The sequence below is a fragment of the Gimesia sp. genome (assembly GCF_048262075.1).
Classification (GTDB): domain Bacteria; phylum Planctomycetota; class Planctomycetia; order Planctomycetales; family Planctomycetaceae; genus Gimesia.
The window spans coordinates 173,015-230,685 of the sequence record NZ_JBLXFK010000002.1 but is presented as its reverse complement, the minus strand read 5'-3'; the positions used below and the strand labels follow the sequence as shown (position 1 = coordinate 230,685).

Annotated in this window: 48 protein-coding genes (1 of these 48 cut by a window edge); 22 read left to right on the top strand and 26 right to left on the bottom strand. The window is 49.7% G+C overall.

The features are described 5' to 3' along the window. Nucleotides 1-42: 42 nt before the first annotated feature. Complete coding sequence (locus ACN0YH_RS04610) at nucleotides 43-1,593, top strand: AAA family ATPase (RefSeq protein ID WP_417378385.1); 1,551 nt, start codon at nucleotides 43-45, stop codon at nucleotides 1,591-1,593. Between the two features lie 17 nt (nucleotides 1,594-1,610). On the opposite strand, the gene ACN0YH_RS04605 is transcribed toward ACN0YH_RS04610, so the two are convergent. The 7 genes from ACN0YH_RS04605 to ACN0YH_RS04575 form a co-directional block, all read right to left on the bottom strand. Continuing rightward, a complete protein-coding gene (locus ACN0YH_RS04605; protein ID WP_417378384.1) occupies nucleotides 1,611-1,976 on the bottom strand; it encodes an STAS/SEC14 domain-containing protein in 366 nt (121 codons plus the stop codon). A 208-nt stretch (nucleotides 1,977-2,184) separates the two neighbouring features. Beyond that, the gene (locus ACN0YH_RS04600) at nucleotides 2,185-2,889 is read right to left on the bottom strand and encodes an ABC transporter ATP-binding protein (protein ID WP_417378383.1); all 705 of its coding nucleotides are present in this window, start codon (nucleotides 2,887-2,889) and stop codon (nucleotides 2,185-2,187) included. Then, on the bottom strand, nucleotides 2,889-3,812 hold the full coding sequence (locus ACN0YH_RS04595) for a 1-phosphofructokinase family hexose kinase (RefSeq protein ID WP_417378382.1): 924 nt from the start codon (nucleotides 3,810-3,812) through the stop codon (nucleotides 2,889-2,891). The genes ACN0YH_RS04600 and ACN0YH_RS04595 overlap by 1 nt, the downstream gene beginning before the upstream one ends. A 50-nt stretch (nucleotides 3,813-3,862) precedes the next feature. Then, nucleotides 3,863-5,155, bottom strand: a complete 1,293-nt coding sequence (locus ACN0YH_RS04590; protein WP_417378381.1) for a GDSL-type esterase/lipase family protein — start codon at nucleotides 5,153-5,155, stop codon at nucleotides 3,863-3,865. A 105-nt stretch (nucleotides 5,156-5,260) separates the two neighbouring features. Then, nucleotides 5,261-6,430, bottom strand: a complete 1,170-nt coding sequence (locus ACN0YH_RS04585; protein ID WP_417378380.1) for an iron-containing alcohol dehydrogenase — start codon at nucleotides 6,428-6,430, stop codon at nucleotides 5,261-5,263. Nucleotides 6,431-6,500: 70 nt separating this feature from the next. Continuing rightward, nucleotides 6,501-7,085 (bottom strand): glutathione peroxidase, encoded by a 585-nt coding sequence (locus ACN0YH_RS04580; protein ID WP_417378379.1) that lies wholly within the window; start codon nucleotides 7,083-7,085, stop codon nucleotides 6,501-6,503. Nucleotides 7,086-7,317: 232 nt separating this feature from the next. Next, nucleotides 7,318-7,773 (bottom strand): hypothetical protein, encoded by a 456-nt coding sequence (locus ACN0YH_RS04575; protein WP_417378378.1) that lies wholly within the window; start codon nucleotides 7,771-7,773, stop codon nucleotides 7,318-7,320. Between the two features lie 415 nt (nucleotides 7,774-8,188). Between ACN0YH_RS04575 and ACN0YH_RS04570 the strand changes: the two genes are divergently transcribed. Together ACN0YH_RS04570 and ACN0YH_RS04565 are read left to right on the top strand one after the other, a co-directional pair. Then, entirely contained in the window at nucleotides 8,189-8,533 is a 345-nt protein-coding gene (locus ACN0YH_RS04570) for an FHA domain-containing protein (RefSeq protein ID WP_417378377.1), read from the top strand. 151 nt (nucleotides 8,534-8,684) lie between these two features. Continuing rightward, nucleotides 8,685-9,191, top strand: a complete 507-nt coding sequence (locus ACN0YH_RS04565; protein ID WP_417378376.1) for an NUDIX hydrolase — start codon at nucleotides 8,685-8,687, stop codon at nucleotides 9,189-9,191. Between the two features lie 20 nt (nucleotides 9,192-9,211). Here ACN0YH_RS04565 and ACN0YH_RS04560 read toward each other — a convergent pair whose 3' ends face one another. Continuing rightward, on the bottom strand, nucleotides 9,212-10,645 hold the full coding sequence (locus ACN0YH_RS04560; protein ID WP_417378375.1) for a hypothetical protein: 1,434 nt from the start codon (nucleotides 10,643-10,645) through the stop codon (nucleotides 9,212-9,214). After that, the gene (locus tag ACN0YH_RS04555) at nucleotides 10,642-11,523 is read right to left on the bottom strand and encodes a hypothetical protein (protein WP_417378374.1); all 882 of its coding nucleotides are present in this window, start codon (nucleotides 11,521-11,523) and stop codon (nucleotides 10,642-10,644) included. Before ACN0YH_RS04555 ends, ACN0YH_RS04560 begins: the two co-directional genes overlap by 4 nt. Nucleotides 11,524-11,822: 299 nt before the next feature. Here ACN0YH_RS04555 and ACN0YH_RS04550 point away from each other — a divergent pair, with 299 nt between their 5' ends. The 5 genes from ACN0YH_RS04550 (at nucleotide 11,823) to ACN0YH_RS04530 (ending at nucleotide 21,387) form a co-directional block, all read left to right on the top strand. After that, a complete protein-coding gene (locus ACN0YH_RS04550; RefSeq protein WP_417378373.1) occupies nucleotides 11,823-13,691 on the top strand; it encodes an ArnT family glycosyltransferase in 1,869 nt (622 codons plus the stop codon). A gap of 184 nt (nucleotides 13,692-13,875) precedes the next feature. Beyond that, nucleotides 13,876-17,028 (top strand): DUF1553 domain-containing protein, encoded by a 3,153-nt coding sequence (locus ACN0YH_RS04545; protein ID WP_417378372.1) that lies wholly within the window; start codon nucleotides 13,876-13,878, stop codon nucleotides 17,026-17,028. Between the two features lie 3 nt (nucleotides 17,029-17,031). After that, nucleotides 17,032-18,468, top strand: coding sequence for a DUF1501 domain-containing protein (locus tag ACN0YH_RS04540; RefSeq protein WP_417378371.1), 1,437 nt, complete (start codon nucleotides 17,032-17,034; stop codon nucleotides 18,466-18,468). A gap of 364 nt (nucleotides 18,469-18,832) precedes the next feature. Continuing rightward, the gene (locus ACN0YH_RS04535; RefSeq protein WP_417378370.1) at nucleotides 18,833-20,755 is read left to right on the top strand and encodes an ArnT family glycosyltransferase; all 1,923 of its coding nucleotides are present in this window, start codon (nucleotides 18,833-18,835) and stop codon (nucleotides 20,753-20,755) included. A gap of 257 nt (nucleotides 20,756-21,012) precedes the next feature. Next, nucleotides 21,013-21,387, top strand: coding sequence for a hypothetical protein (locus ACN0YH_RS04530; protein WP_417378369.1), 375 nt, complete (start codon nucleotides 21,013-21,015; stop codon nucleotides 21,385-21,387). Between the two features lie 173 nt (nucleotides 21,388-21,560). On the opposite strand, the gene ACN0YH_RS04525 is transcribed toward ACN0YH_RS04530, so the two are convergent. Beyond that, nucleotides 21,561-21,710: a hypothetical protein gene (locus ACN0YH_RS04525; protein ID WP_417378368.1), complete on the bottom strand. Its 150-nt coding sequence runs from the start codon at nucleotides 21,708-21,710 to the stop codon at nucleotides 21,561-21,563. A 72-nt stretch (nucleotides 21,711-21,782) separates the two neighbouring features. Between ACN0YH_RS04525 and ACN0YH_RS04520 the strand changes: the two genes are divergently transcribed. Then, nucleotides 21,783-22,106 carry a gamma-butyrobetaine hydroxylase-like domain-containing protein gene (locus tag ACN0YH_RS04520; protein WP_417378367.1) on the top strand — a complete coding sequence of 108 codons (324 nt, stop codon included), beginning with the start codon at nucleotides 21,783-21,785 and terminating at the stop codon, nucleotides 22,104-22,106. Nucleotides 22,107-22,117: 11 nt separating this feature from the next. On the opposite strand, the gene ACN0YH_RS04515 is transcribed toward ACN0YH_RS04520, so the two are convergent. Next, entirely contained in the window at nucleotides 22,118-23,497 is a 1,380-nt protein-coding gene (locus ACN0YH_RS04515; protein WP_417378366.1) for an ankyrin repeat domain-containing protein, read from the bottom strand. A gap of 840 nt (nucleotides 23,498-24,337) precedes the next feature. Here ACN0YH_RS04515 and ACN0YH_RS04510 point away from each other — a divergent pair. Continuing rightward, on the top strand, nucleotides 24,338-24,697 hold the full coding sequence (locus ACN0YH_RS04510; protein ID WP_417378365.1) for a hypothetical protein: 360 nt from the start codon (nucleotides 24,338-24,340) through the stop codon (nucleotides 24,695-24,697). Nucleotides 24,698-24,740: 43 nt separating this feature from the next. Here ACN0YH_RS04510 and ACN0YH_RS04505 read toward each other — a convergent pair whose 3' ends face one another. From ACN0YH_RS04505 to ACN0YH_RS04495, 3 genes are all read right to left on the bottom strand, one after another. Next, entirely contained in the window at nucleotides 24,741-25,322 is a 582-nt protein-coding gene (locus ACN0YH_RS04505; RefSeq protein WP_417378364.1) for a hypothetical protein, read from the bottom strand. 246 nt (nucleotides 25,323-25,568) lie between these two features. Then, the gene (locus tag ACN0YH_RS04500; protein ID WP_417378363.1) at nucleotides 25,569-26,459 is read right to left on the bottom strand and encodes an SMP-30/gluconolactonase/LRE family protein; all 891 of its coding nucleotides are present in this window, start codon (nucleotides 26,457-26,459) and stop codon (nucleotides 25,569-25,571) included. Nucleotides 26,460-26,506: 47 nt separating this feature from the next. Beyond that, nucleotides 26,507-27,094, bottom strand: a complete 588-nt coding sequence (locus ACN0YH_RS04495; protein WP_417378362.1) for a peroxiredoxin family protein — start codon at nucleotides 27,092-27,094, stop codon at nucleotides 26,507-26,509. A 427-nt stretch (nucleotides 27,095-27,521) separates the two neighbouring features. Here ACN0YH_RS04495 and ACN0YH_RS04490 point away from each other — a divergent pair, with 427 nt between their 5' ends. Together ACN0YH_RS04490 and ACN0YH_RS04485 are read left to right on the top strand one after the other, a co-directional pair. Further along, nucleotides 27,522-28,355 (top strand): hypothetical protein, encoded by an 834-nt coding sequence (locus tag ACN0YH_RS04490; RefSeq protein ID WP_417378361.1) that lies wholly within the window; start codon nucleotides 27,522-27,524, stop codon nucleotides 28,353-28,355. A gap of 202 nt (nucleotides 28,356-28,557) precedes the next feature. After that, a complete protein-coding gene (locus tag ACN0YH_RS04485; protein WP_417378360.1) occupies nucleotides 28,558-29,310 on the top strand; it encodes a hypothetical protein in 753 nt (250 codons plus the stop codon). Nucleotides 29,311-29,775: 465 nt separating this feature from the next. Here ACN0YH_RS04485 and ACN0YH_RS04480 read toward each other — a convergent pair whose 3' ends face one another. The 4 genes from ACN0YH_RS04480 to ACN0YH_RS04465 all read right to left on the bottom strand — a co-directional run bounded on the left by ACN0YH_RS04480 (nucleotide 29,776) and on the right by ACN0YH_RS04465 (nucleotide 36,291). Beyond that, nucleotides 29,776-30,459, bottom strand: a complete 684-nt coding sequence (locus ACN0YH_RS04480; protein ID WP_417378359.1) for a hypothetical protein — start codon at nucleotides 30,457-30,459, stop codon at nucleotides 29,776-29,778. Beyond that, a complete protein-coding gene (locus ACN0YH_RS04475) occupies nucleotides 30,456-33,698 on the bottom strand; it encodes an HsdM family class I SAM-dependent methyltransferase (protein WP_417378358.1) in 3,243 nt (1,080 codons plus the stop codon). Before ACN0YH_RS04475 ends, ACN0YH_RS04480 begins: the two co-directional genes overlap by 4 nt. A gap of 123 nt (nucleotides 33,699-33,821) precedes the next feature. Beyond that, nucleotides 33,822-35,054, bottom strand: coding sequence for a M16 family metallopeptidase (locus tag ACN0YH_RS04470; protein WP_417378357.1), 1,233 nt, complete (start codon nucleotides 35,052-35,054; stop codon nucleotides 33,822-33,824). Then, on the bottom strand, nucleotides 35,041-36,291 hold the full coding sequence (locus ACN0YH_RS04465; RefSeq protein WP_417378356.1) for a M16 family metallopeptidase: 1,251 nt from the start codon (nucleotides 36,289-36,291) through the stop codon (nucleotides 35,041-35,043). Before ACN0YH_RS04465 ends, ACN0YH_RS04470 begins: the two co-directional genes overlap by 14 nt. Before the next feature lie 364 nt (nucleotides 36,292-36,655). Between ACN0YH_RS04465 and ACN0YH_RS04460 the strand changes: the two genes are divergently transcribed. After that, the gene (locus ACN0YH_RS04460; RefSeq protein WP_417378355.1) at nucleotides 36,656-38,062 is read left to right on the top strand and encodes a mandelate racemase/muconate lactonizing enzyme family protein; all 1,407 of its coding nucleotides are present in this window, start codon (nucleotides 36,656-36,658) and stop codon (nucleotides 38,060-38,062) included. A 53-nt stretch (nucleotides 38,063-38,115) separates the two neighbouring features. Here the strand turns inward: ACN0YH_RS04460 and ACN0YH_RS04455 are convergent, their stop codons facing one another. Then, nucleotides 38,116-38,658: a GNAT family N-acetyltransferase gene (locus ACN0YH_RS04455; RefSeq protein WP_417378354.1), complete on the bottom strand. Its 543-nt coding sequence runs from the start codon at nucleotides 38,656-38,658 to the stop codon at nucleotides 38,116-38,118. A gap of 497 nt (nucleotides 38,659-39,155) precedes the next feature. Between ACN0YH_RS04455 and ACN0YH_RS04450 the strand changes: the two genes are divergently transcribed. Together ACN0YH_RS04450 and ACN0YH_RS04445 are read left to right on the top strand one after the other, a co-directional pair. Then, on the top strand, nucleotides 39,156-40,232 hold the full coding sequence (locus ACN0YH_RS04450) for a hypothetical protein (RefSeq protein WP_417378926.1): 1,077 nt from the start codon (nucleotides 39,156-39,158) through the stop codon (nucleotides 40,230-40,232). 141 nt (nucleotides 40,233-40,373) lie between these two features. Further along, nucleotides 40,374-41,810 (top strand): aldehyde dehydrogenase family protein, encoded by a 1,437-nt coding sequence (locus ACN0YH_RS04445; protein ID WP_417378353.1) that lies wholly within the window; start codon nucleotides 40,374-40,376, stop codon nucleotides 41,808-41,810. Nucleotides 41,811-41,837: 27 nt separating this feature from the next. Here ACN0YH_RS04445 and ACN0YH_RS04440 read toward each other — a convergent pair whose 3' ends face one another. The 3 genes from ACN0YH_RS04440 to ACN0YH_RS04430 form a co-directional block, all read right to left on the bottom strand. After that, a complete protein-coding gene (locus ACN0YH_RS04440) occupies nucleotides 41,838-42,899 on the bottom strand; it encodes a YheT family hydrolase (RefSeq protein ID WP_417378352.1) in 1,062 nt (353 codons plus the stop codon). 34 nt (nucleotides 42,900-42,933) lie between these two features. Further along, on the bottom strand, nucleotides 42,934-43,662 hold the full coding sequence (locus tag ACN0YH_RS04435; protein WP_417378351.1) for an SDR family oxidoreductase: 729 nt from the start codon (nucleotides 43,660-43,662) through the stop codon (nucleotides 42,934-42,936). A 131-nt stretch (nucleotides 43,663-43,793) separates the two neighbouring features. Continuing rightward, the gene (locus tag ACN0YH_RS04430; protein ID WP_417378350.1) at nucleotides 43,794-44,237 is read right to left on the bottom strand and encodes a DUF2784 domain-containing protein; all 444 of its coding nucleotides are present in this window, start codon (nucleotides 44,235-44,237) and stop codon (nucleotides 43,794-43,796) included. 316 nt (nucleotides 44,238-44,553) lie between these two features. Here ACN0YH_RS04430 and ACN0YH_RS04425 point away from each other — a divergent pair, with 316 nt between their 5' ends. From ACN0YH_RS04425 to ACN0YH_RS04415, 3 genes are all read left to right on the top strand, one after another. Further along, nucleotides 44,554-45,558, top strand: a complete 1,005-nt coding sequence (locus tag ACN0YH_RS04425; protein WP_417378349.1) for an ATP-binding protein — start codon at nucleotides 44,554-44,556, stop codon at nucleotides 45,556-45,558. Beyond that, the gene (locus ACN0YH_RS04420) at nucleotides 45,555-46,289 is read left to right on the top strand and encodes a response regulator transcription factor (protein ID WP_417378348.1); all 735 of its coding nucleotides are present in this window, start codon (nucleotides 45,555-45,557) and stop codon (nucleotides 46,287-46,289) included. Before ACN0YH_RS04425 ends, ACN0YH_RS04420 begins: the two co-directional genes overlap by 4 nt. A gap of 224 nt (nucleotides 46,290-46,513) precedes the next feature. Beyond that, on the top strand, nucleotides 46,514-47,521 hold the full coding sequence (locus tag ACN0YH_RS04415; RefSeq protein WP_417378347.1) for an acyl-CoA desaturase: 1,008 nt from the start codon (nucleotides 46,514-46,516) through the stop codon (nucleotides 47,519-47,521). Between the two features lie 467 nt (nucleotides 47,522-47,988). Here ACN0YH_RS04415 and ACN0YH_RS04410 read toward each other — a convergent pair whose 3' ends face one another. Further along, on the bottom strand, nucleotides 47,989-49,314 hold the full coding sequence (locus tag ACN0YH_RS04410) for an amidase (RefSeq protein ID WP_417378346.1): 1,326 nt from the start codon (nucleotides 49,312-49,314) through the stop codon (nucleotides 47,989-47,991). Between the two features lie 513 nt (nucleotides 49,315-49,827). Here ACN0YH_RS04410 and dnaX point away from each other — a divergent pair. The 4 genes from dnaX to rpoN all read left to right on the top strand — a co-directional run bounded on the left by dnaX (nucleotide 49,828) and on the right by rpoN (nucleotide 54,239). Continuing rightward, complete coding sequence (dnaX, locus tag ACN0YH_RS04405; protein ID WP_417378345.1) at nucleotides 49,828-51,621, top strand: DNA polymerase III subunit gamma/tau; 1,794 nt, start codon at nucleotides 49,828-49,830, stop codon at nucleotides 51,619-51,621. Nucleotides 51,622-51,623: 2 nt separating this feature from the next. Next, a complete protein-coding gene (locus tag ACN0YH_RS04400; RefSeq protein ID WP_417378344.1) occupies nucleotides 51,624-51,977 on the top strand; it encodes a YbaB/EbfC family nucleoid-associated protein in 354 nt (117 codons plus the stop codon). Nucleotides 51,978-52,057: 80 nt separating this feature from the next. Continuing rightward, nucleotides 52,058-52,684 (top strand): recombination mediator RecR, encoded by a 627-nt coding sequence (recR, locus tag ACN0YH_RS04395; RefSeq protein WP_417378343.1) that lies wholly within the window; start codon nucleotides 52,058-52,060, stop codon nucleotides 52,682-52,684. 64 nt (nucleotides 52,685-52,748) lie between these two features. Next, nucleotides 52,749-54,239, top strand: coding sequence for an RNA polymerase factor sigma-54 (gene rpoN, locus ACN0YH_RS04390; protein ID WP_417378342.1), 1,491 nt, complete (start codon nucleotides 52,749-52,751; stop codon nucleotides 54,237-54,239). A 20-nt stretch (nucleotides 54,240-54,259) separates the two neighbouring features. On the opposite strand, the gene ACN0YH_RS04385 is transcribed toward rpoN, so the two are convergent. The 3 genes from ACN0YH_RS04385 to ACN0YH_RS04375 all read right to left on the bottom strand — a co-directional run. Next, a complete protein-coding gene (locus tag ACN0YH_RS04385; RefSeq protein ID WP_417378341.1) occupies nucleotides 54,260-55,183 on the bottom strand; it encodes a thiamine-phosphate kinase in 924 nt (307 codons plus the stop codon). Between the two features lie 223 nt (nucleotides 55,184-55,406). Further along, on the bottom strand, nucleotides 55,407-56,666 hold the full coding sequence (locus ACN0YH_RS04380; protein WP_417378340.1) for a trypsin-like peptidase domain-containing protein: 1,260 nt from the start codon (nucleotides 56,664-56,666) through the stop codon (nucleotides 55,407-55,409). A gap of 486 nt (nucleotides 56,667-57,152) precedes the next feature. After that, nucleotides 57,153-57,671, bottom strand: the 3' portion of a protein-coding gene (locus ACN0YH_RS04375) for a tetratricopeptide repeat protein (RefSeq protein ID WP_417378339.1). Its footprint extends 576 nt past the window's final position; 519 of the gene's 1,095 nt are visible here — the last part of the coding sequence; its start codon lies beyond the right edge, outside the window; its stop codon occupies nucleotides 57,153-57,155.

The window sequence follows — 57,671 nt, the reverse complement described above, 5'->3', positions numbered from 1 at the left end:
GGATATCGTAGTTGAGTCAGTGTGTTATCGGAGAGAAGCAGGATGTTGATCGAGGCACTTCAGAATAAATCGTTATATAAGCACCCCGTGGAATCGTTCCGGGTACTGGAAACCCATATTTCCTGGGTGCTGCTGACTGGTCCTTATGCATATAAACTGAAAAAACCGGTTAACCTGGGCTTTGTTGATTTCTCGACATTGGAACTGCGTGAAAAATACTGTTACGAAGAACTTCGGCTAAATCGAAGGCTGGCACCTGAACTCTACCTTGAAGTGATCCCGGTGACTGGTTCAGAAGAGATGCCTGAACTCAATGGGAATGGAGAGGTTATCGATTTCGCAGTTCAGATGGTGCAGTTTCCACAAGACTGCCTGTTGAGTGATGCAATCAGGAAGCATGAATTAACGGCGGAGCATATCAATCAACTGGCGGAAGAGGTTGCTGAATTCCATGCCAATGTAGCCATTGCCGGTGCTGACCTGGAGTGGGGGGCGCCTGAAAAAGTGCTCGCACCGGTAGAAGAAAATTTTCGGCATGTGAATGAGTTGTTTACTTCAGATGACTCGGTACAGGAACTGCTCGATTTGATTCGTATTGAAAATGAACGCTGTTTTCAGGAATCTTATACTCTGTTCAAGCAGCGTAAGTCGCAGGGGTATATCCGGGAGTGTCACGGCGATATGCATCTGGGAAATATGATTCTGAGTGAACGGGGAGTGACCCTCTTTGACTGCCTGGAATTCAATGCGGGATTACGCTGGATAGATGTGATGAGCGAAGTCGCCTTTGTCGTAATGGATCTGGAAGACCGGGGCAGAGCCGATTTTGCCATGCAGTTTCTGAACCGTTATCTGGAGCTGACGGGAGATTATGAAGGCATGCCACTCTTAAGGTTTTATCTTTCATATCGAGCAATGGTCCGTGCGAAAGTTGCCGCGATCAGATTGAGCCAGCCACGAATCTCAGACTCGGTCGCTGCGGAAGTACGCGAAGAATTCCAGTCATATCTGAAACTTGCCAAAAACTATGTCTTGAAAACAGAGCCCAAACTGCTGTTGACACATGGAGTTTCAGGCAGTGGTAAGTCGTATGGCAGCGAACTCCTGCTGGCTGGAATGTCTGCGATTCGAATTCGTTCTGATGTCGAACGCAAACGTTTGCAAAACGAACGACAGATTCCGGATTCAGACCTGTACTCTGAAGAGACAACCCGGCTTGTTTATGAACGGTTGTGCTGTTTAACGGAGATCATTCTGTCAGCAGGCTGGACCGTTATTGTTGATGCCACAACGCTCAAAGCCTGGCAGCGTGCTTTGTTTCGCGACCTGTCAGAAAAACTGCAAATACCGTTTCAGCTGGTGGTCTTTTCAGCAAGTCGAGAAAAGTTGGAATCCCGAATCAGGCAGCGGGAGCGGAATGGAAATGATCCGTCTGATGCTACAATAGAAGTGCTTCAACTGCAATTGGACGAATTAGATCCATTGGGTGAGGATGAGCTTAAACAGTCAGTCGCCATTCCCGAAGATCAGGAATGGACGACTGGCTTTCTGGGTCAACGACTGCAAGATGCAGCCGATAGTTCATCGCCGTGAGTTGATTTTGAGTGACTTCAGGCAGATTCTGCGATCCACGTTTTTGCTGCATCCAGATCGGTGATATTGAAATATTTGATTTTTGCCTTTGTGAATGGTTTACAGAACGTGGCCATTCCTTCTTCCCATTTACTGTCGCCCACAATTGCCAGACGTGCGATATCTTTGAAATGTTTGATATCAAACTTTGTATCTTCCCAGAGCGCGCCCATCGTCCAGCCATGGAAGTCTTGCAGAACAACCAGCATATGTAATGCACCATGCTGTTGAATTAATGTTTCAATGCTGGGGGTGAAATTGTGATAATCTTCTTTAACCAGTTTTCCAGACAGTTGTAATTCCACGTAGTTTTGATCGGCGTGGTGTAAAATTTCAATTGGCATCGATTGTCTCCTTATTCATTGTGAGAGATTCTCTAACAGGAATCATTCCGTTTTGCTTCAATCCCAGAGCTCACAGATCCAACTCAATCTGAGTGAACTGTGTGTGTCTATTATAAGCCGGTCAGAATATGAACATAATTGATTAGAGGTTCGTTTCCAGACAGTTTCACAAATTTTCAGCAGATCTTCATCCAGAATCTAAGCGATATCACTCTTCTGGATTGACATTCTTCGAGACCTGGCCTGCAGGAAATAGCATGACTTTATCAGCCAGTCTCTGAGCCTGACTGCGATCATGGGTGATCCAGACAAATGCCGGAGATTCTTCTGAAGATTCGAGCCACTGTAGAATGATCGATTCGAACTGCTGCGTGGTTTCTGGATCCAGACCAGAAGTCGGTTCATCCAGCAGCAAAACCTGGGGAGACAGAATCAGGGCACGTAGTAATGCAACGATTTGTCCTTCTCCACCAGATAGAGAGGTCGACTTTTTTTTGAGAAAGGATTCAGGTCTGCCAAATGATTCCAGAAAGCTCCGAATGTAGTCCGGATTATGGTCTTTGTGCTGATTGACCTGGAACTGAAAGGCGAATTTCAGATTCGATTCCACCGTACCTTCGATTAAAACCGGTCGTTGCTGAAGATAGACAACCCGGCTGCGATATTCCGGGAGTTGTTTATCTCTTACCGGCTCATCATGAAACAGGATACTGCCTTCCTGGATCTCATCCAGCATCGCCAGTGACCGCAGAAAAACAGACTTTCCCGATCCCGTCGGGCCTGAGATGGCAATCTGGTCGCCTGGGTAAACACTCAGTGACAGTTTTCGAATCAACCATTGACCGTCTGAAGTCTGCCGTCCGATCTGACGTGCTTCCAGCAGGCATTGAACAGAAGATGGTGTGTCTGTCATCAGACAAGCTGCTCCATTTCGATCTGATCGAAAAATGCCTGTACGTTGGTTTTAGACAATCGGGCGGGTAATAGTTTGGTCAGATTATCGGCTGCCGCTGCCATACCCCAGCGAATAGCGTCAGGCACGTTGCGACCATCGTGAATTCCACAGGCAATGCCTGCTGCCAGACTGTCTCCGCAGCCGATGGGATTTACAGCTTCTGCTGCCGCCGGAGTGAAGCGATAGACCTGTTCTTGGGATGTCGCCCATAAAGCATCTTTTCCCTGTGAGATGACCACCCAGGTTGCCCCTCTCTGATTGATTTCCTGCATCCCTTTGATCATCTGATCGGTGTTGGAAAGAGAGCGGGCCAGTGTCTGCTCCAGTTCTTCCAGGTTAGGTTTCACCAGAAAGGGATTTTGAGTTAATGCGGCTTCCAGCTCTGGTCCCCGTGCATCAAGTATCACGGGGCACTCTGTATCTGCCAGCAGGTCATGGTACAGAGTTGCAGGGGCACCTGCAGGCAGAGATCCCGTCAATATCGCCACTTTGGCTGAAGAGATCTGCTTGCGGTATTCATCCGCGAAGGCAGACACTTCTGCTGCTGAAACAGTGGTTGCGTTTTCCACCAGTTCGGTCGTCTGCCCCGTTGATCGATCCAGCACAGTCGTACAAATTCGTGTCGGGTTCTGTTGATCCAGAATACGACAGGGAACCTGAAGCTGCATCAGGTCCGTCTCGATCAAACTCCTGGTATATCCTCCCGCTGAAAATATCGTTTCGCAGGGAATGCCCAGATGACGGATCGCGATCCCCACATTGATCACTTTGCCGGAGGCGGACCAGTGAGCCGACTGACAACGATTGACCTCGCCGATCTCAAGGGAATCCACTTCCAGAATCTGCTGCCAGGCCGGACTCAAGCCGGCTGCGATGATCATGACCAATTTCTTTCTACAGTGATAAAGTACAAACGAGCTAAATCGAACAGTCAGGGAACCAGTTCGCCCCGCAGCATGATTTTACCAACCCGGATTCTGGTGCCTTGATACTTGGCGGTCTTCAATTCCTCTTCAGGATTTTTGAGACGAAATGCAACCGGGCTGCGATCAGGTTGCGCGGCATCAATTTCGACTGTCACGGTATGGATCTGTTGTGGATCCAGGCCCGCTGCCAGATTCAATGTGGCGATACGATGGTAGGTACAGTAACTGTCAAAACGGGGAGTGAGTTTCGCATGCGGTTTGCCATCTACGGTGATCTGGACCTGTCCGCCATCTGGCCCCAGTAAATCATACAGGGCCGCCTGGGAACCACGAAAGCGAAACGTAAGTTTGCTACCGGGGTCATCTGCTTCCCAGATTTGTCCCATCCGTCCCCCAAATCGTTTTTGCAGTACATTTTCTGCAGGCAGTACCTTCCAGTTTCCGCTGAGCATGGATGACTCCAGGGGAATCATTTTGGCGTCTGACCAGTGCCCTGTTACGAAAGGCTGTTTGAGTTTCGAGCTGTGATCGACAGGCTGGGCCGTGGTTTCCATCTGTCTGATTGCATCGGCGATTACTTCCGTGTAGATGTCATGCCCCGCATCAAGAGGGTGCACACCATCCCTGGAAAACAAAACGATACCTTCCGCAACCGGGGTCTCGGATATAAATTTGAGTTTGCCCTGCTGTTCGAGCTTTGCAATTTTTAATGCGACATTGATGGAGGGAATTCCATAATAGTCAGCCAGTAACTCCATGGCAGAAGCGGCACGTGGGTTATCTCCATTGCGCAGCTCCTTTTCATAATTCACTCGAAATGTATAAACAAAACAGATATCCGTCTGCGGATTGGATTTCCAGATCTGCCGGACGATACCATCCATTGAGTCCCAGATCGCCTCAGGCTGGCGTCCACCATCGTTGACAGCGAATTCAATGAACACCAGGTCCGGATGATGTTGCAGAACATCATGGGCCAGTCGAAAAGCACCCAGGTCGCTTCCGGTACCTCCGATGGCAGCATGAATTTCATGAATTTTCGCTTGGGGAAAAGCTGACTGCAGCCATTTCGTTGTTTTGACTCTCCAACCATTCGCGGCTGTAATGGATCCACCCAGATAGGCAACGCGGACTTCTGCTTCCGATTTCAGTTTCTCAAGCGCGTTGCCAATCCCCTGTCGCGGTTTGAGCAGTTTCGCTTTTACCGCATGATATTCTGGTGGATCTGCCTGAAGCGTATCTATTGGAAAGACTGCCAGCAGGGTGAGTACGATCAGTTTAATGGAAGTGGAATTCATGAATAAATCTTCTCCGTGAGTGCGAACAGGAAGGAAACATTCTAACGGATTCCGGGGCAGATTGGAATCAGTCAGCATGTTCTGAGTGAGGCTGAAATATCTGGATTAAAGCAAAGATTCCAGAATTTGCGTTAGTTCCCCGTCAGAGATTTCGCGGGGATTTCCACTCATACTGTTTCCCCGCGAGCTGGCTACCAGATCGGGTATCTGTGACTGAGAGACACCAACCTCCGAGAGACAGCGCGGGATGTGAATGCGGTCGTTCAGTTGTTGAATCTCATCAATCAGGGATTCAGCGGCTTGTTCTACAGAAAGATTCTGCTCCGGATAAAGGCCCCGGTAGATCTCAGCATATTCCTGTTGTCGGACTGATAAGTTTGCTTTTAAAGTTGCGGGTAACATCATTGCACATGCCAGGCCGTGTGATATTTTACAGTGGATGCCTAATGCAGGGGCCACTCCATGAGCCATCCCCAGGCCGGAATTCGCCAATGCGATCCCTGAGAGTAACGCGGCATGAGCCATTGCCTCCCGGCCACTACGGGCGCTGCCGTTCTCCACTGCCTCGGGTAGTGCCGGGATCGCCAGTCTGAGCCCCTGTAGACAAAGCGCCTGTGGGATCGGTTGGGCGCGGCTGGAGATATAACTCTCCAGTAGCTGGGTAATAGCGTCCATGCCGGTTCGGGCTGTAATTTCCAGAGGAACGGAGCAGGCCAACTGAGGATCACAGAGCACGGTATCTGGAATCATCTGCTCGGCACGCAGGCTTTTTTTGAAGGGAGGTGCGTAACTGGAAATGACTGCATTTTTAGTCGCTTCACTCCCGGTTCCCGCAGTGGTGGGAATTGCCAGAAGTGGCAGCGGTGCTTCGGTCAGCTTTAAGCCTTGCCCGACTCCCTCAAGATAGTCCAGAACGGTATCGCTTTCCTGATTGGTGATCATCGCAGAGGTTGCCTTGGCCAGATCGATGCCTGAACCACCGCCGATCCCAATAAGAAAGTCCCCTGCACCGGCTCCCCAGTGCCTGAGAAGATTGGTCGTCTGATCCACGTCCGATACTTCGGGTTCGTTGGAAATCGTGCGAATAAACTCACTCTGGATACTGGCGCGGGACAGCAATTGACGCAATTCCTCGATGACTCCCGAAGATTCCAGAAAACGCGAACCGCTGATGATAAATGCCCGCTTTCCTAGGGAAGCTGCAAGATTCCCGATTTCCTGAAAGCGTCCCCAGCCAAAGCAAATCTGCTGTGGTGCAAAAAAATTATAGTTCATAACTGCTACTTCATAAAAAAAGGACGCATCCCAATAGGATGCATCCCCTTATGTTGAGATCAGAGTTTGATTATTTCTTTTTCAATTCCGTTTCAATCGCTGTAGTCACTTCTTCTGACTGTGGATTATCACGGGTGCGGAAACGAGCTGCGATATCACCATCGCGGCTGATGAGAAACTTTTCAAAGTTCCATTTGACTGGACCGGCAGTTTTAGGGTTCGCTTTTTTCGAGGTCAGGTACTGATAAAGTGCATCAGCATCTTCGCCTTTTACGTCAATCTTGTTGAACATATCAAAAGTGACGCCATAGTTCTTGCTGCAGAATTCGGAAATCTGCACGGCAGTTCCAGGTTCCTGGCCGCCAAACTGATTACAGGGAAAGCCAAGAACAACCAGTCCCTGGTCTTTATATTTTTCGTGGAGTGCCTGCAGGTCTTTGTATTGGGGGGTTGCACCACATTTACTGGCCGTATTAACGATCAACAGCACTTTGTCTTTGTACTTGCTCAGGTTGACCTCTTTCCCGTCCAGCGTTTTCACAGTGCGATTCAAAACGGGGGGAACTGATTTTTTATCGGTTTGCCCGGCCAGGCTCATGGAACAAGTTAAAGCCAGTACACATGCCAGCATCGTCAGCGATTTGAGGTTTCTCATCGATCTCTCCAAGGTTGAGGCTCCGGCAAAATGCTCGGCCTGAAATAAGTAAAACGAATAGTGCTATCAATCGCATCTTGCGAGAATACCGCGATCCCTCGACCATATACAGTATTATAGTCAGATCTTAATTAATAATACTATTAGTTCACAAGAGAATCAATTGTCGGGAAGCGTTTCAGGGAGAAGTCCAAGGTTGTATCGGACAGGAGAGGCAGGCTGGCTGGCGAGATCAGGAGAGGCGTCTGGCAAGGTTCGCTTTATAATAGAGTGAGCGAAACAGATCCGAGACCGGGAAGCCATCCATGGTGGAACCGAATTCGATTTCCTGCTCGTTGATCCAGCGGTTTCGTAGATCGTTTTCCAGTGACTTCCGGGCAGCTGAGTTGAGTTCCTGAAATTCAAATAATTCGACGATATAATGTTCAGATGAATCATTTAAGGTCGATTTTTCACTGAAAGCCAGGTGGGTCAGTGGTTCTTGCGAAAGGATAAAATCCTCAAACGGAACGAGTTCGAATGTCTTCTCCAGTTCGGAAATCAGGCAATGCTGAAACGTTTCGTAGGGGCGTTTCTTATCACCCGGCAGCATGAATTCCTGACGTTCATAATTCCAGTGGGCCAACCAGTGCGTTTTCTGATCGACGGAATCCTGCAGCAGGATAAATGTACCTACAAAGTTCCCCATCGTCGATTATGACCTTTCCCGATCATGAATGATTGTCAGTACGTGATTTCAGTAACAGTTGGCCCGATAGAAGTTTATCATTGATGCTGTTCAATATCGTTCTCAATTCCTTGAAATCAGGTACATCCCGACAGAAATTGGTTTGAACTCCCAGATTCCACACTATTAAGGGAATCTTCGATTGACCGTATTCTGAGGGAAATTCAGATTTTACTATCTTTTTACTGTTTCCCATTGCATACGAAGAATCTTATTTGTAGAATTACACATAAGTACTCACGGATGTAAAATATTTGTTTTGTATTACCTGTACTATCCCCATTTGACCCTACCCCAATTTGACCCGCCCAACGGCAGAACTGGATGAATCGTCACAATGGTTCTGATTCTGCCTCAAACCTTAAAGGCTCACCCTATGAAAGTTCATCTTATCAGCGATCATCCTGATTTGCCGGACATTGAGATTGGTACGGAAGAATTGCCAGTCGTTCTGGGGAGAAGCAACAATTGCGAATTACGGATCCTGGATCCCATGCTCAGCAGACAACAATGCGAATTGACATTTCACAACAATGCAGTTCGAGTGAGAGATCTTGAGTCCACTAATGGTACCATTGTGAATTCGGCAATCGTCGATGAAGCCCCGCTTTACCCAGGTGATATTCTGACCATTGGTATGGCGAATTACGTCATCAGCTATTACGACGGCGAAGGACAGGAAAGCTTCGAAGAAAGCTATTTCTCCGAAAACTCAATTTAGTCCCGCAGTTTTGACTTGGTTAAAGTTGATTCTTATACTCTCTCTGTCGATCACATGCGCGCTCCTTTAAATCAGTAAGTGCACGCTTTCACTTACCTGGAGAAAGGCGTGAGTCCAGTCATTCCTGAATCTCTTCTGGAAACCAGTTCACATGCCCTCTGAAGAACTGTTTGATGTCGTTGACGAGCAGGATCACGTTCTTGAGCAACTCCCCCGCTCCGTAGTCCATGCACGCAAGCTGCTGCATCGGGCGGCAAATGTCTTTGTGTTCGATTCCCAGGGAAAATTACTGCTCCAGTTTCGCTCTGCCACTAAAGACGAGTACCCCCACTGCTATACCTCATCTGCTTCCGGACATCTGAGTGCCGGGGAGGACTATCTCGAATCAGCCCAGCGGGAAATGCTGGAAGAGATTGGCATCGATACCCAGCTGGAATGGCTCGAAAAATTCCCGGGAACCTGCAACAACGCCTATGAACATACCGTGTTGTTTCGTACTTATTCTGATGGACCATTTATCTTTGATCCTGTGGAAATTGAACGCGCCGAGTTTTTGGGATTCTCACAGATTGATCAGATGTTGTCTGAAGACGAAAGTCAGTTCACTCCCCCGTTTCGACAGCTCTATCGCTGGTATCGTGAGAACTGTTCCCACTGACGTAACCGGGATCGCTTCATTCACTCGGAATCTTCCATCCATTGTCCGGCGATCAACAGCATTGCTCCTCCCGAAATCTGCAACAGAAATCGCAGGCTGGAACCGCCAATGTGTTCCTGGACCGGTGTTGGCGCAATCATGCCGGCGATAATTAAAGCCGAGAGCGCACCCAGCAGATTGAGTAGAAGAAATAACTGCTGAGGCCGGAACACCCTGGCTGGAAATGCAAACAGGGATATCACTAACGCCCACCATTGCAGTCCCCATCTCCACGCCTCTAGGAACATGCATTGCAACAGATGTGTGACTGCCCACCGGAACGCTGCAACCCCCTCGGTCAGATTCGTGATTTGCATTCTGCTGAAATACGTCATCTCGGTCGTTGCAGGCAGATGTCTCCGATAAAGCAACCAGGGTGTGATCAACAGTAGCGTTGTCAAACCGAATTTACCCGCAGCAGACGAAATCGAGAGCAACCTGTCTCGGAAGTACAACAGGCTGACAATCGCGATCGCAATCAGGTCGATCAGAAAAAAAGCAATTCCTTCGTCTTTGGTAAAGATTGTCATTCCTGCTGCCAGTCCGGCGATCAATGGCAGGACTTTAAGAACTGCAGCGTCGGGTTCTGCTCTTCTGAGTTCTGTTAGATAACTCCAGAGATAGAGCAGAGTGATCGTATGAAAGCAGGCAACAGGACCATCACCCTGACCTGACAGAAATCCATATTCCCAGGGGACCATGGAAGGGATGGATGCGAGCATCAGGGTAAACAGCCAGGCACGCGCGGGCTGTCGACTGCTCCGCTGCAGTACACCTTGAAAACAGAGTACCATTCCCAGGTACAACAATGGGAACATGATCTTTGACCAGCGGTCATTGACTTCCCCCAGCAGCAGATAGAAGTGGGTTTGATTCAATGGAATTAATAACGGGTACTTCGGATGGTATTGCACGAAATCTGGATGTAGTAATGCTTCATTTTGCAGGGACCCTTCCTGAAACAGCACAATTGATTTGAGCCCGAAAATCGCACGTTCGTCCCAGAAACGTTGAGGAGTCATTAATGACTGAATCAACGTCGTCAAACCCAAAAATAACAGAATTGCCAAGCATAGTTTTTTGAAATCATTGTCAGCTTCGGATGCCGCAACATCGCTGGGATATTTTCGCGAGGCACGGAAACGCAGGAGCAGCGTGAACGTCCCGAGAAGTAGCCCAAGGCACATCCAGGAACAGGATTGGGTGGAGGAATAACTCAAGCCGATCCAGCCCCACAGGAAATAAAAGAATGCTGTAGCGCCATAGCCGAACACAAGCCCCAACCCCAGTAGTTCCGTCAGCGAGGTCTGTGTTAGAGTCGATCGCAGGACTGGATTAAGCAGCATCTGAGCCACAGCAATTCCTACGCCCCAGTTTCCTGCTACAGCCAGTAAAATCAGCATCAGATCGGTCAAGGTTTCGCTCCCTGCTTCTGCGGGGCAGCATCGATTTGCAGTTCCGGTTTCTGGTATGGTCGTAATCGGACATTAAAGGTCGGCTCGTAATCGGGCCCATACTGACTTTGCATAAACTGGACCCAGCGCGGGTCTTCCCACAGACGGTCTTTTTCCAAATAGTCTCCTCCCTCATAATATTCCAGAATATAATCAGGCGCGATCTGTTCCAGGTACTGTGGCTCGAGTTCGGGCAGTCGATATGCTTTCAACTGACGTTGCTGAAATTCTTTGGGGATGACAAATTCGCTTTCCGGATGCAGTGGATGAAACAGCTTTCGCGGCAGCAGGTAGTAAGACAGAAAAAAAAGTTTCTGATCGCTCAATACCAGAATACGGGCATCTTCTTCGGTTGCCTGTTCCACAAAGCGAATTACCTCTCGGTTAGAGTCGCTGATGTTAGGCATCATGTCACTGCCAGCACGAAAATGGTACCACGGCCAGTCTTCGATCCGGCGGCTGACACCCCCTGCAAAATGGACAAGCCCCAGAACGAACCAGCTGATTAACAGCAACCGAAACAGACTGGTTCGCTTTGGTTGCTGTAGTGAGGTTAAATGTTTCAAGCTGTGCCAGCTATGATCGACAAGTAGGACAACTCGCTGAAAAAAGATAAATCCCGCGATAGTCAGGACCGCTAACAGGGGGAGCAGAATTCGCAGTAGAACTGTCACTGCCTGGCCCTGTTCATGGGCCGAAAACTGGGAATATTGATCCGGGTTTGCCCGTTCAATCATCCAGGTCTGAAAATATTCCACTGGCATCAACCAGACATAAGCCATGCCGGGAACCGATATCAGTAGCAGCAGAATCAGGATCAAGCGCACCAGACGGGACATGCAGCAGTCTCAAGAGTAGTACTTTACCGGTATTGGCAGGGACGTTGAAAAGCAAATCCCGAGTCTATGGCTCAAGTCGACGAATGTCAAGAAGCGGGATCAGGGGAGTCTAATGCCAGTTTGCAGGAAGACTGTTGCATAATTGAAAAGTCCAAAGAAATCAAATAGTAGAGGACGAGTTCCAACTGAGATGCTATGATACTTTGTTGAGTGGCTTACCAGCCACAGAAGCGATGAAGGCACAGACATTTTTTGTTCATAGCGATTTCTGGCATTGTTTCTTGTTTGAGATTGTATTTGTGCGCACGCAAATCAGCAAAGAAAAACATCGCAAATTGACAGGCTGGCAGTTCCTGGTCTGGGGAACTCCCCTGTTATTTGCAGCATTGATTCTTGAGCAGTCAATGGCTTTTCGGAATATTAAAAGCCCGACTTATGATGAAACCTATTTCTTAGGGACCGCTTTAGCCACGGTTCATCAGGGGGCTCTGGATGAACGGATCAGTGGCGCTGGTGTGGCTCCGGTGCCGGTCCTGCTCAATTATCTGCCTGTCGCCTGGCGGGCAGGTGGCGCTGCCCGTAGCGATATCTGGCAGGGAGAAATCATCGATCCTCCGTTGATTAATCAAGCCCGATGCTTGAATGCACTTCTGGTTGGTGTCCCGACGATGTTGCTGATTTATAGTTGGCTTTATCTGCGGCGAGGATATGCGGCTGGCATTCTCGGGGCAGCACTGGTTACCTTTTCTCCCACGATGATCGCGCACTTCTCATTGGCAACCACCGATGCCTGTTTCACATTATTCGCATTGATTGCCTTGGCCACTTTGGCCCGGTACGGGAAAATACCAACAGCGCGCAATCTCTGCTGGTTATCATTGGCGGTTTCCCTGGCGATTTCCACCAAGTACCTGGGGGTTTTTCTGCTACCTTGTACGCTGGTAGTGCTAATTCTAACTGCCATACCGGGTCATGCTTCAATGCCCGGGCATAACGTCTGGTCTCTGTCGAGGCAGGCTGCCGGGAAATTCACACTGTTTCTGATCCTGCTGATTCCATTGACCTGGGCCTTTCATTTATTCAGCTTTGCCGGTTCATTAAAGTCTGTTCCCTATCAGGATACACCCGACACCTCTGTCTGGGTGCGTGTGCTGGGGCGCGGGCCTGTCGCACAGCAGATTATGGAAGTCTCGCACAATTCATTAAAACGCCCCGCGCCCTTTGCCGGCATGCTGTTTCAATTCCTGCATAATGCGGGAGGCCATGATGCTTACCTGATGGGTGCGGTTTCTGAGCATGGCTGGTGGTATTACTTCCCAGTCGCCTGGAGCCTGAAGAGTACTCCCGTGGAATTGCTGTTCACGTTACTCGCATTCTGCTTAGCCTTCTGTCTGCTGTTTGAAACCTGGCAATCAGTCCGACATCGCCGTGCTTCAATTTCGACGGTAGACCAGAACCGAATCAGACCGAATGCAGATTCAGAACCGACCAGCCATGCGCCGCTGATCTGGTTGCTGGCAATGGTCGTCTTGTTTGGAATGGCATTGACCAGTCGCTTGAATCTGGGGCAACGTTACCTGCTCACTCTTTATCCACTGCTGTTTCTGTTTACGATCGATCAGATCTGGCGCTGGTTTCCGTCTCGTGCCTGGTTGCTCTATTTATTTGGTTGTCTGTGTATCTGCTTTCAGATCATCTCAATCACTTCTGTGCAACCGGATTACCTGTCCTACTTCAATGACCGTATTGGCGGACCCGCTGCCGGGCGATTTTATCTGCTCGATTCCAATCTGGACTGGGGACAGGATCTGCCTGCTCTGAAAACACTTCTGGACGATCTCCCTCCGGAAAACCGAGACCGCTGTCTCCTCTATTATTTTGGAACCGCAAGTCCTCACGCATTTGGGATTTCTGCCCACGATATGAAACAGAAGCTGCCTGACGACCTGGAGAATTGGAAATATCTGGCCTTGTCAGCAAATTATCTGCAGGGACTTTACACAAAGGCAAAAGACCCATTTGCCGGTTTCCGATCCCTCAAACCGCTGGGGCAAGCCGGCTATTCGATCTATCTGTTTGATCTTTCGACTCCCCAGGCACGGGAAGCGATGCAGCATGCAGGGGATATCTTGCGGAAAATGCAAAATCAAGAACAGATGCCTGAGTGAGTTGATGTCTGTTCCAGAGCTACTCACGTGTTTCAGGTGTGGCGAGGGTTGATATCACGTGATACAATATCAACTTCAAGCGACGCGGTAGAGTGTGATTTTCTAAGTCTGAAGTATCAACTCGGAGACTGCTGTGAAAGAACTGCGAACGAAGCGTCTGATATTTTGGACTGGTGCATTGCTCTTGCAGATACAGGCAGTCAGTTCACTGTCAGCCAGGGAAATCGATTTCAACCGTGATGTGCGGCCGATTCTCTCTGATCTCTGCTTTCAATGTCATGGCCCTGATTCCTCACAACGGAAAGCTGATCTTCGACTCGATCAACAGCACGGTTTATTGGGGATTACAGGGGCACCAGGTGTGGTGATACCTGGTAAAGCAGATGAAAGCGAATTGTTCTCGCGTCTGATCGCTCAAGATCCTGATCTGCAGATGCCCCCTGCTTCGTCTGAAAAACAGATTACCAAAGTCCAGATTGCCACTATAAAACAGTGGATCAATGAAGGGGCTCGCTGGCAGAAACACTGGGCTTTCGTTCCGCCGATAAGACCAAAGGTTCCTGTTGTCAAACAGACAGGCTGGGTGCAAAACCCGATCGATGCGTTCGTGTTGGCACGTCTGGAACGGGAAGGACTCTCACCTGCTCCTCAAGCAGATCGTTCCACTTTGATCCGCCGTCTGAGCCTCGACCTGACCGGATTGCCTCCGACCCTCGCGGAACAGGATGCCTATTTCCAGGATGACTCTCCGACTGCTTATGAAACTCAGGTGCAGCGTTTGTTGAACTCTCCACATTTCGGTGAGCGCATGGCGATGGAATGGCTGGACGCCGCCCGCTATGCGGATACCAGTGGTTATCAGACGGATGGCGAACGGCATATGTGGCGCTGGCGTGAATGGGTGATTGACGCTTTCAACAGCAACAAGCCGTTTGATGAATTCACGATTGAACAACTGGCCGGAGATTTACTTCCCGAATCGACCCTCAGCCAGAAAATCGCCACCGGATTCAATCGCAATCATCGCTCGAATTCAGAAGGCGGTATCATCTTCGAAGAATACCTGCTGGAGTACGCTGTCGACCGGGTGGAGACGACGGGAACGGTCTGGCTCGGCCTCACGGTTGGCTGTGCGCGCTGTCATGAACATAAATATGATCCGATATCTCAAAAAGAATTCTACCAGTTGATTGCCTTTTTCAACAACATCCCCGAACGTGGTCGCGCTATCAAATATGGAAACGCAGTCCCGTTTGTCAAAGCACCGACCCAGGCACAACAACAGAAACTGACCAGCCTGGATCATGAGATTCAACAGCAGGAGCAGACTCTAAATGCAGCTGCACCAGAACTGAAACTGCTCCAGAGTTCATGGGAACAACAACAGCCTGCAGCTGACCTCAAGTTATCCTTTCCAGAGAAATACCTGGCTTATCACATCAGTTTTGATCGAGAGGTCAAGCTTCAGGTGATCGGGAAACAGGCGGAGGATTTTTATGCGGAGAAGACAAATGCATCAAGCGATCTGACCAGTGAAAAACAGGCTGCAGCGACTATCCCACCAGGATTTCAACCTGGTGTCGAAGGAGAGGCACTTTCTCTCAATGGTCAGCAGCAGTATGGAACTAAACAGAAGCCGGTTCTGAGTGACAAAGATCCTTTCTCGCTGGTGTTCTGGGTGAAACCGGATCAACTTACAGGCACACTTCTGGCCTCGTTGACTCCTGCTCAGGATGAAAGTGGTTTTCTGATTGCGCTGGACAAGGGGCACTTGAAAATCAATATGGGACCTCGCTGGCTGGATGATGCAATTCGACTGCGGTCGACCAGGAAGCTGAATCAGAACAGCTGGTCCCAGATCGTGCTGACCTACGCCGGTAATTCGCAGGCTGACGACTTTCAGCTGTACGTCAACGGGATCCTCTGGGACATTGAAGTCCAAATGAATATTCTTACGGGGGGATTTTCTTTTCCTTCTCCACTGCTCTTTGGAGCAGAACATGATCACAATTATTTCCAGGGACTGCTGGATGACCTGAAAATTTATCGGACTCATCTTTCACAGGAATGGGTGACGTTGAATCTTGTCAGAGAGCCCGTTAACCAACTGCTGCAGATTCCCGTTGCAGATCGTTCCGCTGCAGAGCTTCTGAAGATACAACGCTACTTTCTGACTTTTCACGCACCCGCTGTCTATCGCACTGCTTTTCTGAATCTGCAGACACTCAAAGAAGATCGCGAGTTGTATTACCGTAGCCTGCCCACCAGCATGGTCATGCAGGATCGAAAGCAGTCACAACCAACGTTTGTCCTGATGCGAGGAGAATACGATAAACCGGGCGAACAGGTTTCCGCTGATATTCCTGCCAGCCTGGGATCATTATCCGATCATCAACCATCTAATCGGCTGGGGTTGGCTCGCTGGCTCGTGGATCCACAAAACCCGTTAACCGCGCGAGTGATTGTCAATCGGTACTGGCAGATGTACTTCGGGAATGGTCTGGTGAGAACGGCTGAGGATTTCGGTTCCCAGGGGGCGTGGCCTACGCACCCGGAGCTGCTCGACTGGCTGGCGACCGAATTCATTCGTTCCAACTGGGATATCAAATATCTTCAACGACTGATTGTCACTTCCGCTACCTATCAGCAGTCATCACATGTGACGGCTGAATTACAGAAAATCGATCCGGAAAACCAGTTGCTTGCGCGTGCCTCCCGGCTCCGACTACAGGCAGAATCAATTCGTGACCAGGCCTTGTTTACATCCGGTCTGTTGAATGTGGAGATTGGTGGCCCTTCCGTAAAACCATATCAGCCTGCAGGCGTCTGGAAAGAAATCGCCAGCCAGAAGTATGAGCCAGATACCGGCAAAAATCTTTACCGCCGCAGCATGTATACGTTCTGGAAACGCACGGTTCCCCCGCCGACGATGTCCACTTTTGATGCCCCCTCACGGGAAACCTGTACTGTCAAACGTTCGCGTACGAATACCCCTTTGCAGGCGCTGGCTCTGTTGAATGATATCACGTATGTCGAAGCCGCTCGCAAGTTGGCCGAACGCATGCTCGATCAAGGGGAACTGTCCACCGCTTCGCGAATCCAATTTGCGATGCGGATTGTGCTTGCACGCGAAGCGAATGAACGTGAATTGCCTGTTTTATTGAATGCTCTGGAACGCAGTCGAAGTCGCTTTCAGAAAGATCCTCAGGCAGCTCAGCAACTTCTGTCAGTTGGGGAGTCACGACAGAAAAAACAATATGATGCGGTAGAACTTGCCGCCTGTACCGTCATTGCCAGTCTGATTCTTAATCTGGATGAATCAATTAATCGGGAATAGCTCATGCAGGAATATTCAGACGAACTATCATTGGCTCTCAATCGGCGTGCCTTTCTTCGTAGAAATACAGCCGGTATCGGATTAGCAGCGCTCACCTCATTGCTGCAGGAATCGCAAGCCTCAGAAAAACCGTCAATGCCAACCAGTGGCCTGCACTTCCCGGCTAAAGCCAAGCGGGTCATTTATCTCAGTCAGTCAGGGGCTCCCTCTCAACTGGATCTATTTGATTATAAGCCGGGGCTTAAGAAGTTTCACAAAACCGAGCTCCCGGATTCCATCCGCCGAGGTCAAAGACTGACCGGTATGACATCCGGTCAGAAAAGTTTTCCGATCGCCGCTTCGATGTATCAGTTCGCCCGCCACGGCGACAGCGGAACGTGGATGAGCGAACTCCTGCCTTATACGGCGAAAATTGCCGACGAACTTTGCGTCGTCAAATCCTTGTATACCGAAGCCATCAACCACGATCCCGCAATCACCTTTCTGCAGACCGGCAGCATACAGGCCGGTCGCCCCAGCATGGGGAGCTGGATCTCTTATGGACTGGGTAGCGAGAACAAAGATCTTCCCACATTTGTGGCCCTCACTTCAGGAGCCGGCGGCCAACCACTCTATGATCGTCTGTGGGGCAGCGGCTTTCTGCCTACACGGCATCAAGGCGTCAAGTTCCGTCGCTCCAGCGATCCGGTTCTGTTTCTCTCCAATCCTCCCGGCATCGATCAGCAGGCGCGACGGGAAATGCTCAACGATCTGGGAGAACTCAATCGGCTTTCGCTGCAGCAGAAAGGAGATCCCGAGATCGCGACCCGCATTGCGCAGTACGAACTTGCGTTTCGCATGCAGACTTCCATCCCCGAGCTGGCAGATCTGTCAGAGGAGACACCCGCGACCTTCGAATTATACGGCGAACAGGCGAAACAGCCGGGCACCTATGCCGCCAACTGCCTGTTAGCCCGACGACTCGCAGAACGAGGCGTCCGTTTCATTCAACTCTATCATCGAGGCTGGGACCATCATCTTAACCTGCCCACTAAAATCAGGCAGCTCACTGGTGAGACCGATCAGGCGACAGCCGCCCTGATACTCGATCTGAAACAGCGAGGCATGCTGGATGACACGCTCGTCGTTTGGGCAGGCGAATTCGGTCGCACTGTCTATTGTCAGGGGACATTGACGGCGACCAATTACGGACGCGATCATCATCCCCGTTGTTTCACTGTCTGGGCTGCCGGCGGAGGAATGAAACCGGGCATGACATTCGGTCAAACCGATGACTTCAGCTATAATATCACCGAAAACCCTCTGCCCGTACACGATCTGAATGCCACAGTTCTGCACTGCCTGGGCATCGACCACAAGAAACTCACCTATAAATTCCAGGGGCGTGACTACCGTTTGACCGACGTGCATGGAAACGTCGTGCAGGAATTATTGAGTTAGAACGCATCACATTTAACGATAGCGTCTCTCAGTCTGATATTCTCGGAGCAAACAACCCTGGAGACGCTACAGTAAAACTGGACATGGTCTAGCAACCGCTCACCTCTGTCGCAGCTTCTTTCTTTGTTCACGAAATAGAATGCCCGAATTCTACATACCTAAGCTCGGCTCTCGCAGATTATGCCGTTAATATCGATTGTTTCTGCTGATTTACTGTGGCATGATCTATTAATTCTGGATTTTGCTTCTTCTGGGACGATATTATCTTTTTTAATCACTGGATAAATCCGAGCTCTCCTGTTGCTTTTCTTATCTCTAAAACCCTTATTGAATAAGACTTCCTCTGTGTCAAACGAATGTTTTAATGAGCAATTCAGATATCAAAACCAGTCCACTTAAAAAGATATTCCGTTTTCTTCTGGTCTGGGGAACTCCGCTGCTCTTTGCGGCATTCATTATGCAGTTGACCGCCTCCTTTCGAGCAGCGAAAAGTCCGGTTTTCGACGAGACGTTTTATTTATCTACTGCGTTGGCCAGTGTGAAACAGGGGAGGATTGACCCAAGGCTCTGTCAATCAGGAGTTGCCCCGCTACCGGTGATGCTGAATTATCTCCCGGTTGTCTGGAGTACCGGGGGCGATGAACGTCCCCAACCCTGGAAAGGAAAATATGCTGATGCCCAACTAATCTTTAAAACGCGATCAATGAATTCGCTGCTGGTCGGCATTCCGACGATGCTGTTGGTCTATTTCTGGCTCTACAGACGAAGAGGTTATACTGCAGGAGTTTTCGGCGCAGCGCTGCTTACGTTCTCTCCGTCATTGATTGCCCATTTCTCACTGGCAACGACTGATTCCTGTTTTACACTGTCAGCATTGATTGCTTTGGCGACCCTCACTTATTACTGGAAAAACCCCAGTCGTAAAACTCTGTTTTGGTTGGCGCTGGCTGTTGCTATAGCGATATCGGTGAAATATTCAGGTCTATTTCTATTACCCTGCGTACTGATCATTCTAGCGGTCAATGCGATCCAGCCTGGGATACCCTTATCCAGAACCTCCCTCTGGTTATTCATGAAACAGGTCTCCTTCGAGTATGCCTTATTTCTGGCTTTCTTGTTTCCGTTGACCTGGGCTTTTCATCTATTTCAATTCGGTGGGCCTCTGCATGCCTATTCTTCTGCAGAAACCCCGGACGAATCGGCATGGGTACGGGTGCTGGGGCGTGGACCTGTTGCTTCTCAGGTTATGGATTTCGCACATGAACAACTAAAATCTCCCGCGCCTCTTACAGGGATATTGTATCAGGTAAACCATAATTCAGAGGGACATAGCGCCTACCTCATGGGCGAGTTTTCCGAGACTGGCTGGTGGTACTTTTTCCCGCTGACCTGGGTCTTCAAAAGTACGCCCGTCGAATTGTTCTGCACATTTCTTGGATTGGTTCTAGGGCTGTTCTTTGTTTATCATGCCTGGAAATCTGGTCGCAATACACCGGTTGATAAACTTCCTCCAGAGTCTGAGCAACAAACTCCACTCAAATTGCAGACAGCGACTTATCATGCGCCGGCTATCTGGTTGTTGGCTGGCTTTGTCCTGCTCGGAATGTTATTAACCAGTAAAATCAATATCGGTCAGCGTTATCTTCTCACACTCTATCCCTTAATGATAATGTTTACGGTAGACCAGTTCTGCCGCTGGAATCAGCACCGTTATCACAGGGTGATTCTGCTCTGTATTCTCTCCGTTTTATTTCAGCTAATCTCCATCATTTCCGTGAAACCTCATTATTTATCTTATTTCAACTCTTTCGTTGGCGGACCCTCAGCAGGCCATCTTCTCCTGCTCGATTCCAATCTGGACTGGGGACAAGACCTGCCTGCTTTTCAGAATATGATTGCTGAACTTCCTTCCGAAGAACGGGAAGCATGTTTACTCCATTATTTTGGAACGACACGGCCTGAATCTTATGGGATCAAAGCACATCCACTGAATCAGAATGTGTTGAAGAATCTGGAGCAACGAAAATATCTGGTGTTGTCTGCCAATTATCTTCATGGACTCTACGTGCAAACCTACGATCCATTTGAGCCTTTCCGTTCTATTGAACCTTTCAAACGCGTTGGCTATTCAATGTTCGTTTTCAAGTTAGATACACCTGAAGCGAAGCAGGCCTTGCGGGAATCACTGGCCCGACTGCAGAAAATGAGAGATAGTTATGCCCTTAAAGAAATGATCAATAAGGATGAAAAAAGTACACCCACCCCGTCAACTGATTTCGGGGAATGACAGATAAATTGATTATTATCCAGAATGATCAGCCTGAACTTTAAGGCAAAATTGAACGGACATCCTTCCTCAGTACAAGATGGGCTTGATCACTGCCTGCAACATACTATCATCATTCATGAAATATCCTGGAAAACCCGTCTTCTGTAAACTACAGGGAACTTTCTTAAAACTCATTTCGTCTTGCTTATTGATAGGCGTCAATCCAGTGCAATGCTGACCGTTCTTTATGGAAATCAGAAACAGGAGTATCTCAAATGAAACACTGGTCTCTTACACTGATTGTGATTATGTCGCTCGTGTACTTGTCTGAGGGTACTTTGCAAAGTGCCGTGGAAGCGGAGAAACCACTTGCAGATACCAGCTCCGATGTTAAAGAAATGTTGAAACGGATTGAGCAGCTCGAGCAGCGCGTCAAAGAGCTGGAGCAAAAACCAGCCCTCGTGCCTGTTCCTCGAACAACGCAGACATATCCACCTCGCCTGCTTTTGACTCCGCCTGGTGTCCCAACAGTGATCCCGACTTTGCCGCAGCAACCCACGCATCCCCAAAACTGGAAACGCAAGCAGGTCAATGGGATCGAGTATTTTATCGTTCCGCTGAGCCAGTCCGATCGAACCCCAGTCCGCTGAATTGGAATATGGGAATCTGGTATTGAAGTTTGCTGGATAATGCCTCAATGAAATCACGCTATCCGTTTCTCACTACATTGGTGGTGTTGATTATTTTATTTGGGTCTTTCGCCGGGTCCGGTAGTTATGCCTGGATCTACTTGCGCGCAGATCAATATCCCACACCGGCAGATTTAGCGAATCGGCTCGCCTGGGCGCAGCGGATATAATATATTTCCCAATGGTGCCTCGCTATCGGCTTCATTGGCCTGGCGATCCTGATTATTGTTGACAAATGTTTGCGAAAAGATCGCTGACATTTGTCCGTTGGCTTGAGCATTCACTGCTCGCTCATTACAGTCAACCCGTCGCCTGCAGAGACATCTATCCTCCGCTATCAAAAAGAACCCGCTATCATGGATCCGACCCCGATTGAACTCAAAAAACTCGAAGGCGAAAACGCCCTGCTCATCGGCTGGGATGATGGTCAGCGCAGACGCTACACCTACGAAGAACTTCGCAAAGCCTGCCCCTGCGTCACCTGTCGTAATGAGAAAAAACAGGCGGCCGCTGACCCGGTCAAACTCCCGATCCTCACCCCAATGGAAGCTCGTCCCGTCCAGGTCGACAAGATGAGCCTCGCCGGAAACTACGCCTACCGCATCACTTTCAGCGATGGTCACAACACCGGCCTGTTTACCTTCGAACACCTCCATGAACTGGGCGAAGTCGTCGAGTAAACTAATCGATCTCAATTCAGCTTACGCCATTCGAACGTAGTTAAATCCAGCTCATATTCACTTTGATTGTCGATCAGATCCAGTTCTTCATCTTCGTTCAAAATGCTTAAATTTCCCGCTTCGACTTGAATCGCATTCTTCTTAGGTTCATAAGAGGCACGATGATCCGAAATCCAGCCCGGCATCTCTCCTTCGGTCTTTACTGCTTCGATTTTCCACGAGCTCGTATGCAACCGGTAAACGGGAGTAAATCCCGGCTTTCGCTGTTCAGGATACCCCAGGCCGCCGATCAGATAAATCGTATCGTCTACCAGTGTCGCAGTGTGAAAATCAGTGGGCGGGAAAACGTCTTTCGGATATCCCAGAATCTGAAAACTTCCTTTGCCATCATAAATCACGACATCGTTGTAAATATAAAAATCCGGGTCGTAATAGTCTTCATGCTCGCCGCCAACCTGCACATAGCGTCCCTCTTTTACAGGTGTCAGCGAAGAACCGAAACGATCAGCACACCACACAACCCCCGGCTTTTCAAATGCGGTTCCATCCTGGAAGTGCTCTCGCGCCTGGTAGGCGTTACCGCCGATTTGAATCATGTCTGACCAGAACGGGTTGTCCATCCGCTCCGGATTCGCCGTCCCAAATCGCGGTGATTTGTACTTGAGATACTCCCCGGGAGTCGCCTGGAATTCCGCTTTGTCATCCAGCTTCAGCAGCAGGCGTTTCATTTCAGGTGACGCCAGACTCAGATCATCGCCCGCATCCAGAAACAGCTTTAACACCTCGACACTGTAAACACCGACAATGGCAGGCTCCACCGTCGGATTCTGTCCCATTTCCACCATCAGGGCATTCGTCTCTTCGAAAGACTCACGCCACTCTTCCTCCGTCATTACTCCCTTAAATTCTTTCGGTATTTTAATCTTGCTGAAATCTAATGAATCCACGCCATAGTCAATTTTCTTCAGTGGATATTTGGGGTGATACCCCCGGTCCACCCCCCGCGCCAGCAGCTCCCGCACGCCCGCTACAAAATCCTCGCTCACAGCATAGTCAAGAGCCGTCGCGTTATGATCGTCGGTCAAATCAGGGTCCGCCCCGCTGGTCAGCAGTAACTGCATCTTCTCTGGATCTTTGGCTTTCAACGCGATCATCAACGCGTTCAATCCCCTCTCACCCTCTGCATTGACGTCAATCCCCGAGTCTAATGCCTGCTGCAGTTCAGCCAGTGTCCCCTCTTTGACCACCTGATGAAATTGCTTGATTTCCGGTTTCACTTCTCTTTTCGATTCCTGATCCATATGTGCCTCCTCATTTCCTTTCCCACATCCCACCAGACCAAGCAGAAGGAACGACACCAGACAGGTGATTCCTGTTCGGAGAAAAATCATACGTAAGCACATCCTGAAACGAGAAAGCATAAAAACAGGCAGCATCGGGGGGGATAGAAAAATGGTGATCTCCCCCGGTCTTCGTATCATATCAGAATTCTTCAAATGGAAAAACGATTCGGCTAATTCATGGCGGCATTGCCGAAAAACCCACTACTCAAAGTTCCTCTTGACGCCCCCACGGCGCTGGAGAAACTGCATCGCTAAGCGTCGCGCGCATAGCACGTTTTTTCGCATACGACAGATCCGTTCTCCTGTCGAAATCAGCATTATAAAAGTCCCTCGTTTCAAGCAAATTTGCCAGTGGTTACCAACATCACTAAGCGGAAAACGTCCTTTTTTGTCCCCGTTTTGTCCCGCTTTGCGCCACTTATGCGACGAGCCCCCCCCAGAGATGCACCCAACCCGGGTCACTCCCACGCTATCGCCTCTTGACTATTCCCTGCCCTTCCTCATAATCAATATTCCCGCACTTTACTGCTCCTGTTCCACTGCTTTTACGATGAACAATGAAAATCAGTTCAGACGGATTTTACCCGAAACAACCCATATGAATTGAGATGAATCTATAGTACGTATGCTCTTTGAGCAGTAGCAGGAATCAAAAGGCTGAACCGCCGGCGTTCCATGCAGTTTTCCGTGTGCTTTCGTGGTAGCTGACATTCTGCTGTTATTCGCGTCAAAGTACTGATGTTAAAAAAATATGAGACTGCGTCCCCCGGTATTGAGAAGAGGATCACTTTATTGTGTAATAGGTGAGGTATAAAAAACGTCGCGGAGTTTAGCCGCAAAGGTCAAGCGGGAAGTAATCTTCCCTACGTTGGCGAAAGTGAGACCGTCTTGTTATACGAAATTCGGGAAGAAAACGGCTGGTTCAAATTGTTTCTCAGGAAGAAAAACGGACTGAAATTCAAAAAGGCATTTTCTGAACAGCGCTCTGCGGAATGGTTTATCAAATCATACCTGACCCACTGTTGTCTGGTCTGTCTGGACCGGGACTGGGTCTATAAAACCGTGGGTTCAGGCGGTTTGAGAGGTGGCGGGTCCATGCATGGCCGAGGCTGGAACGGAGTTCCCCACTTTGGCAAGCCACCAGCCGGAACCGTCGTCGCCTGTCCTGAATGCCGCGCAGAACATCAGGTGTCTTACAATCGGTCCCTCTCAATCAGGCCTATGGTGCTGAAATTAATTCAGGAATGATCCAAGCCTTCTTTGTCACCGTTTCCCAAAGTGGCGAATCGAACTATCGATCCGTTACAGTAACTTCCGCGGACGGTGTGGCAGGGGGATGGAGTCTGATCGAGATGGGGATCAGGCTGCCATCGGCCGTTTCGAGGTCTGCCAGTCCGATGCTGTCAGGGGTCTGAACGATGTTATCCCGAGTTCTCAGCTTCACCCGACCGTAAGGGATCGGTCCTGTTTCGGTAATGGCCTTATAGGCAGTGCCCGCTACCGACATGCCCGTTTTGTCATTTTTCGAAGTCGTTGTAAAAATGATGCCGTGCCCCGTTTCGCCCCCCTCCAGCTTAAGATCATCTGTGACTTCCAGGCTGACAAGCAGTCGATGATCATCGCGGCGATCTGCCGGAGAAGAATTCTCATTTCCAGAAGTGGAAGATTTCTTCTCACCAATATACAGCGACAGCGCATTGATCTGACTGTGAGTAATCTCGAACTCAATTTTGGTATCAGAAGCCGAACGCAACTGGATGACCTGCGCAGTCTCAGCCTGGGAATCGTCGCTGTGAGAACTGCAACTGCTGAAACAGAGCAGTAATAACAGCATTCCACCAACCGCAGGACAGCGTGAATCAATCTCATGCATCGAATCTTCCCTCGCAAACAATGAACTCAAAAGAACGTGGTACCTCTGCAATCAGCGACAGTGTCCCCCTGCTCTTTTTGAAACAGGAACAGGTGGCTGAACTTTTACGATAGTCTACCCTGTAATCCGAAACAAACCATTTCTCTGGAATCAGCACATTGCCCTCAGATAAACAGCGGCAAGCAGGCAGCAGTGGCTCAAACACCGTCATGGCTCTAAAGACGCTACAGTAAACCTGGACGCTGCCTAACCGGTGATTGTGCCGAGAAACAGTTCCGCTTTTTTCAATAACGATCCGGGATGCAGAATACTTGGTTTGAGATAGCTGGTAACCACGAATGTTTTCTCGTCGACGAAACAGATATTGGAAGGGACCGTTTTTCCTTCAGTCTGCGGGAGTTTTGTCTGGTCGATTATGTTGAGGTGTCTGTCCAGCACATAAATATAATCTTCCTCAGCGACAAACAATTCGTCTGCGGCACTGAGAGCCAAGCCATCCACGGCATTGCCACCAGGAAAAGGATCACTCGTTTTAAGTTTTCGGATTTCACCCGGTCGAATGATCGCGTATTTTACAACAGTCGACGCTTTTGAATCTGAGACGTACAGGAATTGTGCTTTGTCTGAGACAAACTCTAACTCAATGCCATTCGGTCTCTTCAGATCACAAAGCGCCCGGGCTTGTTTCTCCCCGGGACCATGGTAATAGACTTTTTTTCTGCGCATGTCGGTGAAATAAACGCCTTCCCGCTCATCCACCGCCAGGTCGTTAGGATGTTTCAGTCTCCTGTTGGTGGTGGTCCGCGCAACCCGCATTTTGCTGGTGGGTTTCTTGCCAGCATTTAAATTCAATTCATGCAGCGCCCCGCGCGGACAGACGAACCCTTTCCAGAGACAGGCGACCATAATGTTATTATTGAGAAACTGCAGACCATTACAGTACAGTGAATTAAAAGAAAAGTATTTCTCTGGATCAGTCTGCGGCTGGCGAGGATCGAAGCGATAAATTATTCCCCGGAAGCAGTCGGTAAAGTAAACGTGTGTGCCATCGGGAGAAAGTACCGGACCTTCGAGCAGATGTTTATGATCCGCGGCAGAACTCCAGATTTGTTTAAAATCAAATCGGCGGCTATTCATCTGATTCTCTCCTGCTTCAAATATCCGGTGCCACTGCTGGTTGACGCTTATTGACTGGCGGCTTGTTTCTTTAATACTTTTTTCATCTGCTCAACCAGATCTTTTTCAGGAATCTTCACGGCCAGGAATTTCCTGTCCGGGCCAATTAAAAAGAATGCCGGCGTTTTTTCGACGCCATACTCTTTTGCAGAATTGACTTCCTCTAAATTAAATCCTCCCTGTGATTGATGGATCCACCTTGCATCGCTATAAAAATCATTCCCATCGAGTTTTTTTTGATGATTACAATAATCCATCCAGGCTTCATAGTCCTGGTCAACACATTGACTGACCATCGTCAGGTTTTTTTCATGCAGAAACTGGCGGCGGATCTTTCTCAGCCGCTGATTGAGTTGCTGATAATCCGGATCGTGCAGCGACCAGAAGACCAGCAGTAACGTTTTGCCTTTGCACGTTTTGCTGTAGTCATAGACATCGCCCCCTGCATTATATCCCCAGAACTTGGGCGCAGGATCTCCCACCTTGAACTGCCTGGCCTGCGGCTGCTTTGACTTTGCTGCAGGCTCGCTGGCAACGACGGAGGAAACAAAAATGAAGCAGACGCACAACAGGATAGAGGAAATAAAAATCTTCATCCGGTTACCTTGCAAACAGAGTCGTGTGGCAGCGTTTCCCCCTGCCGCTTACGATCAGGGTGCCTTATGTGAATCGAAAAATCAAGGACAGATGTTTATTGTGGACTGTCTGAATCAATTGTACAAGTTTTTTATTTACATTATTGCGAGATCGTTTTATCAGTCGCATTCAAACCGGATCTCGTTCCGTAGCAGCACGAGCAGCCACCGAGCAGAAGACACTTTCCACCAGAATCTTTTACGTGTGCTTTCGTGTTTTTCGTGGTAGTAAAAGCACATTTTCACCGCACCACCCCGCCGTGTATGAGATGGGTTTGAGCAGGAGGCAACACTCACATTCGTCGGAAATTCGCCTTCCTCTGGACTGTCGTTCAGAGAACTTTTATGATGGGTAGAACTGCTCATTCATGAAATGGAGATCAGAATAATGAAACGTTCCTGTACCCCGCTGTTACTGGCAGTCTGTCTGCTGTGTTTAACGCAATGCCTGTTCGTTGTAAGCCAGGCGATGGCTGCCCCTCCCGAAGAGCGTCAGGCGGTAAGCAGTCAATCGGTTCCGTCGCAATCCGTCCAGCAGCAGGCAGCCACCATTCGGCAGCGCAAAGCGAAAGCCACGCCACAACAGGAAAAACAGATTCGCGCTTTGATTGAACAACTGGTGTTCGATGAGAGTATCGATTCCAAAGATGAGAAAGCCCGGGAAAAAGAGTGGGATCTCTGCATCGACGCCTTTCAAAAGCTGTCTAAATACAAGGAACTGGCTTTCCTGGCGTTAGTGGAACATCTGGACGACAAACGTCCTTCGATCCCTTTTCGCAATCATTACCTCGGATCTGCAGTAGGCGATGCCTGTTACTGGAATATGGTGTACCAGTTGCAGGACCGACCCAAAGGTTATTCCCGGTATGGCTATGCCCGCAAAGGCCGGGATGGGAAGTCGCACCCCAAGCCTGTCTGGAAGGGATCACCGTTTGCTGAAGCCGGCGGTTTGAAGAAATGGCTGATTGCCAATCAGAGTCTCTCCTACACGGAGCAGCAGATTAAATGTCTGAACTGGATGCTCGCGGCAGAAAAAAAGATTGGTGCCGCCGACGCGGAGAGTTACTTCGTGAATATCCTCCCCCTGGAGATTCAGATCCTCAAACGCCGCCAGCAACTGGGCCACGACGTGCAGGCCGAGCTGAAGCGTCTACAGCAGATCAAAGCCCAGAAACTGGTCAATCAGATTCCGGCTGAGTTGTTACCGGAGAAGAAGGAATAGAGGAGTTTTTCGTTTCGTCTTATGCAAGGCAAGCTACCAGAGCCATGATTCATACCCAGAAACTCACCAATTTCTGCAAAAGCTGGCACATCGTTTATTTGACTGTGTCAGAGGATGGTGAGTAGGAAAAGTTTGTATTTGTGGCCGTGAGCGGGGCTTGAGGTCTGGCCAATTTAATTTTAACTCAAGCGAGCAATAAATAATGCCAGTTGAAGAAATCTGGAACAATGTGATTGATGTAACTCAATTCATTGTGAGAGCTCCGATTAACGATTTGGAGCTTGAAATTCTATCTTTTCCAGTTGGAGCAGGATTGTGGTTATCAAAGCCGGTTGGTGAATTGAAAAAAAGTGACGACATAACTAAGAATCGTTTATTAGCTAATTCAGTCCTGGAAGCATGTGACAATTCACAGATTTCTCTGTTGAAGATCGTACCCGAGAATATTGGTTGTGATAGTCCATGCTACTTTGTTGTGTTTGGATTGATTCCTGCAAATAACAGAACAAATCCGTCTATTGCCATCAGACTGGATTTGAATGTACCTGACTGGTCAGGCATTGAGCGTCGATGTGGATTCAGTCTGCCCCCAGAGTTCGTTGCTTTTGCTGAAAACTGGCCAGGTCTCACGATTGGCAGCATAGAATTCCCTGCTTTCCTTTTGCCGTCTGAAAGCTGGTTAGATCATAAGATATTGCTGGCTTATGATGAGGATAGTCAGACTGTAAACCCTCCAGAAATCATACAGCGACTGGAACAATTCCTGATTTTACAATGTGATTATTGGGGGATTGCTAAGTTGCTTGACCACATGGGTAAAGTTTGGGAATACGATTTGAGTTCTATGAAACTAACGAATACAGAAGATACTTTTGAAGTCTGGTTAGAAAAGGAATTAAACAGACGGCTGGCTCATGAAATTGATGGAGCTGGGGCTGACTCCAAGAAACTTTGATTCGTCTGTGTGCTCTCTCTGGTGTGTTAAAGGAAGGATGGCCAGTGGGATCTCAGTTTGTAGGCGTACGCGTCGGGGGGCACTGTTGGCTTGTATTTAGACCGTACACATGATACACAACCGTTCGGACACATAGGTAACACTTTCCATTGTTGTTTACAAGAAGTTGATTACGCTCTGAGAGCGGAGCGAACAGAGCGTAATCAACTTCTGCGGGACATTCCACCTAAGCTATGAAGCAGTCCCCCGACCAGCAAGTTGTATGATCACTGCGAGCGCTGGCAGTCGTTTATATGTCTGTGTACGAAGAAGGACAGTTGGTGGAATAGGTGTTTGCAGGAGTGAGCAGGAGTGAGCAGGGATTGAGCAGGGATTGAGGTAAGACTTATATAAACTTTTTTTATTTTCAGAAAAATGCTACGAGTCTAGTTTCATTCGTATTTTTCAACGAAAAGAACTCCCTTTTTAACTTGTATTTGTTAAATCTACCCAGAGATGCTTAAGTATAAAAGGGCTTTGGGGTATTTCACGGTCAAACTGTTGTGTCAATCTGTTCACGTCTTGTATTTTCCACCCTTCCTCTAATAGAACTATACTTGGAATACCATTAGTTTGTAACACAGAGTTAACTTCTGCAAGGATGTGAGATGCAACCATGTTTTGCAAAAAGCCTATCATAGCGCCTGCAGACTCCCCTTTCGCGTAACCATGCTCTAAAGTGCAGTATCTCATAATTCCTTTATAACAATAATTCTCGTTAAGTATCCAATCTGCTCTTCCAGAGATTCCTAGACGCTTACATTCAACAACATATTGTCGTGAAGAATTTCTCGGATCAGGCTCTTGATGATCGATATAACCGAATTGAAAATCAGGCCTTTTTCCTTCGCGTGTTGCACGCGATTCGTCGTCTGCATCAGGCTGATTGTTCGCTTCATACATTGGGTATGTTGTAAACAACATACCCTGTTCTCTCAGTTCACGTATAGCTTCCAAAATAGAGAAATACAATACGCGATTTAGTTGGTCTTCTTGTGTTGGGATGTTCTGTGTAGTTGTAAGTTTTTGCAAAGCTACTACAAGAACAGCGATAACACGACACTCATGATTTTTCCAATAATCGATCTTTAGGAGGTTTGGCCGCATCATATACTACCTTGAAGAGATTCTTGCAGTTGCATTGCTTGTTTAATAGTTGCTTCAGCATCCTCTCTTGCCATGCTCGCGGTCCACTGTCGACGTTCATTTCGTTTTATTATCAGCACTTCTGTCTCACCAACTACACGTACCATTCCATCCACATACAATCGGCGAGAGCCTGTATGTTGTAACGAAGCTTTGCTCAACCGCGAAAGCACAGAATTCCAGCCATCTTCACCTATCGCAATTGTAGAAATCTCTCGATCACTCACAATTGTTTCCAGCAATAGTGCTATCATTGGAGAGTATTGGTGAGGGCGAACGACATGCCAAGCAAACTCACCGTGGCCCCCTAATTCTTGATTCCATAATTCGCCAAATGTTTTTACGTAATCAATTATATCGTTCCGTTGAGGACTTGATGATAGAATGGAAATTTTTCCCGCTGTGAAGTCCTTGGGGATTAACAGATGCTGTACAGCTTCACTTTTAGCATTCCGGTAAAATAAGTTTAAACCCCAACGGCACATATCTCGAATAAGATCACGTTGCATCGTTCCAAGCTCGTAGCTGTCAAACACGAGCTCATCTAATTCGTATTCGAGTTTGCGGACTTCGGCTCGAGAGATAGTAGCTTTGCTTGACTGAGGATCCAGTGGAAGTTTTTGATCGTTTATATATGTTTCGCGGAGACGTTTCACAATCTGAGTGATCCGTTTGCGAGCAATTTTCTCGTCAGGAAACACAATTGGCATGCGTCTTACATCTTCCATATGTATTTCGTGATGCCACATTCCCCACCCTCCCGCAGTCATCCATAAGTAGTAGCGAGCGAGAGACGACCAGAATATTGCCAATATGGCGTCGCACTGCCACTCTGTCATTTCACTGACGTTTACACCATGAATTGAATTTCGGAAAGCAAATGGTTCTGATTCGACACGGGCTTCTATGAGACCGTCATATCCGGCTGACTGTGTTATTCCTCGTTTTATAAGTAGACGACGACCTTCATATACGTTTCGCACTCCGAAACGCTCGACCTTCAAGGGTACAGGCGTTAGCTCTTCTCTCGGTAGAGGGCCATATCGAGTAAACGATTGTGTTGGGAGTTCTAAAAAATCGTTTAGCCAATCGCTGTCGTATTCTTTGTTTGATTCTTTGAAACCTTGACCGAACGAATCAATGCCTACTAGTTTCTCTAGGGAATTGCGTACTTCCAACTGTTGGACCAATGCATAATCGTGATGACTTCCCCACCAGAATATTTTCCAAACACGATCGTCAGCCACAGCTTCGTATTGCGGGATTAATCGACGATCAGCAAGGCTAAGAACAACTGCACGCATCTGTTTTGCTTGGAGCGTACTTTTGGCAGACCAGTATTCAATTATGTGTGAATCACTTGGGGTATTTTTTTGAAATACAACTGATGCAAATGGAGCGACTGCACTATTAAAGTAAAGATTCCTGACAGCAGAAAAATTGATGACATGTAAAATACTACACGATGTAAGCCATTGCCGTCTAAATGTCTTGCTATTCTGGTGATGTTTAAAGAAGACTCCAGTTGAGACAAGAAGTGCCGCACTGCCTCCAGGACGTAAGAACTTAATCGCTCTATGAATAAATGCCTGCGACAATTCCAGGTCACCAACTTCACAGTTATTCGTACTACACCATTGAGCGGCTTGTCGGGCAGCAATACGACCAATACGATCATTCCGTTTGGGATACCCCCACGGAGGATTTCCAACGATTACATCAATACTATTGTCAGCAATATTCTGAGAGATCTTAGAATCATCTGATGATTCATCGATGTCGAACGAGTTCCCAACAAATAACACATCAAACCGATTTGGTTGCCCCGTTGTAGCCTGCGGATCATGAGTTAAATGTGGTAGACGTTTATCACGCCAAATGTCCGGCGGGTCAAGATGGTGCAGGAGAGCAAGGTATAAACTAAACGCAGCAACTCGTACCGCTTCACCATTGATGTCAATTCCACGGAGCTGATCGCGTAAAATTTTACTTAGTTCTCGCAGTCCGAGTCGTCTTTTCTGCTTTACTTGCCGGTAGCGAACTATCCGTCTGAATGTTTCAACCAAGAAAATCCCTGAACCACAAGCAGGATCAAGAACAGTAGGATCTCCTGCTAATACCTCTTTTGTCAAAATTTTTGACAAAAGATATTCAACAAGTTCAATCGGAGTGTAATGTGTACCATGATTTTGATCGACACCACGCCCTGCATTGTAAAACTCCTCATAGATACTACTGATCAATTCGATGGGAATGAATTCAAAACGATACGCAAAGAAAAATAACCGCTTTGTAGAATCAGTTATTTCTCCACGTAAAAAACGTTGAAGAATCCGTAAATGATCGTGTGAAACGGCTTCTTCTTCCTCTTTTGTGACCGGAAAAAGATCGCCATTAAAATCTTGTGAGAGCTGTTTAAAGAATGCATACGTGAAATTTTTGTCTGAGAGAAGCTTAGTGTATCTCACATGATCTAAGGAAGATTCGAATGGCACACCTTGGCTAGATTTGAGGATTGCATCCCATCGTTTGCGTCTTTTAGCCACTTTTTCAAAATCGGACTCTAGAAGTATCCTTCGATCTTCTAAATATCGTATAAAAAGAGAGCGACCAATGAGAGAGTTGGCATGAATTGCATTCTCACCATCTAATCCAGCTGTCATCAATGCTTCGCGAACTAGTTTAAGGTCACGCACGAGAGCCTTATCGGCTCGTGCTTCTCCCGGAGAAAAATAACCTTGCCCTTCAGGTGCGTTGCCAGATTCAAGCACCTCACGTCGAAAGGATGATAATTGCTCCTGTACGTCCGCAATCGATTCTACACGGCGAAGTAGGCGTTTGTGGTCTGTATACTGTTCTGATGGACCAATAGGTGGTCGCGTCAAGTCAAATACCAAAAGCTCACCAGGACGAGCAAAGAATAAACATTGTGGGCGAGCCATACACCAGATGCTATTTACTGCAAGGCGGATTGCTTCATCGGTTTCGGCAGCAGCGGTAGCAAAAACAACAACTGGGTTGTCTTGAACAAAAAAGACCTTTTCGACACCAACTGATTTGGCAAGCGCAAGCCATTCTCCCTTGTCGATCCAAGCATCCGATATAGGACCATCTTGCGGAGATGATGCCGCGTCGATGAGTTCACCTTCGCGTAATCCCAGCTCATCATATACGGAATCAAGTAATTCTCGTGCGGAAGCCATTCCCTATTGCCAATCGTTTTAGTAGTTCAGAATACTACGGAATGCACAAACGGCCAGTCTATTATAACGATGAAACGAATTATAATAATAGAACCAAGAACGTAATAATTATAATATATTCCCCTACTCCACCACACTCGTCAGCGGCCCTACGGCCGCTGTGGTGCTATACCCCAGCGGGTATTTCTGCAGTAGTTTCTGGATGTCGGACAGGGTGATGTTGTTGAGGAGTTTCAGGTCGTCGGCGACTGAGAAGTATTCGCCGCGGTAGACCCAGTTGCCTCCTAATGATGACAGGCGGCCCATCGGGCGTTCGCTTCTTAGTACCAGGCGGGAGGCGATTTTGTTGCGGGCGCGGTCCAGTTCTTCCTGGGTGATGCCGTTCTCGTTCACGTCGTCGAAGATCTGCTGGATCAACTTGCGGTTGTCCTCGGTCAGCTCCGGGTCGCAGCAGAGGTAGGTCAGCCAGGTGCCGCTGCCGTCGTATTCGTTGAAGCCGATCTCCGCGGATTCGGCCAGGCCCGTGTCGACCAGCTTCCAGTACAGGCGGCTGTTGGAATCGTCGCCGATCACCACCGACAACACTTCCGCTGGCAGACGCAGCATGTCTTGCGCCGCGGGAGCGGGACCCAGTTGCATGATGTGCTGCTGCTGGATGCCTTTCTCGATGATCGTCTGCGTGCCGGTGCTGGGCTGCGCTTCGTCGATCGGGCGGTCGCTCTTCCCTGCCGGCCAGTGGTCACACAGTTTGTGGGCCAACTGCTGGATCTGTTCCCAGTCGGCATTGCCGGCAATCGCCAGCGTGAGGTTGCCCGCCAGGTAATGTTTGGCATGGTAGTCGCGCATCTGTTCGGCGGTGAGATCGGTGATCGACTGCACCGAACCCAGGATGCTGCGACCCAGCGGATGTCCTTTGAAGTGAGCCTGCATCACTTTTTCATACGCAGTGAAACTGTGCAGATCGTCGTACATGCCGATCTCTTCCAGGATCACCTTCTTCTCCATGTCGAAATCTTCCTGACGCAGCGTGGGATAGATCAGCGTGGAGAGCAGCTCCATCGCGGTTTCCACGTATTCAGGCAGAAACGAACCGTAAAACAGCGTAATCTCTTCACTGGTGGAGGCGTTGTAGTTCGCACCGATCTCATCAAAGATGCGGTTCACATCGTCGGCGGAATATTTTTCGTTCCCCTTGAACGCCATGTGTTCGAGGAAATGACTCACGCCGGAGACCGCGTCGGTCTCATCGCGGGAACCGGTACGGACGAAATAACCGATGGCGAGGCTGTGCGCGTTGGGATTCAGCTCGGCGATGATCTGCAGGCCGTTGTCTAATTGTGCTTTATGAAATATCACTGGGAACCTCTAATGGTTGGGGGCCGATCGTTAAGACGGTGAAATTCGCTGCGGGGTGCGCGTGGATGTAGTTCAACACGCGGTCGGTGGTCAGCTGCTGAATTTCATCGTTAATCTGGTCGAGTGTGGTAATGCGTTTGAGATAGAACCAGTCGCGGGCAATCGAGCTGGCGCGGGATGACGTCGATTCCTGCGACATGATCAGCGAACTCTTGGCCCGGGCTTTACAGCGTTCAAGTTCGGATTCTTCAATGCCGTCACCCAGGCGGGTGAGTTCATGCAGCGTGACGTCGAGAGTTTCCTGTGCCCGTTCTGAAGTGGTGCCCGCATAACAGAGCACGCGGCCCAGTCCGGGCATGCCGGAGAGCGAAGCGGAAACCGTGTAACACAGCCCACGTTTCTCGCGGACTTCGGTAAACAGTCGGGCGCTCATGCCCCCACTCAGGATGCCGACGGCAGCCCAGGCGGCGTAATATTCGGGATGGCCGTACGGGACGGCGTCGTAAGCAATGCCCAGGTGCGTCTGTGTGGTCTCCTGTTCGGTGAAGAACCGGTTCTCGTCAGCAAAGACCATCGCAGGTTCTTCACTGATGCTGCTGGTCTTCCAGTCGCCGAACAGTTCTTCAATGATCTGCTTGACCTGTTCGAAGTCAACATTACCGGCAACGCCGATGATGGTTTCGTTGGGATGGAAGCAGTTTTCATACAGGGCGCGGACATCATCGATGGTGATGAATTGCAGGTGTTCCAGTTCCCCGTCGTTGGGCAGTCCCCAGGGAGCGGGAAAGGCGTGCCGCTTGAGTTCGACGAGGGCTTTCTGCCGGGCATCGTCTTCGACCGACAGCAGCGCCTGCGCGACTCCGGCGCGGGACGCATCGAACTGGTTGACCGGCAGATGCGGGTTCTTGAGGATCTCGCCGTAGATCTTGAGTGTTTCCGCCAGGTTGCCGGCGAGCGTCGCCCCGCTGAAGGTGATGTGTCCACTGGTGATGCCTTCGTGTCGCTGCACACCCAGATCGTCGAGGGCACACGAGAGCTGCTGGCTGTCATAAGGGCCGGCCCCGCGGGTCACCAGTTCAGAGAGGATACTGGCGGTGCCGCGTCGTTCGGGGGGATCGTAAATACTGCCGCTGGGAACCAGAATGGAAAAGGCCGCCGACTGGACATCGTCCATGGTTTCAGCGACCAGCGTCAGTCCGTTTGAAAACTGATGGGTTTGAATCAGTTGTTTGCCCATACGGGGTGCAACCTTCCTGAGTGGATAAGACGAAATAGATTATATGAGCAGACAGAGAGTCGCCAGCGTCTCGAGTGAGAAAGGCCAGCGGTCGCTGCTCTGCGGTCTGATGTTTCCTGAAATACTTGGGCGATCTTAGCGATTTACCTGCTGAATTCCTAGTGTCTTCTCAAGGCAGAAATGGCAGGTTAGCGTGTCTTTTCATGATTTTCTGCGGTGCAGATAAATGCTAGAAAAAATCGTCAGGCGCTGGACGTATAGGGGGGCGTTGATGTTAAGATGGATGTGAGATGGTACTGGAGACGTTCCCGGTTCCTCTTAAGATACCTTCCCAATGAGTCATCCCGGACAAAGGAATCACCTGGTGCGATTACAAAACAAGTCGACAGCAACGAACCGAATTTCCCGAAGAAATTTCCTGGGCAATAGTCTCGCCGGAGTCGCAGGCACGGGGATGCTGGGACTGATTTCCAATTCAATACAGGCGGCAGAAAAAAAAGCATCGCAGAAACATTTGCGCATCGAACGCATCGAGCGCACCACGGTGAAAGTTCCCTTTCGGGAAGTGCCTGCCCGGAATATGGCCCGTGAACTGCCGCACTGGGCGTATACCGAAATTGTCGAAGTGCATTTGAAGTCAGGCCACGTCGGCTTCGGAGAGACACTGCTCTATTACACCTGGAATGCCACTTCCGACGAGGCCGTCCAGAAAGCACAAGGCAGGAATGCCGCCACGTTGATGTGGGATGACGACCTCGGAGCCGGTCTGCAGATGGCTCTGTTCGATGCGGTCGGAAAAGCAGCCGAGGTTCCCGTACATGCGTTGCTGGGAGAGAAGATTTACGATAAGACCCCTCTCTCCTGGTGGAATATCGACACTTCGGTCAAAGATATGGCTCTCGAATGTGCCGAGGCTTACAAGCAGGGCTACATGTCCTACAAAACCAAAGGCCGTCCGTGGTTTGATGTCTGGGCGCAAGTCGAAGAGGCGAGCAAAGTGGTGCCGAAGAACTTCAAAATCGACATGGACTTCAACGATACCCTGCTCGACGCAGAGCGTGCCCTGCCGATTCTGGAAGACCTGGCGAAGTACCCGCAGGTCGATATCTTTGAATCACCGATCTTTCAGGACGACATCGCCGGCAATAAAAAACTGATGGCGGCCACCGATGTGAATATCGCCATGCATTATGGTACGCCCGAACCCCTGATTGCGATTCGCGAAAACATCTGCGATGGTTTCGTGATCGGGCACGGTGCCAGTGCGCTGATGGCCTCGGGAGCGGTCGCGGCGATGGCGGACAAACCCTTCTGGTTGCAATTGGTTGGTACCGGAATTACCGCTGCCTTCTCGCTGCATTTCGGTGCCGTGTTGAGCCATGCGACATGGCCGGCTGTGAATTGTCACCAGCTTTACAAGCACAATCTGTTGACGGAACCGATTGTGGTCAAAGACGGATTTGCCCGAATCCCCGAGAAGCCGGGGCTGGGATATGAGCTGGATCGTAATTTGATTGAAACACTCCGCGTCAAAAAACCGGCCTCCCGTCCGGAACCACCGCGTTTAATTGAAACGACATGGAAAGACGGACGGAAGATGTATTTCGGAAATACGGGTGAAGTGAATTTCGTCCTTAACCCGGCCCGCGACGGAAATGTGCCCTTTTTCGAACGCGGCGTCGACACACGCCTGGTTCCTGATGATGGTTCGAAAGAATGGAAGACGCTGTACGAGAAAGCAAACCGTGAACCGTTATTGATAAAAGAATAAGGCGAGCAGAACGAAGCTGCGACGAGGACCGGTTTACAACCTTGCCGAGGGGCTTACTTAATCAGGGGTGTTTCGACGTACTGGCTTGGTTTATACAGGGTCCGTGTGAGTCGAAACCCGATCGATCGATAGAGATTGATGGCTGGTTCGTTGTCGGCAGTGACTTCGAGGTAGGCTCGTTTGACTTTGGCTTCGCGAAAACCGATCAGGCATTTGGTCACCAGTGCCCTGCCCAGTCCTAAGCCACGATGTTCGGGTGTGATGCCGACGTTCTGAATCGCGCCCATAATGCGGCTGGGAACGATAGCCTGAATCGTGCCGCAATCGATGGCATCTTCGTTACCGGTTCCGTCCCAGGTAATCAGCCAGGTGCCTCGGGACAGGAAGTTGCGTTGACGCGAAATATCCTGCATCAGTTTACGGCAGCCTTCATAATCGCCCAGGCAGGGAAACACGCGGGCATCCAGTTCGGAGCGAAAACTGTGGTACTTGGCGACAGCGTGGCGGTCGACGGTGCTCAGCTCCCAGGGACACCAGCGGTAGCCTTCGGGAAGCGTGGTGTCTTCCAGTCGCGCGTGGGCCAGCTCGATTTCCATTCGAAATCTTCGAAAGTATGTTTCGGTAAAGTCCATGAATGTCTCGCGGAATACGAAAAGCCGAACAGGAAAGGAGCAATTTATTTTCAATACCTAATTTTACCATTCTCTATACTACTGTCAATCTGGGGATGCTGATTGATAGCGAATGCTGCTATTTTCTTGCCCGAACGCGTGCATCGTGTCTGATGTGACTGATTGATCCGGTATGCCTGATCTACCCAAAATGCAGATTAGGTCTGATTCCCGTGAAAAACTCTCGAATTGGTTTTAAATCAGTCTGTTTTCGCTCAAGTCGGCTGGGAATACCGGGATTGAGTTTGTGGCGGATCTCAAATTGACAGCAAGTCCCTTAGTTGAAAAAACATCGGGAACTCCTAGAATGATGGATAAGAGTTTGAGTACATGTTTCCCGGTGAACATGGTTTTTCCCCGCCACTATTCCTTCCCTGTTTGGAGTGAGTCTCACAGTGACCGACAACAGTAACCTTGACGAAATGGTAAAACAGAACCAGGAAGCACTCGATGCCCATACCCGCGAGTCTGTCCAGTGGCACTTCAACCCGGAAACCGGTTCTCCTTACTGGCTGGAGAAAGCCAAGTCATTCGACTTCGATCCGCTGACCGATGTCAACTGCTTCGAAGATCTGAACAAGTTTCCGCTGTTTGAAGATGACGAACTGCGCGGCGGTCCCCTCGATCGCTGGATTCCCAAAGCACTGCTCGGAAAACCGACTTACGTCTTTGAGACCGGCGGAACCACAGGTATTCCCAAGTCACGCGTCGTGATTGACGACTTCCGCATCGATTACGAAAACTTCAGCGACACCCTGCCTGATGAATCGTTTCCTAAAGGCTCTAACTGGCTGATGCTGGGGCCTTCCGGTCCGCGTCGTCTGCGGCTGGCAGTGGAACATATGGCACAGTATCGCGGCGGGATTTCTTTCTGCGTTGACCTTGATCCTCGCTGGGTGGTGAAGCTGATCAAAAAAGGCAAGATCGACGAAGTGAAAGAATACAGTGCTCACGTGATCGACCAGGCGATGGCGATTTTAGGGGCCGGTCATAAAATTAAATGTATGTTTACCACACCCAAACTGCTCGAAGCACTGGCCATGCGATTGATGGATGAAGGCTCGAGCATTGAAGAAGCCGGCATCACTGGTATCTTCTGTGGCGGAACCGAATTCACTCAGCAGTGGTATCGCTTTGCCCGTGAAGAGCTGCTGGGTGAGAACGTTTACATTACGCCGACCTATGGAAACACACTGATGGGACTGGCCTGTGGTAAACCGTTCGATCCGGCTGATGATTACAAAATTACCTACTATGCTCCGCAGCCGCGTGCGGTGATTCGCGTCGTCGATTTCGATGACCACACCAAGGTCGTCGGCTATGGGGAAACCGGACGGGTTAAGCTGTTCACAATGACTAAAGAACTGTTCATTCCCGGGTTCCTGGAACGGGATGAAGGCGAACGTGAACTGCCACATCCGAAGTATCCCTGGGATGGTGTGAGCGGCGTACGTCCGTTCCACAAAATTGCCTCATCGACAACGGTAGGCGTTTATTAAACCATTTGTGCTCAGCGAAATTGTCTGTCGGCATGGTTTTCTGGCGTTCGATTCGTGTGTGCTTTGATGATAGATCTGATCTCTCTGCCTGGATGCGGGATCATAGACTGATTCGCATTATCTATAAAAAGGAAAACTGCCGTGTTGGAAATACCTGTAATTCGCTGGGGAAAACCTTACGAAAGTTTCGATCAACAGGAAGTCGTTCATTTTGAAACAGGCGAGCCGCTAGCCAAAGTACATCAGGCCAATGCCGGTCTGGTGAAAATGGACATGCGGAAAGCACAGCGGGCTCGCGACCTGCTGCGGGAAATTCCGATTTCCAAACTGCTGGAGATCTGCAAAAAAGCCGCCGACCTCTACATGACGGCGGAACTGCCGCTGGGCAACGGTACACAGACTCCCGAAGAGTTCTGCCGGATCCAGTCCGCCAGTACCGGGATGCCCGAATGGATGTGTGCTGGCAATATGAAAAAGGTCGCGTTCGTACTGGAGCACATGGATGAGATCCTTGATTCTCTGACGCGCGGCCTGCCTCTGGATATTCTGACACGGGGTTACGGCAAAGAAGAACGGGGCGTGATGATGAGCTACCAGGCCAATTCGCCTGTACTCGGTCTCGTGCTGCCTTCCAACTCTCCCGGCGTACATACGCTCTGGATGCCGATCCTGCCGATGCAGATTGGTCTTGTACTGAAGCCCGGATCCTCGGAACCCTGGACACCTTATCGGATGACTGAAGCCTTCTGCCAGGCGGGCATTCCACGCGAATGTATTTCCGTTTATCCGGGGCCTCACGATGTGGGATCGACGGTAACCGAGCTTTGTCAGCGGGTGATGTTGTTCGGCGGTCAGCAGACGATTGACAAGTATAAAGGCAATCCCAACGTGCAGGCGCACGGACCCGGTTTCAGTAAAATTCTGCTGGGCGATGACGTCGTTGATCGCTGGGAAGACTATCTCGATCTGATGGTCGACAGTATCTACCAGAACGGTGGCCGCAGCTGTATTAACGCTTCGGGCGTCTGGGCATCACGTCACACCGAAGCCATTGCCGATGCGATTGCAAAACGCATCGGACCTGTGGGACCCAGTTCAATGACCGACCCGGAAGCACCACTGGCTGCGTTCACCATGACCGGCGCTGCCAAAGCGATGCACACGCAAATTGAAGAAGGCCTGAAGGAGCCGGGCGTCACGGAAGTCACGGCAAAATATCGAGACGGCGAACGCCTGATTGAAATGGAACGCTGTGATTACCTGCGACCCACGATCGTGCATTGTGCCAGCACCGACCCTGCTCTGGCGAATACCGAGTACATGTTCCCGATGGCATCGGTCGTGCAATGCGAGCAGAAAGACATGCTGAAGAAAATCGGCCCGACGCTGGTCTGCACGGCGATCACTGAAGATCCGCAGTGGTCACAGCAACTGCTGGATGCGACCAATATTGACCGCTTGAATATCGGTGCGGTCAAAACAAACGCCTTGAACTGGCTGCAGCCTCACGAAGGAAATATCGTCGAGTTTCTGTACCGGGCCCGGGCATTCCAGAACGAAACCCCCGCGGCTCATTGAGCCGGCCTGTTTCCGGAGGTAGAGCAATCAGGCAGACTGCTCTACCGGGGCACTCGAAATCGAAAGATTACGGACCTCGTTGGCCAGTCCCTCCGGGGACTCGGCCAATAGCCAGTCGATTATTCGCCAGTCGGACCAGCGGGGATCGGGATCACTCGATGGTCCGCCAATAAATCCCAGGTGCCCCCCATGCTCTGTCAGATACAGAGTGACTTTGTCATGATGGGCCAACTGGTCGATGGATTCCTGATATGTGAATGCGGGAACGAGCGGATCGTCCTGTGATGTAATGATCAGCGTTGGCACATTGATGTGCGAGAGGACTTCCGTCGGGCTGCAACGCGTGTAGTAATCTTCCGCCGATTCGAAGCCAGCCATGGGAGCTGTAAACTGATTGTCAAATTCCAGCAGGGTTTTGGGATAATTCGCCCCGGAAATTTTGTGGGTGTGATTATGGTACTGGTATGACTTGCGAACGTGTTTGATGAGATTCGTGACAAAATGCCGCTGATAACGACCAAATAAGGGTTTGCCGAATACCCGGACGCTTTCTGACAGTTGCATCGGAGGGTTCAGAACCACGGCTCGGTCGACGAGGCCGCATGTCTCGGAGGGGCGTCCCAGATAGTTCAGGCTGATGGTGCCTCCCAGGGAGAAGCCAGCGATGCCGATGGGGGAACCGGGGCAGATCTGTTCGATCCGCTCGAGTGCAATTTGCAGATCCAGAAAGCTACCAGCATGGTAGGGAGACTTGGCCAGACCGGTGCCTGCACCGCAGCCACGCAGGTCCATCCGAAAGACACGGACCCCTTTCACATTCAATTTATGCGCCAGACGTATCATGTAAGAACTGCGATGACAACCCGAAAGCCCATGCAGCAGAATCACGACCCGGTCTCCTGGTCGCCAGTTGCCCGGACAGTCATCGTGCAGAATCAGCAGATCGTTATCAGGCAGGCGACAACTGTGTTGCTCTGCCTGGTAAGGCGATTTTACGCGCGAATGAAACTGCCCGACAATCGTCTGCAGATGTGGATTTCGATACAATCGGTGCGGAACAAACGGCGGAAAAACCAAATCACTCTTCATTAAGTTCTGTCCTGTCGAACATTCTCGCAACTGATCAGACAAAAGCGGCCGTGGTAGGCTTAATCGTCAAATCAGGAACATGAGCACGTGGAGGGAGCTGACAAATCATATTTACTGCAGCGGCAACATCTTCCGGTTGCAGAATTTTGGCACGATGCTCTTTGCTGACGGGAACCGGACGTTCGTCCAGGATCGGGGTTTCGACTTCCCCCGGATAGATGGTTGAAATTCGAACGCCACGATCTTTCTCTTCCTGAGCGACAGTTGTCCCCAGCGCAGACATCGCAAACTTCGAGGCATTATAGGCAACTCCGCCCAACAGGCCAGCCCGAATTCCCGAAACCGAACAGATATTTATAATCAACCCGTCCTGGCGTTCCCTCATTTGAGGTAGAACTGCCTGCATACAGTTGAATGCACCGGTGGCATTGACTGTCATCAGCTTGTCCCAGTCTTCCCCCGAAACCACTTCCATAGAGCGGTCGCGACAGTTAATGCCTGCACAGTGCACCAGGATATCAATATGTCCCAGTTTCTTGTTCGCCCAGTCAAAAAATGCAGAGACGCTTTCCCGGTCTGCCACGTCGATGGTATGGAAACCGATTTTGCCTTCGGCCTGAGCAGAAACGGCTTCCAGTGGAGCCTGTCGTCTGCCTCCCACTACCACATTGGCCCCGGACTGTGCCAGACTCAAGGCACAGGCTTCTCCAATTCCGGTGCCTCCGCCGGTGACTACAATATTTTTATTTTCTAATCCAGGCATGTTCGAAGTTCTCTATCTGGTGTCTATGGAAGGTAAGATGCAACGGAGCGAATCATTTCGCCTCTGATCCATCAATTTTACGGAATCCGGGGAGAAAATGAAATGATGCACCGCGGGAAAGGAGCATGAAATCAGACTTCTTCGGCTGTGTGAGCCTTCGATTTGCGGCGGGGCGGCGCGAAGAAAAATGAGACCAGAACAATCAGGCCAAACAGAGAATAGCAGACTGTAAAGACCCAGGGGTCAACAGTCCCCTCGTCAATAAACAGCACTTCATGGACCCAGTTCGCGATGAAATCGCCTTGGTAACTGGCTTGCCCGGCCTGTTTTCGTAACCACTTCTCCAGTGTGGTCAGTGGGCAGATGATGCCTGCCATTGATTCAAAAACCACGAACAGAATGGATACCAGATGGATAATACGGAATTTGAAATTGCGGACCCAGTTCCAGCCGGCCAAGGCACCGATCGTGATTAGAACCTGTCCCAGCAGCACAAACATCACAAAGGCGAAATGAATCACCACAATCAAATCAGCGCTGATACGAGAAAGAAATTGTGTATCGTGAAAATCCATATGTTTAACTGTGGTCGAGCGAATAATTTAACTGATTTTTAAAAATAGACGAGAACAACTACTCTTCTAGAGACAATAAAAGTACCTGTTATTCCCGGATAGAAACGAAAATTTTCAAGAAAAAAATGTGAACAATTATTCTGTCGCGGGAATGGATCTAACGTCACAGGGAAAATGAATACGCAGGAAGAGCTGCAAATTATCAAGTTATTTGCATACACAGGTTTGTGCATACGCGACGGATTTGTTATTCGCTATACTAATACGGGTACAAAACGCAGTCTATCTGTCCTGACTCTGTTTGAAGGAACTCCCGATGTCGTCTACCAGGCATCAACAACTTGATGAAGAAGCGCAAAACCCGGTATCCAACGCCGAGGGAACAACGCGTTCGGGGAATCGGTCTGCCTTACAATTGATGCGAAAAGTTCGTCGTGGACGGCTGCGTCTGCCCATCACGCTGAGTGTCGTATTGATGGTGATGAATGTCGCGCTGATGGTGTTCTGGATCATTCTGGCAGCACAGATTTACTGGTGGACAGCTCTGGCTATCGGTACGGTCGTGTTTGTCCTGATTCTGGTGGGACTGTCTTTGTATCTGGTTCTGACGATCAAAGAGGTAAGGTTAAGTCAGCGACAGTCGGATTTCATTGACAGTGTGACACACGAATTGAAAACGCCGATCGCTTCCCTCCGACTGTATCTGGAGACTCTGCAGATGCGCACGCTGGATGAAGAGCAACGCAGCGAATTTTATTCGACTATGAAAACCGAACTCGAACGGCTCAATCACCTGATTTCCCAGTTGCTGGAAGTCAAACGCCTGGATGCACTGGGTATGGAGACGGACCCTGAAGATATTCTACTGGAACCGCTGATTCGTCATTGCGCGCGGGTAGAATGTAACAGACGGCAGATTGAAATCGAGCAGGTTTTTGAGTTCGACATCGAACCGGCGGTCATTCATACCCGGCGAATATTGCTGGAAATGATATTCCGCAATGTGATTGATAATGCCATCAAATACGGAGCCAGCGAGCCTCAAATTTCGGTTCAGGTTCGTGTGAGCAAAGGAGGACGTGTCATTACGCGTGTCATGGACAACGGCGAAGGCGTCGATCCAGAAATTCGGAAAGATATTTTTAAAATCTTCTATCGCGGAGAAAGTGAACTGGAACGACGGAAAACAGGTACCGGACTGGGGCTGTATATTGTACGGACCCTGGTGCATCTACTGGGGGGGAAAGTGACAGTGCATGATCGACTGGATCAACCTGGCAGTGTGTTTGCCATCGATTTACCAGGGAGAGCGGAAACATGAAGTTGCTGGTTGTCGAGGATGAAAAAGCACTCGCGCAGGGATTGAAGTTCAACTTCGAACAGGAAGGGTATACGGTCTTGACTGCAGAGGATGGACCGACCGCGCTGAACTACTTTCAGGAGTGTTATGAATCAGATAAAGAAAGTGTGGACCTGGTGATACTGGATCTGATGCTGCCCGGGATGAGCGGCTATGAGATTGCGAAAGAGATTCGGCGTATAGATGAAGTCGTGCCGATTCTGGTTCTCAGTGCCCGGGAACTGAGCGAAGATAAAGCATATGCTTTCGACTGTGGTACGGATCAATATATGACCAAGCCATTTGCATTGCCGGAACTTCTCAGCCGTGTCAAGAATCTACTCAAACGGAAAAGTCTGGTGAAACCGGCTCTGACGCAAACCAGGAAGCTTCCTGCTCTTTACGAATTCGGAAACGTCATCGTCGACTTTGAATCGTTCGAGATCGAAGTCGATGGAGAACGCAAAAGCCTGACCAATCTGGAACTGAGGTTGCTCAAATATTTCATCGAGCATGATGGCATGGTACTGACACGCAGCCAGATTCTGGAAGATGTCTGGGGGGAACAGTCTGCCTTTGTGACAACTCGCACCATCGACAATTTTGTCCTGCGACTTCGCAAGCTGGTGGAAGCCAATCCTGCTGAACCTGTGCACATTGTCTCCGTACGTGGTGCCGGCTATCGTTTCATGCCCGAGGACGTCGACGACTGAGTTTTGTGGACAGATGTTGCGTTTTCTGCACTGTTTTTTGCCAGAACTCCTTGGAAATCGATATTTTTTGTTACTTTGACACAACTTTGACAATTATATGACGCTTACAAGACACCGGATTCCGACCTCTTGGATAGAATTCCGCAGAAGTGAGGAGATCGGTGAAACCTGATTTCCTGCAAGTGTTAAATATCAGGCACCTGTTAATGTAGATGAGGGCAATCATGTCGAGCGTCATTCTGGATCAACCTGCTGAAGAACAAACAGCTGCGGAAAACCAACCTAAGAAATCAAAGAAACGCGAAGAGCGGGAACAGATCCTCGCCAAATTTCATAAAGAGAATTTGCATTGGGGTAATGTTGACTGGGTCGTCCTGATCTGGATGGCTGGAATTCACATTGGCGCTGTCGCAGCACTTTTCTTTATCTCCTGGCAGGCCATCGTTACCTGTCTGGTGCTCCACTGGGCAACCGCCAGTATTGGGATCTGCCTGGGATACCATCGCTATCTCTCGCACAAATCATTCAAGCTTAGAGCTCCTGCAGAATTCTTTGTTCTGCTGTGTGGAGTTCTCTCCGGTGAAGGCTCTCCCTTAACCTGGGCAGCAACACACCGTCTGCATCATCAGAAATCAGACAAGCATGGTGATCCCCACTCCCCTTTTGAAGGAAACTGGTGGTCTCACCTGCTGTGGCTGTTCGTCTACCGTGATAAAGAACTCAACAATAAATTTGCCGATCACTACATTCCCGACTTTAAAAATCGTCCGATGATTCAATTCTTCGAAAAAACCTATCCACTGTGGTTGATTGGTTCTGGCTTTGCCATGTACGGAATCGGCTACGCCATGGGTGGCAACTACATGGGCTGGTCGATGCTGCTCTGGGGCCTGTGTGCCCGGATGGCCTTTGTCTACAATTCCACCTGGTTCGTGAACTCTGCGACTCACCTGTGGGGGTATCGTAACTATGAAACCACAGATCAGTCCAAGAACCTGTGGTGGGTCGCCATCGTCGCTTACGGCGAAGGCTGGCACAACAATCACCATGCACATCCTTCTGTGGCACCTGCCGGTCACCGTAAATGGGAAATTGACATTACCTGGTGGTCAATCAAAGCCTTAAGAGCCATCGGTATGGCCTACGACGTCAATGATCGGATTCCAGAGAAGAATGCAGAACCGGAAATTGATCCGGAACCGGGCAAAAACGGAATCGTGGTTGCCAAGTAAACGAGACAGATAGTAAAACTGATAGCCCTGACTGGTGAGAACCGGTCAGGGCTTTTTTATTATACTGACTTTTTGTGTTTTATGGTTGACTCCCTGATAGATGGCACCGAATGCAATTCGGTATTGTCGCAGGCAACAAGAGGTGGCAGTAGGTACGTAGTCGAGTGAGAATGTGCGCCTCATACTATCTGGTGATAAACTTTTGACGCTTCATTCTGAAGTGAACGAGCGAACTGGGACCTCCTGCTCGCTCCGCTCGGCCCGAATTTCATTCGGGCTTACCCATTTCTAACTTTCGTGTCGTTTCGGGATTTTCGTGGTAGTAAAATCTCCACCAGATCACATTCCCGTGTGGCACTCTTGAGAGAGTTTCTGTATGGACCGGATACACAGGTAACACTCGTGTAATCTTTGATGCGAGGTCATTGATTCAAGACGAAACAGGCTGGTTGAAGGATGCTTTTTGTTTACGAAATCTGTTCCAGAAACCCGGGGCGTAACACATCTTCACACCACTGGGAAGCCAGTAGCAGGTCATCGAATTTGTCGGGATGTCCTGTGATCTGGATACCCACAGGCAGCCCCCCTGCCGTCACAGCAGCAGGAATGGTGAGCGTCGGAAAGCCGGTCAGACTCCAGGGAGCATTCATGCCGGGGTTCCCCGTAGTGGTCAAATCAGGGGCCGGCCCGAAGGTGGCTGGCGAAATCAAAATTTCAGCACGCGCAAAACACCTCCGCGTAATCTGGCCGATCAGGCTCTGGTAGTCCAGGCATGCCTGGTAGCGTTTAGAAGAGACCTCCCTGCCCGCTTCGAGGACCTGGCTGATCGCAGGGCCATAATATTCCCGATTCTGGTCATAATCATCTCCCAGTTGATGCAGCATTTCATACTGCATCAGGCTCAGATGCTCATCCAGAATCGATTCAAATTCGGTGGGCAGCCGAGACTCTTTAATGGGGGCGCCGGCTGCAGCGAGTTTTTCTCGGACCACTGTGAGTGCCTGTTGCATGTCTGGCTCCGCGCGCGTTAAGAAGAAGTCGGACAGCCAGCCGATACGGGGCGCTGCAGTCACGGGTTCGATCAACAGGGGGAGATAGGTGGCCTGGTCAGTCATACCATCCAGCATAATCACCAGGTCAGCGACGGTATGTGCGAGCGGTCCTACATGATCCAGATGGTCGGAAAGCAGAATCACCCCCTGCCGATCGACCATGCCAAAGGTTGGTTTCAAACCAGCGACACCACAGAAAGCCGCCGGACGAATGATCGAGCCACCTGTTTGCGTTCCCACTGCTGCCAGGCACATCCCGGCTGCGACTGCCGCCGCGGACCCACTGGAAGAGCCTCCCGGTGTGTGCTCCTGGTTCCAGGGATTTCGCGTGGGAGGAGGATCAAAGCTCGCCAGTTGGGTAGTAACCGTTTTGCCGGGAAAGATTGCTCCTTCCATCCTCAGGTTTTCCACAAGCGTGGCATCGCTGGTGGCGGGAGGCTTGTCTCGGCCCAAAAAACCGGCCTGTGTGGGCATGCCTTTGACATCGATGATGTCTTTGACGCCGATCGGGATTCCATGTAAAGGCCCGCGCCAGCGTCCCCGCTGCAGTTCCTGGTCCAGTAAGTCAGCACGCTCAAAGGCAGCATCTCGATCAAGGTAGGCCCAGGCATGCAAAACCGGTTCTTTTTCCTCAATATTCTGGAAGCATAGTTCCAGGAGTTCGCGGCAGGAGAGTTCGCCGACTTTAATCGCCTGCTGTGCGTCGGCAATGGTTCGGGGAGGTGTCTGGTACAGATTCATAATTCGTTTCTGATGCGTAGGAGTGGATTATCGCAGTATTTTATGATTTTCGGCGATTCACTTCGGGAAATCAAATGGCAGTGGGTTGACGATCAGGAATTTAGCTCCATAATGCATGGTTCAGGCGTTGAATCGCTATCGTTCAGGGGGCGAAAAGCTGTCTCCGAGTATGGTGGGGTAGTCATTGACCGGGTCAGATCTTAACCGAAGCAGCCCACATTGGTTTATTCCAGGTGTACGAGGAGGCAGCTTTTCGCCCCTTTTTATTGGACTGTATCCCGTTTTACTGTAGCGTCTACAAGGCCATTTGGGCTGAGTATATTAGATTACGAGCGTCAAGTTTAAATGCGATGCGCTCTAATCGCTCCTCATTCACGTTTCGATCATAAATTGATTACCACCTCTCACTGGATAAACGGATCAGAGTCACTTATTGTAAGTGGCTGAGCAGTAGGTTGCTCTTCGTTTCCCCGTTTCTTTTTCTCTTTCTGATTTCGATGTCTGATAACAGGTATGTCCAGTAAATCGATACAGTATACGGTGTTGGCCCGCCGCTTCCGGCCTCAGAATTTCTCGGAAGTCGTGGGACAGGGAATGGTCGCCCAGGCGCTGCAAAATGCCATCCGTGGTGACCGCGTGGCACACGCCTATTTATTTACCGGCGCACGCGGCGTTGGCAAAACTTCAATGGCCCGTATCCTGGCGAAAGCGTTGAACTGCCCTAATTCAAATGACGGGATTCCCTGTGGAGAGTGTGAAGTCTGTCAGAATATTGCCGTGGGCAGCGATGTCGATGTGCTGGAAATCGATGGTGCCTCCAATCGAGGGATTGATGATATCCGTTCGCTGCGGGCGAATGTGAATGTCCGTTCGATGCGATCAAAATATAAGATCTACATCATCGATGAAGTTCACATGTTGACCAAGGAAGCCTTCAATGCCTTGCTGAAAACGCTGGAAGAACCACCTCCGAACGTAAAGTTCATCTTTTGTACAACCGAGCCTAATAAGCTGCCTGATACGATTCTCTCACGCTGCCAACGATTTGATTTCGGTTACATCGAAGAGAACAGTATCTGTGATCGACTGAAGCAGATTGCCGAAGCCGAACAGGTCAGCGTAGCCGATGATGCGATTCAGCTGGTTGCACGCCGCGCGGGCGGTTCGATGCGTGACAGTCAGTCGATTTTTGATCAACTGCTCTCATTCGGCGAGTCCCATCTGACGGCGGAAAGTGTGCACCGGATTCTGGGAACGGCCAGTGATGAGCGGCTGATTGAACTCATTGACGCCCTGATTGAACAGAAGCGGGATGTGGCGTTGACACACTTCGACGCAGCCCTGAACGCAGGCGTGCAACTGAATGAGTTTGTCGATCAGTTGCTGAACTATCTGCGGGATTTATCGGTGGTGGCAACAGGTGCGTCCCAGGTGACCCTGCTTTCGATATCAGAAGTGAATCGAGCCAGCCTGCAGCGTCAGGCGGAAGCCTGGGGGATTCAAACCTGTCTGGCCGCATTTCAGATTCTGAATGAAGCCCGTAACCGGATGTTTCGTGCCAGTCACGGTCGCGCTTTGGTGGAACTGGCATTGATTCGGATGTCGCTTCTGGAAGATCTGGACCTGTTAAGCCGTTTTCTGTCATCAGGGGGACAGCTTCCTGCTGCTCCGGCAGCAGTGCGGCAGGCTGCCCCCTCCCTCTCTGCAGCGGCGGTTTCAGAACCTGTTTCTGAGGCTCCAGTCCCTCCTGCTGTGAGTACTGAACCTCCGTCTGATCAAAAAAAAATTGAAAAAAAAAATGAAATTCAATCGCTCGTAGTATCAGAATCGATTGAAAGTTCAGCACCTGCTGTGGAAACTGTTCCTTTTCGGGCCGGAATGGAAAGTTTATTGTTGTCGCAACTCATTGAAAACACTGAGGATTTGTTAAAAGACTCAGTGAAAGGAGTGACGTCAATAGCAATTTCTGGGCCGAAACAGCTGGATTTACAATTCTCTAAGAGCTATAATTTCTCAAAGCAATACTGCGAACGGCCGGAAATGCTGGCCCGACTCGAAAATTCGCTGGAAAAGGTGGCAGGAGAACGGATCAAAATTCGTTTGATTGTTCTGGAGCCAGCGGCTGAAACCGAGAATGCAGATGACAAACAAAACAGACCATCGATTGCTCAACAGCGAGCTGAGCAGCGTGAACTGGCCCCTGCCACTGATGATTTTCTGCAGGAAGCCCTTTCCGTGTTTAACGCGCAGAGTGTGAGAGTCGATGTTTTAAAAGTCCAGGCAGAAGAGAAAAAAGAGGATTCGTGACCATGTTCAAAGGACTGGGAAATATCGCCGGCATGATGAAGCAGTTTTCAGAAATGCAGGGCAAAATGACGGAGATGCAGGACAAACTCGGTAAACTTCGCTTTGAAGGCTCTGCCGGTGGTGGAATGGTCAATGTAGAAGCAAATGGCCAGCAGAAGATTCTGGGGGTCAAGATTGACCAGACTCTGCTGGAGAGCGGCGACCGGGAAATGCTGGAAGACCTGATCACAGCAGCGACCAACCAGGCATTAGACAAAGCGCGCGAGGGAGCTGCAGAAGAAATGTCACAAATCACGGGAGGTTTGAATATTCCCGGGCTGGATGATGCGCTTTCGAAATTCAATCCTAATTCCTGAGCTGGCGCGCGTGCCGATTCGATTCCGTTTTCATTACGGATAGTTATCCGTCTGTTTCCAGTATTTTGAAGAGTCATTCTATGTCGCTACGTGGAAGAGAGAATCAGTCTCATCCGTATGGTTCCAGTGTGGGGCAATTGATTGATCAATTTGCGACACTGCCCGGAATCGGTCGTAAATCGGCTGAGCGGCTTGCGCACTACATCTTGTCGATTCCTGAACCGGAAGCTCGTCAGCTGGCAGAGGCAATCAATGCCGTCAAACAGTCCGTTCGTCCCTGTTCTGTCTGTTACAATCTTACCGAACAGGAAGTCTGTACGATCTGTTCGGATTCTCGGCGTGATAAGAAGCTGGTCTGTGTGGTCGAACAGCCTCGCGATGTTGTATCACTGGAAGCCACCAGTTCATTTCAAGGCGTGTATCACGTGTTGCAGGGACGGATTTCACCACTGGAAGGGATTGGACCCGAAAATCTGACGATCAACGCCCTGATTCGACGCGTTAAACAGGATGGTGTGACCGAAATCATCATGGCGACCAACCCGACTCTTGAAGGTGATGGGACCGCTCTTTATATTTCCAATCTGCTGGAACATGAAAATGTGGAAATCACTCGACTTGCCCGCGGTATTGCCTCCGGGAGTGTGCTAGAGTTTGCTAATAAAGAGATGTTATCTGATGCGCTACACGGGCGCCAGAGATTTTGAAATCGTTCGTGATTCATTTGTTAAAATTTTGTAAGACAACAACAGGTTTGGATTCGGATAATACATGCATCTGAATATTTCACAACAAATGAAACTGGGCCAGCAGATGAAGCTGGCTCCCAGGATGATCCAGTCCATGGAGATCCTGCAGCTACCCTTACAGGCGCTGGAAGAACGCATTGACCAGGAGTTGGAAGAGAACGTCTGCCTCGAACGGATCAATGACAACGAGAATACACCTGACACCGAATCCGAACTCATGCGGGATCAGGCTAACTCTGATTCCAACAGCCATGAGATTGATGAAAAGGAAATCATTGCCGGTAGCGAGCAGAATAACGAATCCGACTTTGAACGACTGCTGGAGATGGCCGAACAGTGGCCGGAAGACAATGTGACTTCAGCCACGAAACCTTCGTCAAACCGCATCAGCGACGATATTGAACGTAACAACGATGCTGTTGCAAATATTACCGAACGGCAGCAGACAATTAATGAATACCTGGTCGAGCAGTTTCATTATTTCAATTGCTCTCCAGAAGTAAAAGAGTTTGGCGAGTACCTGATTCAGAACCTGGACCATAATGGCCGCCTGCAGAGTTCCCTGCCCGAAATCGTGCAGGTGTATGGACAGAAAATTTCACAGGAAGAAGCCGAAACTGCCCTACATCTGATTCAAAAATGTGATCCGCCTGGTGTCGGTGCCCGAGACCTGCAGGAATGCCTGCTGCTGCAATTGAAACCAGATGCCCCTTATCGTGATGTACTGGTCACTCTTATTACTTCACACCTGGATGACCTGGGGCAGAATCGCCTGCCCGTCATTCAGCGGAAAACCGGCTATTCGATCGACATGATCAAGAACGCCATGTCATATCTGCGGTATCTGGATCCGTTTCCCGGTCGTGGTTTTGAATCAGAACCAGTTCTGAAAGTGACGCCGGATGTCTTTGTCAAACTGGACGAACACGGAAAGTATGTAGTCGAACTGGAAAATGAATACACGCCTCCTCTGCGTATCAGCAGACGCTATGCAGAGATACTGCGAAACAAAACCGACGATCAGACCAAAGATTATATCAAGAAGAAAATCGATGCTGCCAAATGGTTGATCGAAGCCATCGAACAGCGACACAGTACGCTGAAGCGGGTCGCCCAGGCGATTGTCGATTTTCAGACGGAGTTTCTGGATAACGGTCCTGAATTTATTGTCCCGTTAAAAATGCAGCAGATTGCCGACGTTGTCGGAGTGCACGTGACAACGGTCTCCCGCGCAGTCGATGATAAATGGATCCAGACTCCCCGGGGACTGTACCCTCTTAAACGTTTCTTTGGTGGCGGCACGAAAACCTCTGACGGTGAAGATGTCGCCTGGGGCATCATTCGCCTGAAGCTGAAGGAGATCATTGATGGGGAAGATAAGAATAAACCCCTCAGCGATGATGCCCTTGTGGATGCCTTATCCAAAGAAGGTTATAACCTCGCGCGCAGAACGGTGACCAAGTATCGGAAGGCGATGAATATTCCATCATCCCGTCAGCGTCGCGAATATTAAGCGTCCTGGTTCTTACCGCGTTAAAACTGATGTTTCCAGCCGGTACTTTCCAGGGCCGTCATTGAACCGTCTGGCTGCTGTAGTTTCGCACCCTGTTCTCCAGTAATTTCGCCGATGTGAGTCAAAGGGATCGGCAGCGGATTCTGATCCAGCAGGCGTTGTCCGTCTTCCGGCGAGACCGTAAACAGCAGCTCGAAGTCCTCTCCGTCGGAGAGCGCTTTTTGAAGCCGCTCTGCATGTGAAAGTTCCGTAGAGAGACACTGGCTGATCGGGATCTGATGTGACTGGATCACCGCACCGACTCCTGATTCATTCAGAATATGTTGCAGGTCAGATGCCAGGCCGTCACTGACATCGATCATGGCATGGAGTGAGACGGTTTCTTTCAGAATCGCGGCTTCTTTGACTCGAGGGGTAAACGTCAGGTGATGTGAGGTCAGACTTCCTCCCAGATCTCCTGTAACAAAGATCCAGTCACCGGCGCGGGCATTGGAACGTTTGATCGAGTGAGTTCGAGAAGCCGTACCCATCAAGGCAACGTTGATGACCAGCGGGCCGTCCCAACTGTTGGTATCACCACCGATAATCTCGGTTCGGAATTCCTGTGCCAGATCAATCAGGCCCTGCATGACTGCCTTGGCAAATTCCGGGCCTCGATTACGGGGCAGTGCCAGACTGACCAGCGCCGAATGAGGCACTCCCCCCATCGCGGCGATATCGCTTAGATTGACCGCCAGGGCTTTGCGTCCGGCTAGTTCGGGGGTGGCAGGAGGGAACGTAAAATGCGTTCCCTCCATCAGCATATCGGTTGCCAGCAGTAGCTCCTTATCGAGTTGCGGAGGTACAACAGCGGCATCATCGCCAATGCTTAACAGATCGTGAGGAGGAACCGGACACCGCGTCTGAATCCATTCAATTAGTTCAAATTCGTGGGACGCAGTCATTCTGATACTGTCTTGGTATATGAGAAATAGTATGAAGGCTGTGCAACGCTTTCGTGTTATCAGCCTATCATAACACTAAGACTTCCACGCCTGCGAGTGTGCGTAAACCCGTTTTTGTGACGCTGGCAGAATCCGATGACTACCAATAAAAGAACCCGACACTCGTGGAAAGAGTGTCGGGTCTGATGGATCAGTATGAACTGATTGATGGATCTATTATAAACTACGGCGTACTGGTCAGATTGAGTGGCAGATGGCCATAGAGGGTTTCATTTTTGCGGAGAATATAAAACTTGAGTGGGTTGAAGCTGGAGAGCTTCGAATTGCTTAACACGTAGGATACATTGCTGAGATTCACTGTTTCCCAGATATGCAGACCTACCAGAATATCACCACGACGCATGCCGTTTATGGCAGCCGGGCTCTGGGGGCGAACTTCTTCAATCAGCATACCGCCCTCATAACGGGGGTTGAGCAGGTGTTTTTGTGTTTCAGGAACTTTGCTGATGCGGATTCCCAGTACTTCCCATGTCTTTTCAAGTGTGGGGTCGTTTGAGATTTCGTTATTCTGTGCCCGGACAATAGGGGCACTCACAGGAGTCGTGCGGACAACAGAACCACTGTCAGCCAGTGTGATCTGGACCGTTTGTGTTTTCTCTTCGCGTCGAATCAGCAGGTCTATCGTATCGCCAGGCTTGTGTCCCATGAATGCACGTTCCAGGTCAACACGATCCACAACATTGACCGAACCAGCCTTCATGACAATGTCATCTTTCTGCAACCCGGATTTATCAGCGGGGCTGTCCTTGGCAGGCTGGCCGAGTACCAGCATTTGTTTGTCACCCTGTTTGATGTCGTTGGCCAGAATCCCGTGGTAAGTATGATCAAGAAATTCCGTGCTGATCAGGTCGGCAATAATTTTGCGGGCATCATCAATGGGAATGGCAAAGCCAATTCTCTGGGCACCCGCACGGATCGCCACGTTGATCCCTACGACTTCACCATCAAGGTTCAACAGTGGCCCACCACTGTTACCGGGGTTAATGCTGGCGTCAGTCTGGATCAGATTTTTGTATGATTGTTTCTCGTTGACTTCCACATCACGTGAAAGCGAACTGATGATGCCGGAAGTGACGGTGTGTTCATAGCCAAACGCGTTACCCACAGCAATCACGGTTTCGCCCAGCATCAGGTCCGATGACGTTCCTGGAGGCATCACCGTCAGTTTTTTCGTTGGATTGATCTTGATGATGGCCAGGTCTTCACTCTGGTTGGAAGAAATGATCCGCGCATTGTAGGTACTGCCATCCATCATCGTGACGCGCAGCGAATCCACTCCATCGATCACATGGTGGTTCGTGACGATGTATCCACGGGGGTCAACGACAATACCGGTTCCCATCCCATTGACTTTACGGTTTTTTCCGGAACCGAAAAGCGAGTCTTCTGATCGCGCCGTTTTCTCACTGTGAATGTTAACCACAGAAGTTTTGGCACGTTCAATAGCCCGAACAAGGGGGGTTTTGCGTACGTCGGATGCAACACTGTTCTCACAAAATGCAACTGATCCTGTTACAATTAGAACGGTGCACATAGTGAGTTTATAAAAGCACTTAATCATTCGGTGGCTCAGTTCATCGAGGTGGCGGTGCGATTGCTCGCGAGTCCTAGTTCCATCTACCGACCGGAGGCGATCCATCAATGCTCCGTAGAACTGCATATCGGAATGATTTAATGAGCGCCTTAATCATGGCTAAATTCTGTGGAATAGTTTACCTAGTTCACAACCCGTTATTCTAGGTAAGGCGTGCCGGTTGAAGGGGCTGGAGTTACAATAAAATAATACAGGTGAGAGAAAATGGCTCATGCCTGACTGTGCTGGTACATCAGAATGCTGCAAGAATTGGCGGGAGAGACGTAAGTGAAGCGACTACAGGCTCCTGCGTGATGAATCTTGAGCATGATTTCACTAATCTGTGATTTTAGCGAGTTTCTTTTTTAACTCTTTTTTCTGCTCAGCAGGAGCTTTCTGAATTGCCTGAGTGAGGGCATGGGATGCTTTGTTCAGCTGCTGGTTTGCATGGTAAGCAGTCGCCATTGTGTCTAAGAGATTCCAGTCTTCAAAGCGGGTCAGTTCACACGCTTTTTCAGCATGTGTGACCGCCAGTTCTGGATTTAGAAGTTTCTTGTCTGGACACGTTGCATACAACCAGGCCAAATCATTATGAGCCACAGCGGAAGAAGGGTTAAGCTCGAGTGCTCTTTGGTAGTCTTTGATTGCGGAATCAAACTGAGTCTGCTGTTCCCAGATCCCGGCGCGATTGCTGAATACTGCGGACACGAAGTTGTTGGCCTTGATTGCCTGGTTAAAATCCTGCAGTGCGAGATCGAACTGGTTTAATTCACGATAGGTGATTCCACGGGCATTCAGTGCCGCTACCATTTGAGGGGCCTGCTGGATCGCTGTTGTCAGATCTTCCACTGCAGA

Excerpts from the sequence above, each read along its gene's own strand:
- ACN0YH_RS04400 (WP_417378344.1), top strand. The coding sequence starts at position 51,624 with ATGTTCAAAGGACTGGGAAATATCGCCGGCATGATGAAGCAGTTTTCA.
- ACN0YH_RS04605 (WP_417378384.1), bottom strand. The coding sequence starts at position 1,976 with ATGCCAATTGAAATTTTACACCACGCCGATCAAAACTACGTGGAATTA.
- ACN0YH_RS04575 (WP_417378378.1), bottom strand. The coding sequence starts at position 7,773 with ATGGGGAACTTTGTAGGTACATTTATCCTGCTGCAGGATTCCGTCGAT.
- ACN0YH_RS04430 (WP_417378350.1), bottom strand. The coding sequence starts at position 44,237 with ATGGATTTTCACGATACACAATTTCTTTCTCGTATCAGCGCTGATTTG.
- ACN0YH_RS04505 (WP_417378364.1), bottom strand. The coding sequence starts at position 25,322 with ATGCATGAGATTGATTCACGCTGTCCTGCGGTTGGTGGAATGCTGTTA.
- dnaX (WP_417378345.1), top strand. The coding sequence starts at position 49,828 with ATGTCCAGTAAATCGATACAGTATACGGTGTTGGCCCGCCGCTTCCGG.
- ACN0YH_RS04520 (WP_417378367.1), top strand. The coding sequence starts at position 21,783 with ATGGATCCGACCCCGATTGAACTCAAAAAACTCGAAGGCGAAAACGCC.
- ACN0YH_RS04435 (WP_417378351.1), bottom strand. The coding sequence starts at position 43,662 with ATGCCTGGATTAGAAAATAAAAATATTGTAGTCACCGGCGGAGGCACC.
- ACN0YH_RS04570 (WP_417378377.1), top strand. The coding sequence starts at position 8,189 with ATGAAAGTTCATCTTATCAGCGATCATCCTGATTTGCCGGACATTGAG.
- ACN0YH_RS04480 (WP_417378359.1), bottom strand. The coding sequence starts at position 30,459 with ATGATGCGGCCAAACCTCCTAAAGATCGATTATTGGAAAAATCATGAG.
- ACN0YH_RS04485 (WP_417378360.1), top strand. The coding sequence starts at position 28,558 with ATGCCAGTTGAAGAAATCTGGAACAATGTGATTGATGTAACTCAATTC.
- ACN0YH_RS04565 (WP_417378376.1), top strand. The coding sequence starts at position 8,685 with ATGCCCTCTGAAGAACTGTTTGATGTCGTTGACGAGCAGGATCACGTT.
- ACN0YH_RS04490 (WP_417378361.1), top strand. The coding sequence starts at position 27,522 with ATGAAACGTTCCTGTACCCCGCTGTTACTGGCAGTCTGTCTGCTGTGT.
- recR (WP_417378343.1), top strand. The coding sequence starts at position 52,058 with ATGTCGCTACGTGGAAGAGAGAATCAGTCTCATCCGTATGGTTCCAGT.
- ACN0YH_RS04440 (WP_417378352.1), bottom strand. The coding sequence starts at position 42,899 with ATGAAGAGTGATTTGGTTTTTCCGCCGTTTGTTCCGCACCGATTGTAT.
- ACN0YH_RS04425 (WP_417378349.1), top strand. The coding sequence starts at position 44,554 with ATGTCGTCTACCAGGCATCAACAACTTGATGAAGAAGCGCAAAACCCG.
- ACN0YH_RS04420 (WP_417378348.1), top strand. The coding sequence starts at position 45,555 with ATGAAGTTGCTGGTTGTCGAGGATGAAAAAGCACTCGCGCAGGGATTG.
- rpoN (WP_417378342.1), top strand. The coding sequence starts at position 52,749 with ATGCATCTGAATATTTCACAACAAATGAAACTGGGCCAGCAGATGAAG.
- ACN0YH_RS04385 (WP_417378341.1), bottom strand. The coding sequence starts at position 55,183 with ATGACTGCGTCCCACGAATTTGAACTAATTGAATGGATTCAGACGCGG.
- ACN0YH_RS04410 (WP_417378346.1), bottom strand. The coding sequence starts at position 49,314 with ATGAATCTGTACCAGACACCTCCCCGAACCATTGCCGACGCACAGCAG.
- ACN0YH_RS04500 (WP_417378363.1), bottom strand. The coding sequence starts at position 26,459 with ATGAATAGCCGCCGATTTGATTTTAAACAAATCTGGAGTTCTGCCGCG.
- ACN0YH_RS04610 (WP_417378385.1), top strand. The coding sequence starts at position 43 with ATGTTGATCGAGGCACTTCAGAATAAATCGTTATATAAGCACCCCGTG.
- ACN0YH_RS04585 (WP_417378380.1), bottom strand. The coding sequence starts at position 6,430 with ATGAACTATAATTTTTTTGCACCACAGCAGATTTGCTTTGGCTGGGGA.
- ACN0YH_RS04415 (WP_417378347.1), top strand. The coding sequence starts at position 46,514 with ATGTCGAGCGTCATTCTGGATCAACCTGCTGAAGAACAAACAGCTGCG.
- ACN0YH_RS04475 (WP_417378358.1), bottom strand. The coding sequence starts at position 33,698 with ATGGCTTCCGCACGAGAATTACTTGATTCCGTATATGATGAGCTGGGA.
- ACN0YH_RS04455 (WP_417378354.1), bottom strand. The coding sequence starts at position 38,658 with ATGGAAATCGAGCTGGCCCACGCGCGACTGGAAGACACCACGCTTCCC.
- ACN0YH_RS04590 (WP_417378381.1), bottom strand. The coding sequence starts at position 5,155 with ATGAATTCCACTTCCATTAAACTGATCGTACTCACCCTGCTGGCAGTC.
- ACN0YH_RS04600 (WP_417378383.1), bottom strand. The coding sequence starts at position 2,889 with ATGACAGACACACCATCTTCTGTTCAATGCCTGCTGGAAGCACGTCAG.
- ACN0YH_RS04465 (WP_417378356.1), bottom strand. The coding sequence starts at position 36,291 with ATGGGCAAACAACTGATTCAAACCCATCAGTTTTCAAACGGACTGACG.
- ACN0YH_RS04555 (WP_417378374.1), bottom strand. The coding sequence starts at position 11,523 with ATGTCCCGTCTGGTGCGCTTGATCCTGATTCTGCTGCTACTGATATCG.
- ACN0YH_RS04595 (WP_417378382.1), bottom strand. The coding sequence starts at position 3,812 with ATGATCATCGCAGCCGGCTTGAGTCCGGCCTGGCAGCAGATTCTGGAA.
- ACN0YH_RS04530 (WP_417378369.1), top strand. The coding sequence starts at position 21,013 with ATGAAACACTGGTCTCTTACACTGATTGTGATTATGTCGCTCGTGTAC.
- ACN0YH_RS04450 (WP_417378926.1), top strand. The coding sequence starts at position 39,156 with ATGGTAAAACAGAACCAGGAAGCACTCGATGCCCATACCCGCGAGTCT.
- ACN0YH_RS04535 (WP_417378370.1), top strand. The coding sequence starts at position 18,833 with ATGAGCAATTCAGATATCAAAACCAGTCCACTTAAAAAGATATTCCGT.
- ACN0YH_RS04540 (WP_417378371.1), top strand. The coding sequence starts at position 17,032 with ATGCAGGAATATTCAGACGAACTATCATTGGCTCTCAATCGGCGTGCC.
- ACN0YH_RS04495 (WP_417378362.1), bottom strand. The coding sequence starts at position 27,094 with ATGAAGATTTTTATTTCCTCTATCCTGTTGTGCGTCTGCTTCATTTTT.
- ACN0YH_RS04580 (WP_417378379.1), bottom strand. The coding sequence starts at position 7,085 with ATGAGAAACCTCAAATCGCTGACGATGCTGGCATGTGTACTGGCTTTA.
- ACN0YH_RS04515 (WP_417378366.1), bottom strand. The coding sequence starts at position 23,497 with ATGATTTTTCTCCGAACAGGAATCACCTGTCTGGTGTCGTTCCTTCTG.